This is a genomic window from Erwinia sp. AK-PDG3-5 (assembly GCF_056821705.1).
On sequence record NZ_CM165967.1, the window covers coordinates 2,928,357 to 2,984,673 of the forward strand.

General features: G+C 55.7%; 59 protein-coding genes and 1 pseudogene (2 of these 60 only partly in view). 20 read left to right on the plus strand and 40 right to left on the minus strand.

From position 1 onward, the window contains the following. The 7 genes from AC1UKS_RS13500 to flgB form a co-directional block, all read right to left on the minus strand. A protein-coding gene (locus AC1UKS_RS13500; RefSeq protein ID WP_013201666.1) for a flagellar basal body L-ring protein FlgH crosses the window boundary here: on the minus strand, positions 1-203 show its 5' end (the start). The gene continues 496 nt to the left of window position 1, outside the view; only the first 203 of its 699 coding nucleotides appear in the window; it begins with the start codon at positions 201-203; its stop codon lies off the left edge, out of view. Between the two features lie 66 nt (positions 204-269). Beyond that, complete coding sequence (gene flgG, locus AC1UKS_RS13505; protein ID WP_265910138.1) at positions 270-1,052, minus strand: flagellar basal-body rod protein FlgG; 783 nt, start codon at positions 1,050-1,052, stop codon at positions 270-272. A gap of 17 nt (positions 1,053-1,069) precedes the next feature. Then, a complete protein-coding gene (locus tag AC1UKS_RS13510) occupies positions 1,070-1,825 on the minus strand; it encodes a flagellar basal body rod protein FlgF (RefSeq protein ID WP_013201664.1) in 756 nt (251 codons plus the stop codon). Between the two features lie 21 nt (positions 1,826-1,846). Next, positions 1,847-3,091, minus strand: coding sequence for a flagellar hook protein FlgE (gene flgE / locus AC1UKS_RS13515; protein ID WP_482434021.1), 1,245 nt, complete (start codon positions 3,089-3,091; stop codon positions 1,847-1,849). Positions 3,092-3,120: 29 nt separating this feature from the next. Further along, positions 3,121-3,792, minus strand: a complete 672-nt coding sequence (gene flgD, locus AC1UKS_RS13520; RefSeq protein WP_013201662.1) for a flagellar hook assembly protein FlgD — start codon at positions 3,790-3,792, stop codon at positions 3,121-3,123. An 11-nt stretch (positions 3,793-3,803) separates the two neighbouring features. Continuing rightward, entirely contained in the window at positions 3,804-4,208 is a 405-nt protein-coding gene (gene flgC / locus AC1UKS_RS13525; protein WP_013201661.1) for a flagellar basal body rod protein FlgC, read from the minus strand. A 3-nt stretch (positions 4,209-4,211) separates the two neighbouring features. Continuing rightward, complete coding sequence (flgB, locus tag AC1UKS_RS13530) at positions 4,212-4,625, minus strand: flagellar basal body rod protein FlgB (protein ID WP_013201660.1); 414 nt, start codon at positions 4,623-4,625, stop codon at positions 4,212-4,214. Between the two features lie 157 nt (positions 4,626-4,782). Between flgB and flgA the strand changes: the two genes are divergently transcribed. The 5 genes and pseudogenes from flgA to AC1UKS_RS13555 all read left to right on the plus strand — a co-directional run bounded on the left by flgA (position 4,783) and on the right by AC1UKS_RS13555 (position 7,381). After that, positions 4,783-5,451 (plus strand): flagellar basal body P-ring formation chaperone FlgA, encoded by a 669-nt coding sequence (gene flgA, locus AC1UKS_RS13535; protein WP_053145616.1) that lies wholly within the window; start codon positions 4,783-4,785, stop codon positions 5,449-5,451. 101 nt (positions 5,452-5,552) lie between these two features. Then, positions 5,553-5,852, plus strand: coding sequence for a flagellar biosynthesis anti-sigma factor FlgM (flgM, locus tag AC1UKS_RS13540; RefSeq protein ID WP_013201658.1), 300 nt, complete (start codon positions 5,553-5,555; stop codon positions 5,850-5,852). Positions 5,853-5,856: 4 nt separating this feature from the next. Further along, positions 5,857-6,288 (plus strand): flagellar export chaperone FlgN, encoded by a 432-nt coding sequence (gene flgN, locus AC1UKS_RS13545; protein ID WP_482434023.1) that lies wholly within the window; start codon positions 5,857-5,859, stop codon positions 6,286-6,288. A 495-nt stretch (positions 6,289-6,783) separates the two neighbouring features. Continuing rightward, positions 6,784-7,046, plus strand: a pseudogene (locus AC1UKS_RS13550) (type II toxin-antitoxin system RelE/ParE family toxin). After that, a complete protein-coding gene (locus AC1UKS_RS13555; protein WP_482434024.1) occupies positions 7,043-7,381 on the plus strand; it encodes a helix-turn-helix domain-containing protein in 339 nt (112 codons plus the stop codon). The pseudogene AC1UKS_RS13550 and the gene AC1UKS_RS13555 overlap by 4 nt, the downstream one beginning before the upstream one ends. 36 nt (positions 7,382-7,417) lie before the next feature. Here AC1UKS_RS13555 and murJ read toward each other — a convergent pair whose 3' ends face one another. The 4 genes from murJ to rimJ form a co-directional block, all read right to left on the minus strand. Beyond that, positions 7,418-8,956 carry a murein biosynthesis integral membrane protein MurJ gene (gene murJ, locus AC1UKS_RS13560; RefSeq protein WP_482434026.1) on the minus strand — a complete coding sequence of 513 codons (1,539 nt, stop codon included), beginning with the start codon at positions 8,954-8,956 and terminating at the stop codon, positions 7,418-7,420. Between the two features lie 85 nt (positions 8,957-9,041). Then, a complete protein-coding gene (locus AC1UKS_RS13565; protein ID WP_482434027.1) occupies positions 9,042-9,965 on the minus strand; it encodes a Gfo/Idh/MocA family protein in 924 nt (307 codons plus the stop codon). 1 nt (position 9,966) lies between these two features. Beyond that, positions 9,967-10,608 (minus strand): DUF480 domain-containing protein, encoded by a 642-nt coding sequence (locus AC1UKS_RS13570; RefSeq protein WP_482434029.1) that lies wholly within the window; start codon positions 10,606-10,608, stop codon positions 9,967-9,969. A 4-nt stretch (positions 10,609-10,612) separates the two neighbouring features. Beyond that, complete coding sequence (rimJ, locus tag AC1UKS_RS13575) at positions 10,613-11,203, minus strand: ribosomal protein S5-alanine N-acetyltransferase (protein WP_013201652.1); 591 nt, start codon at positions 11,201-11,203, stop codon at positions 10,613-10,615. Between the two features lie 282 nt (positions 11,204-11,485). Here rimJ and grxB point away from each other — a divergent pair, with 282 nt between their 5' ends. The 6 genes from grxB (at position 11,486) to solA (ending at position 16,124) form a co-directional block, all read left to right on the plus strand. Further along, a complete protein-coding gene (gene grxB / locus AC1UKS_RS13580) occupies positions 11,486-12,133 on the plus strand; it encodes a glutaredoxin 2 (RefSeq protein ID WP_053145626.1) in 648 nt (215 codons plus the stop codon). Between the two features lie 154 nt (positions 12,134-12,287). Beyond that, positions 12,288-12,854, plus strand: a complete 567-nt coding sequence (locus AC1UKS_RS13585; RefSeq protein ID WP_482434031.1) for a lipoprotein — start codon at positions 12,288-12,290, stop codon at positions 12,852-12,854. Positions 12,855-13,018: 164 nt separating this feature from the next. Beyond that, positions 13,019-14,065 (plus strand): dihydroorotase, encoded by a 1,047-nt coding sequence (pyrC, locus tag AC1UKS_RS13590; RefSeq protein WP_482434032.1) that lies wholly within the window; start codon positions 13,019-13,021, stop codon positions 14,063-14,065. A gap of 81 nt (positions 14,066-14,146) precedes the next feature. After that, the gene (dinI, locus tag AC1UKS_RS13595) at positions 14,147-14,392 is read left to right on the plus strand and encodes a DNA damage-inducible protein I (protein ID WP_013201648.1); all 246 of its coding nucleotides are present in this window, start codon (positions 14,147-14,149) and stop codon (positions 14,390-14,392) included. A 256-nt stretch (positions 14,393-14,648) separates the two neighbouring features. Then, positions 14,649-14,903 carry a biofilm formation regulator BssS gene (bssS, locus tag AC1UKS_RS13600; RefSeq protein ID WP_053145632.1) on the plus strand — a complete coding sequence of 85 codons (255 nt, stop codon included), beginning with the start codon at positions 14,649-14,651 and terminating at the stop codon, positions 14,901-14,903. Between the two features lie 105 nt (positions 14,904-15,008). Continuing rightward, positions 15,009-16,124, plus strand: a complete 1,116-nt coding sequence (gene solA, locus AC1UKS_RS13605; RefSeq protein WP_482434034.1) for an N-methyl-L-tryptophan oxidase — start codon at positions 15,009-15,011, stop codon at positions 16,122-16,124. 58 nt (positions 16,125-16,182) lie between these two features. Here solA and proP read toward each other — a convergent pair whose 3' ends face one another. Further along, on the minus strand, positions 16,183-17,655 hold the full coding sequence (gene proP / locus AC1UKS_RS13610; RefSeq protein WP_265910128.1) for a glycine betaine/L-proline transporter ProP: 1,473 nt from the start codon (positions 17,653-17,655) through the stop codon (positions 16,183-16,185). Positions 17,656-18,272: 617 nt separating this feature from the next. Here proP and AC1UKS_RS13615 point away from each other — a divergent pair. After that, the gene (locus tag AC1UKS_RS13615) at positions 18,273-18,827 is read left to right on the plus strand and encodes a cytochrome b (RefSeq protein ID WP_265910126.1); all 555 of its coding nucleotides are present in this window, start codon (positions 18,273-18,275) and stop codon (positions 18,825-18,827) included. Positions 18,828-18,850: 23 nt separating this feature from the next. Continuing rightward, positions 18,851-19,423: a YceI family protein gene (locus AC1UKS_RS13620; RefSeq protein WP_482436987.1), complete on the plus strand. Its 573-nt coding sequence runs from the start codon at positions 18,851-18,853 to the stop codon at positions 19,421-19,423. Positions 19,424-19,471: 48 nt separating this feature from the next. Here AC1UKS_RS13620 and trhO read toward each other — a convergent pair whose 3' ends face one another. Then, positions 19,472-20,521 (minus strand): oxygen-dependent tRNA uridine(34) hydroxylase TrhO, encoded by a 1,050-nt coding sequence (gene trhO, locus AC1UKS_RS13625; RefSeq protein WP_013201642.1) that lies wholly within the window; start codon positions 20,519-20,521, stop codon positions 19,472-19,474. A 214-nt stretch (positions 20,522-20,735) separates the two neighbouring features. On the opposite strand from trhO, the gene AC1UKS_RS13630 reads away from it, so the two are divergent. From AC1UKS_RS13630 to AC1UKS_RS13645, 4 genes are all read left to right on the plus strand, one after another. Beyond that, a complete protein-coding gene (locus AC1UKS_RS13630; RefSeq protein WP_482434036.1) occupies positions 20,736-21,830 on the plus strand; it encodes an NADH:flavin oxidoreductase/NADH oxidase in 1,095 nt (364 codons plus the stop codon). 160 nt (positions 21,831-21,990) lie between these two features. Next, positions 21,991-22,911 (plus strand): Kdo(2)-lipid IV(A) acyltransferase, encoded by a 921-nt coding sequence (locus tag AC1UKS_RS13635; protein WP_482434038.1) that lies wholly within the window; start codon positions 21,991-21,993, stop codon positions 22,909-22,911. Between the two features lie 158 nt (positions 22,912-23,069). Further along, complete coding sequence (gene mdtG / locus AC1UKS_RS13640; protein WP_482434040.1) at positions 23,070-24,305, plus strand: multidrug efflux MFS transporter MdtG; 1,236 nt, start codon at positions 23,070-23,072, stop codon at positions 24,303-24,305. A gap of 176 nt (positions 24,306-24,481) precedes the next feature. Further along, on the plus strand, positions 24,482-24,880 hold the full coding sequence (locus AC1UKS_RS13645) for a MysB family protein (protein WP_151037796.1): 399 nt from the start codon (positions 24,482-24,484) through the stop codon (positions 24,878-24,880). 65 nt (positions 24,881-24,945) lie between these two features. Here AC1UKS_RS13645 and AC1UKS_RS13650 read toward each other — a convergent pair whose 3' ends face one another. From AC1UKS_RS13650 to mdoG, 3 genes are all read right to left on the minus strand, one after another. Continuing rightward, positions 24,946-25,188, minus strand: coding sequence for a YceK/YidQ family lipoprotein (locus AC1UKS_RS13650; RefSeq protein WP_013201634.1), 243 nt, complete (start codon positions 25,186-25,188; stop codon positions 24,946-24,948). Positions 25,189-25,348: 160 nt separating this feature from the next. Then, complete coding sequence (gene mdoH / locus AC1UKS_RS13655; RefSeq protein ID WP_105759273.1) at positions 25,349-27,919, minus strand: glucans biosynthesis glucosyltransferase MdoH; 2,571 nt, start codon at positions 27,917-27,919, stop codon at positions 25,349-25,351. Further along, a complete protein-coding gene (gene mdoG / locus AC1UKS_RS13660) occupies positions 27,912-29,450 on the minus strand; it encodes a glucans biosynthesis protein MdoG (protein ID WP_173585496.1) in 1,539 nt (512 codons plus the stop codon). Before mdoG ends, mdoH begins: the two co-directional genes overlap by 8 nt. A gap of 270 nt (positions 29,451-29,720) precedes the next feature. Here mdoG and mdoC point away from each other — a divergent pair, with 270 nt between their 5' ends. Next, positions 29,721-30,872 (plus strand): glucans biosynthesis protein MdoC, encoded by a 1,152-nt coding sequence (mdoC, locus tag AC1UKS_RS13665; protein ID WP_482434043.1) that lies wholly within the window; start codon positions 29,721-29,723, stop codon positions 30,870-30,872. Positions 30,873-30,913: 41 nt separating this feature from the next. Here the strand turns inward: mdoC and AC1UKS_RS13670 are convergent, their stop codons facing one another. Further along, positions 30,914-32,386 (minus strand): phospholipase D family protein, encoded by a 1,473-nt coding sequence (locus tag AC1UKS_RS13670; protein ID WP_482434044.1) that lies wholly within the window; start codon positions 32,384-32,386, stop codon positions 30,914-30,916. A 155-nt stretch (positions 32,387-32,541) separates the two neighbouring features. Here AC1UKS_RS13670 and AC1UKS_RS13675 point away from each other — a divergent pair, with 155 nt between their 5' ends. Then, a complete protein-coding gene (locus AC1UKS_RS13675) occupies positions 32,542-33,696 on the plus strand; it encodes a beta-glucosidase (protein ID WP_482434045.1) in 1,155 nt (384 codons plus the stop codon). Here the strand turns inward: AC1UKS_RS13675 and AC1UKS_RS13680 are convergent, their stop codons facing one another. From AC1UKS_RS13680 to AC1UKS_RS13790, 23 genes are all read right to left on the minus strand, one after another. Further along, a complete protein-coding gene (locus tag AC1UKS_RS13680; protein WP_167738402.1) occupies positions 33,697-33,837 on the minus strand; it encodes a hypothetical protein in 141 nt (46 codons plus the stop codon). It lies immediately after the preceding gene. Between the two features lie 166 nt (positions 33,838-34,003). Beyond that, positions 34,004-36,208 carry a TonB-dependent receptor gene (locus tag AC1UKS_RS13685; RefSeq protein WP_482434047.1) on the minus strand — a complete coding sequence of 735 codons (2,205 nt, stop codon included), beginning with the start codon at positions 36,206-36,208 and terminating at the stop codon, positions 34,004-34,006. Positions 36,209-36,505: 297 nt separating this feature from the next. Continuing rightward, positions 36,506-37,738: a beta-ketoacyl-ACP synthase gene (locus AC1UKS_RS13690; RefSeq protein WP_482434048.1), complete on the minus strand. Its 1,233-nt coding sequence runs from the start codon at positions 37,736-37,738 to the stop codon at positions 36,506-36,508. After that, entirely contained in the window at positions 37,735-38,466 is a 732-nt protein-coding gene (locus AC1UKS_RS13695) for a 3-ketoacyl-ACP reductase FabG2 (protein WP_482434050.1), read from the minus strand. The genes AC1UKS_RS13690 and AC1UKS_RS13695 overlap by 4 nt, the downstream gene beginning before the upstream one ends. Further along, positions 38,463-38,936 carry a hotdog family protein gene (locus tag AC1UKS_RS13700; RefSeq protein ID WP_482434052.1) on the minus strand — a complete coding sequence of 158 codons (474 nt, stop codon included), beginning with the start codon at positions 38,934-38,936 and terminating at the stop codon, positions 38,463-38,465. Before AC1UKS_RS13700 ends, AC1UKS_RS13695 begins: the two co-directional genes overlap by 4 nt. After that, complete coding sequence (locus AC1UKS_RS13705; RefSeq protein WP_482434054.1) at positions 38,929-40,086, minus strand: beta-ketoacyl-[acyl-carrier-protein] synthase family protein; 1,158 nt, start codon at positions 40,084-40,086, stop codon at positions 38,929-38,931. Before AC1UKS_RS13705 ends, AC1UKS_RS13700 begins: the two co-directional genes overlap by 8 nt. After that, positions 40,086-40,652 carry a DUF3261 domain-containing protein gene (locus tag AC1UKS_RS13710; RefSeq protein ID WP_482434056.1) on the minus strand — a complete coding sequence of 189 codons (567 nt, stop codon included), beginning with the start codon at positions 40,650-40,652 and terminating at the stop codon, positions 40,086-40,088. The genes AC1UKS_RS13705 and AC1UKS_RS13710 overlap by 1 nt, the downstream gene beginning before the upstream one ends. Continuing rightward, complete coding sequence (locus AC1UKS_RS13715; protein ID WP_482434058.1) at positions 40,649-42,967, minus strand: MMPL family transporter; 2,319 nt, start codon at positions 42,965-42,967, stop codon at positions 40,649-40,651. Before AC1UKS_RS13715 ends, AC1UKS_RS13710 begins: the two co-directional genes overlap by 4 nt. Further along, positions 42,939-43,544 (minus strand): outer membrane lipoprotein carrier protein LolA, encoded by a 606-nt coding sequence (locus AC1UKS_RS13720; RefSeq protein ID WP_265910108.1) that lies wholly within the window; start codon positions 43,542-43,544, stop codon positions 42,939-42,941. Before AC1UKS_RS13720 ends, AC1UKS_RS13715 begins: the two co-directional genes overlap by 29 nt. Beyond that, positions 43,541-43,963, minus strand: a complete 423-nt coding sequence (locus tag AC1UKS_RS13725; RefSeq protein WP_151037807.1) for an acyl-CoA thioesterase — start codon at positions 43,961-43,963, stop codon at positions 43,541-43,543. The genes AC1UKS_RS13720 and AC1UKS_RS13725 overlap by 4 nt, the downstream gene beginning before the upstream one ends. A gap of 2 nt (positions 43,964-43,965) precedes the next feature. Continuing rightward, on the minus strand, positions 43,966-45,660 hold the full coding sequence (locus AC1UKS_RS13730; protein ID WP_482434060.1) for a glycosyltransferase family 2 protein: 1,695 nt from the start codon (positions 45,658-45,660) through the stop codon (positions 43,966-43,968). After that, positions 45,654-46,001, minus strand: a complete 348-nt coding sequence (locus tag AC1UKS_RS13735; RefSeq protein WP_482434061.1) for a 3-hydroxyacyl-ACP dehydratase FabZ family protein — start codon at positions 45,999-46,001, stop codon at positions 45,654-45,656. The genes AC1UKS_RS13730 and AC1UKS_RS13735 overlap by 7 nt, the downstream gene beginning before the upstream one ends. Beyond that, a complete protein-coding gene (locus AC1UKS_RS13740) occupies positions 45,988-47,364 on the minus strand; it encodes an AMP-binding protein (protein WP_482434062.1) in 1,377 nt (458 codons plus the stop codon). Before AC1UKS_RS13740 ends, AC1UKS_RS13735 begins: the two co-directional genes overlap by 14 nt. Then, a complete protein-coding gene (locus AC1UKS_RS13745) occupies positions 47,328-47,888 on the minus strand; it encodes a COG4648 family protein (RefSeq protein WP_482434064.1) in 561 nt (186 codons plus the stop codon). Before AC1UKS_RS13745 ends, AC1UKS_RS13740 begins: the two co-directional genes overlap by 37 nt. Positions 47,889-47,898: 10 nt before the next feature. Next, on the minus strand, positions 47,899-48,147 hold the full coding sequence (locus AC1UKS_RS13750; RefSeq protein WP_013201615.1) for an acyl carrier protein: 249 nt from the start codon (positions 48,145-48,147) through the stop codon (positions 47,899-47,901). A gap of 22 nt (positions 48,148-48,169) precedes the next feature. Beyond that, positions 48,170-48,436, minus strand: a complete 267-nt coding sequence (locus tag AC1UKS_RS13755; RefSeq protein WP_013201614.1) for a phosphopantetheine-binding protein — start codon at positions 48,434-48,436, stop codon at positions 48,170-48,172. 16 nt (positions 48,437-48,452) lie between these two features. Continuing rightward, on the minus strand, positions 48,453-49,253 hold the full coding sequence (locus AC1UKS_RS13760; RefSeq protein ID WP_482434065.1) for a lysophospholipid acyltransferase family protein: 801 nt from the start codon (positions 49,251-49,253) through the stop codon (positions 48,453-48,455). After that, positions 49,246-49,974 (minus strand): beta-ketoacyl synthase chain length factor, encoded by a 729-nt coding sequence (locus AC1UKS_RS13765; protein ID WP_265910100.1) that lies wholly within the window; start codon positions 49,972-49,974, stop codon positions 49,246-49,248. The genes AC1UKS_RS13760 and AC1UKS_RS13765 overlap by 8 nt, the downstream gene beginning before the upstream one ends. Positions 49,975-50,184: 210 nt before the next feature. Next, positions 50,185-50,571: a hypothetical protein gene (locus AC1UKS_RS13770; RefSeq protein ID WP_482434067.1), complete on the minus strand. Its 387-nt coding sequence runs from the start codon at positions 50,569-50,571 to the stop codon at positions 50,185-50,187. Positions 50,572-50,866: 295 nt separating this feature from the next. Then, positions 50,867-52,237 carry an efflux transporter outer membrane subunit gene (locus tag AC1UKS_RS13775; RefSeq protein WP_482434069.1) on the minus strand — a complete coding sequence of 457 codons (1,371 nt, stop codon included), beginning with the start codon at positions 52,235-52,237 and terminating at the stop codon, positions 50,867-50,869. Beyond that, positions 52,237-53,331 carry an HlyD family secretion protein gene (locus AC1UKS_RS13780; RefSeq protein ID WP_482434071.1) on the minus strand — a complete coding sequence of 365 codons (1,095 nt, stop codon included), beginning with the start codon at positions 53,329-53,331 and terminating at the stop codon, positions 52,237-52,239. The genes AC1UKS_RS13775 and AC1UKS_RS13780 overlap by 1 nt, the downstream gene beginning before the upstream one ends. After that, on the minus strand, positions 53,331-55,028 hold the full coding sequence (locus AC1UKS_RS13785; protein ID WP_482434073.1) for an MFS transporter: 1,698 nt from the start codon (positions 55,026-55,028) through the stop codon (positions 53,331-53,333). Before AC1UKS_RS13785 ends, AC1UKS_RS13780 begins: the two co-directional genes overlap by 1 nt. 1 nt (position 55,029) lies before the next feature. Then, positions 55,030-55,461 carry a MarR family winged helix-turn-helix transcriptional regulator gene (locus tag AC1UKS_RS13790; protein ID WP_265910095.1) on the minus strand — a complete coding sequence of 144 codons (432 nt, stop codon included), beginning with the start codon at positions 55,459-55,461 and terminating at the stop codon, positions 55,030-55,032. 222 nt (positions 55,462-55,683) lie between these two features. Here AC1UKS_RS13790 and AC1UKS_RS13795 point away from each other — a divergent pair, with 222 nt between their 5' ends. Beyond that, positions 55,684-56,317: the 5' portion of an AraC family ligand binding domain-containing protein gene (locus AC1UKS_RS13795; RefSeq protein WP_482436990.1), read on the plus strand. Its footprint extends 197 nt past the window's final position; the window shows 634 of its 831 coding nt (coding positions 1-634); the start codon lies at positions 55,684-55,686; its stop codon lies beyond the right edge, outside the window.

The window sequence follows — 56,317 nt, forward strand, 5'->3', positions numbered from 1 at the left end:
TCAAACAGCGGTTGATAGCCGTAGTTCATCGGCATCAACCCCTGGAAAATAGAGCCGTTAACAACCGGCGGCGAAGCAGGCAGCGGCTGGGCCGTTGTCGAACCTTCGACCAGTGGCGTACGGGGTACTAGAGCACAACCGTTAAGTGTCAGCAGCAACGAGGCTACCAACAAACGTCCAGGCATTGGGATTTGCTTCGCCATGGAATCACTACCTTTAATAATGAGAGTTCTTTTATTCAGGGTCGGGCGAACCCGACCACATTGGCATTACAACTGCGTCAGTTTGGCCAGCATCTGATCGGACGTGCTGATTGCTTTACTGTTGATCTCGTAAGCGCGCTGAGTCTGGATCATGCTGACCAGCTCTTCGGCGACGTTAACGTTGGAGGTTTCCACATAGCCCTGATACAGCAGACCGGCGCCGTTGTTGCCTGGCGTACTGTCGGTGGGTGCACCGGAAGCCTGCGTTTCCTGATAAAGGTTCTCACCCTTACTTTCCAGGCCCGCATCGTTAATAAAGGTACTGAGGGTTAACTGCCCAACCTGCACCGGCTGCGTCTGGCCCTGCTGCGTTACGCTGACCACGCCGTCACGGCCGATAGTCATGCTTAAGGCATTCGCCGGAATGGTGATCGCCGGCTGAACCGGGAAGCCGCCGTTGGTCACCAGCTGGCCGTTCTGGTCAGTCTGGAAAGAGCCGTCACGGGTATAGGCCAGGGTGCCGTCTGGCATCTGCACCTGGAAATAACCCTGACCGCTGATCGCCACGTCTTTCGACGAGTCGGTTTTGTTCAGGTTACCCTGGGTGTGCAAACGCTCGGTGGCGACCGGACGAACACCGGTACCCAGCTGCATACCTGACGGTAAGGTGGTCTGCTCAGACGACTGGGCGCCTGGCTGACGAATGGTCTGGTACATCAGGTCTTCGAACACGGCGCGCTGGCGTTTAAAGCCGTTGGTGCTTACGTTTGCCAGGTTGTTCGAGATGACGTCCATATTGGTTTGCTGAGCGTCAAGACCGGTTTTGGCAATCCATAGGGAACGGATCATAGTGATTTCCTCTGCGCTTAGCTCATTGACAGCAGCTGGTTAGCGCGTTGTTCATTCTCATCGACGCTTGAGATCACTTTCATTTGCATCTCGAAGCGGCGTGCGTTGGCGATCATATCGACCATGGTTTCAACCGGTTTGACGTTGCTGCCTTCCAGCACACCGGGCATCACCTGAATGGTGGGATCGGTTTGCAGGACGGCACCACGTTGTGCCTGAGCGGTCGCGGTGAGACGGAATAAACCGTCATCGCCGCGCGTCACTTCTGAACCGACAGCCTTCACCAGTTTCAGACGGCCCAACTGGACGGTGGCATTCGGCGGATCGCCCGGGTTCAGCGCGGTAATAGAGCCGTCAGCAGCAATGGTCACTTCCGAACCCTGCGGCACGGCAATCGGTCCACCGTCGCCCATCACCAGGTTGCCCTGAATGGTCAGCTGACCGGCCGGGTTCAGTTCCATATTACCGTTGCGGGTATAGGCTTCCGTCCCATCCGGCGCGCGCACTGACAGCCAGCCGTCTTCACGGACAGCCACGTCCAGTGGGCGCTCGGTGTAGTCGAGAGATCCCTGGGAGGTGTCTGCCCCAGGGGTAGAAGCCGTCACCAGCGTACGGGTTGGCAGCGACAGACCTTCCACCGGCACGGCGCGCAGCGCGTTCAGCTGCGCACGAAAGCCCGGTGTGGAGGCGTTGGCGAGGTTGCTCGCCGTCACTGCCTGCTGCTCGAGGGTCTGACTGGCAGCCCCCATTGCGGTATATATCGCGTGATCCATAAGACGATCCTGTTAGCCGGATTAACGCAAGTTGACCAGGGTGTTGAGGATCTGGTCCTGAGTTTTGATGGTCTGGGCGTTAGACTGATAGTTACGCTGTGCCACGATCATGTTCACCAGCTCTTTACTCAGATCGACGTTGGAAGACTCCAGCGCGCCTGCGGTCAGGGTGCCGAGGTTACCGGTACCGGCAAGCCCCACCAGCGCCTGGCCAGAAGAGTTAGTGGCAGACCAGACGTTGTTACCTTCAGACTTCAGGCCTTCCGGGTTAGCGAAGTTAGCCAGAGCGATCTGACCCAGCGTCTGCGTCTGCTCATTCGAGTAGGTGCCGACGACGGTGCCGTCGTTGTTGATCTGGTAGCTGGTCAGGTCACCTGGCTTGTAGCCATCCTGCGTTGGGTTACCGAAGGTGCTGGTGCCGGTGTTCTGCTGCTGGCTGCCGGCCAGGTTCAGGTTGAAGGTGCCTGCTGCCGAGCCATTCAGCGTCGCGGTGGCGAGCTGTACGGTGGCGGTCGGGCTGGTCATCTGGCCGCTCGAGTTGAAGGTCACATTGTAGCTACCATCGGCGTTGGCACCGGTGCCTGCAGCGCTCTTGCCAGTGGTGCCATCAACCGGATACATTTTCCAGCTGTTATCACCGGTTTTAACGTAATACAGGTTGATGTTGTGTTCGTTACCCAGCGAGTCATAGGTGGTCATCGTCGCTTTGCTGTTGTAGGTATCAACGTCAATACTGGACAGGTCGGTATTGGTGGTTGCCCAGTCTTTGGTTGGTGTGCTGTCAGTGGAGTTCAGGTTGGCAACCAGCGCCGCAGCGGTAGTGGCTTTTGCTGACATCGCGGTGGTTGGCACGTTCAAGGCCACCGGGTTAGCACCGGTCTGCACGGTTGGCGGCGTACCGGTTGCCGGGTAGCCGGTCAACTGCAGGCCGTCGGCGTTAACGATATTGCGGTTAGCGTCCAGGGTGAACTGGCCGTTACGGCTGTAGTACACCGCGCCGCTGGTATCGGTCATACGGAAGAAGCCAGACTGGCTGATCGCCACGTCGAGGCCACGGCTGGTAGAGGTGGTGGTACCGTCGTTAAAGTCCTGAGTTACCGCAGCCACCTTAACGCCCAGGCCCACTTTAGAGTCAGCAAACATGTCGGCAAAAGAAACGGTGGCGGATTTAAAGCCGACCGTTGCGGAGTTGGCGATGTTGTTGCCGATTACATCAAGGTTACTGGACGCGGCGTTTAAGCCGCTGACTGCCTGTGAAAATGCCATGTATTCACTCCTGAGAGAGGGTTAAGTTGTTAAATAATCTGACGAACATTCGCGACGGTAGTGGTACCCATCGTGCCGAGGTCTAAAACGGCACCGCTCGTGTCGTTAGTCACCCCATTAACCAGCGCATAATTCAGCGGCTGCGTAACCAGTTGCCCGGATGCGTTGCTGGCGCTCAGTGAAACGCTGTATTTACCGTCTGCCGCGGTGGTGCCGTCGGCGGTGCTGCCATCCCATGAGAAGGTATGCACGCCGGCGCTCAGACCGCCCAGATTGATGGTTTGCACCACCTTGCCGGATGAATCAGTAATGGTTGCGGTGGTCGCAGTAGACGCCTGCTCCAGGCTCACGCCAAACGGCGTGGTCTGCCCGCTGCCGACCAGCACCTGGGTGCCATCGACCATCACACCGTGACCAATCAGCGTGGTCGCCTGCAAAGACTGTCCGCTGTTGATCTGGCCGGAAATCGATCCCAGCGTGGTGTTCAGTTTTTCAATGCCGCTCAGGGTATTGATTTGCGCCAGCTGGGTGGTCAGCTGACTGTTATCCATCGGATTGGTGGGATCCTGGTTCTGTAACTGGGTGACCAACAGCGTCAGGAAGTTACTTTGCAGGTCCGCTGCCGACGTGTCGGTAGTCGACGCGGCGGTAGTGATGGAGGAATTATCAAGTTTCTCATTGACGCCAACTGCAATGCCCATCAGCCTGCTCCTTATTGACCCATCGTCAGGGTTTTCATCATCATTTGTTTGACGGTATTCAACACTTCCACGTTGGCCTGATAGCTGCGTGACGCGGACATGGTGTTGACCGTTTCCCCGACTACATCGACGTTAGGCATTTTCACGTAGCCCTTGGCATCCGCCATTGGGTTGCCCGGTTCGTACACCAGCTTGGCTGGCGTCGGATCGTCAACAACCTGAGCAACGCGTACCCCCCCGGTCGGTGAACCTGGAACCGCATCCGTCTGGAAAACGACCTGCTTGGCGACATAAGGCTGACCATCCGGCCCGGTCACACTGTCGGCGTTGGCCAGGTTACTGGCGCTGACGTTCAGACGTTGTGACTGGGCGTTCATGGCGGACCCGGCGATATCAAAAATATTCAGTAAAGCCATAAATTATTGCCCCTGTAGCACGGCCATCATGCTTTTGATCTGACCGCTGATCACGGTCAGGTCGGTTTGGTATTTCAGGCTGTTGTCCGCGAACTGAGTACGTTCGCGATCCATATCAACCGTGTTGCCATCCATCGCAGGCTGGTCCGGAACCCGGTACATCAGATCGATAGAGGCGGGCTGCAGCGTTTCCGCGGGAATATGGCGTGCTGACGTCACCGCCAGCGACAGTCCCGATCCTTCCGCACGCCCCTGCTCCATCACCTTATTCATCTGACTGGCGAAATCGATATCGCGAGCCTGATAGCCTGGCGTATCAGCATTGGCGATGTTGGATGCCAGGATCTCCTGCCGCTGGGCACGCAGGTTTAAAGCTTCGGTGTTAAACCGTAGTGCCGCGTCCAGTTTGTCGAGCATGCTTCCTCCGCAAAATGAAAATTCAGAGCTGACAGAATAAACAAGGCACGCAATAGTCATCGTCTGAATAGCGCTAAATTATGTTGCTATTTTGCGCCTTGACCTGAACCGGCCTGCAGTAGAATCAGTGCCAGTTTGATTTATGGGAGAAGCGAGAATGCGGGGAATGACAGCCTTGTGGGTGAGTTTGCTGGGCCTGGTGACCCTGTCGGCCAGTGCGGGCGACTTAACGGCTCAACTCAATCAATTTTTTAAATCCCGCTATGGGGAAACCGGCCAGAATGCCGATACTCTCTCCGTGGTGGTCAAAACGCCGCAGTCGCAGTGGCCGGACTGTGCCGCGCCGCAATTCTCTCTACCGGGCAACAGCCGGATGTGGGGCAATATGAGCGTGGCCGCCAACTGCGATCAAAACCGGCGTTATATTCAGGTTCAGGTGCAGGTGACCGGCGACTATCTGGTCGCGGCCCGCCAGGTGATCCGTGGTGGCACCCTGACCGCCGACGATGTGAAAATTCAGCGCGGCAGATTAGATACCCTGCCCGCCAGAACGGTGATGTCGGCAGAGGAAGTGACCGATGCCGTGGCGCTGCGGGATATCATTCCTGGCCAGCCGCTGACGCTGATGATGGTCAGGCAGCCATGGCGGGTGAAAGCCGGTCAGAACGTGACGGTGACGGCCAACGGCGGCGGTTTTAGTATCAGCAGTGAGGGGCGCGCAATGAACAACGCCACCACCGCGCAGCTGGTTCGGGTGAGGATGAGTTCAGGTCAGATAGTCAGTGGAAAAGTCGGGGCGGATGGGATTATTCTTATAACGCTATAAAGCACTAAAGAAGGGTTCAGTTCTGCCGATAGTGTTAATAACAGACATAGTACACTTAGCTATCAGGTCGACATACCGCCTGAGCATACAGGAGTCAAATAATGAGCATTGACAGAACTCAACCTCTGAAACCGGCAGCAACCGTGCAACCTCGCGATACCAGCGAAACAGCGGCACCGAAAGCGCGTCCGGCAGAAAGCAGCAAAACCACTGAAGCCGGCACTCAGGTTGTTCTGAGCGGCGCACAGTCTCAGCTGACCAAGGCCAGTTCACAAGACATCAACACCGCCCGTGTTGAAGAGTTAAAAACAGCTATTCGCAATGGCGAATTGAAGATGGATACCGGCAAAATTGCCGATGCCCTGATTCAGCAGGCAAAAGATTCTTTAGAAGGTAACTAAGTAAATGCAGAAGCTGCTGACCGCGCTTGATAAAATGCTGGAAGTGTTGAAAAGTCTGGCCGACGTAATGACAGCCGAGCAACAACAGCTCTCGGGCGGTCAGATCAATAGCAGCTTATTGCAACGCATTACCGAAGATAAAAACTCTCTGTTGGCGACGCTCAATTTTATTGAGCAAATGCGCCGTGATGCGGAAAAAGAGGCCGGGCTGCATGCCCCTTACAGCCTCAATCCTGATATGGGCCGCCGTTGGGCAGATATTCAGGAGCAGACCGTGAAGCTGCGCGATACCAATCTGCATAATGGATTGCTGCTGAATCACCAGATTGTCTTTACCGAGCAGGCGCTGGACGTATTAAAGCCGCACCAGACTCAGAAGTTTTACGGCCCGGATGGCCAGGCGACCACCAGCAGTTTTATCAGCCGTAAAGTGTAGGCTGGGTTTCAAAAAATTAGCAACCCCAGCCAGGCAAGGCCTGCATCATCGATGCGACATTTGCACTATGAGGCGGTGTAATCCGGATATATTCAACTATATTGGGCGAAATGCGCATAGCCCTTAGTGAGAACCCTCTACGCGTGGCCGGGTATTTTTTAGAGCACTATTGCCAGGCCTTCCTTAAGGCCAGGAATACCCGGCTTGATTGCGTTTGACGAATGTTTATTCCTCGTACCCATGTAGCCGCCAGAAAGCAACCCCCTCCTCTCCGCACCTAAACGCCAGCCCGTAACACTTTCACCCCAATCCAATTAGTCAGGCCAGATGAAATGAACTGCGCCAGTAAAGGAACTTGCTCTTTGTAATGTGGGTGTATAAAATTTTATACATAAACACTGTGTAAAGGGACGCTCAAGGATGGGTGAAAAAGCAATTGACTGGCGAGGTTAATCGTACAACGACCTCTTAGCGTTTCCCGAGGATGCCAAAAGGATCGCCGGTTTTGAACTGGGAAGAGTGCGACATGATGAAGACCCTCGTGATTTTAAAAGAATAAACGACTGGGGTGCCGGTGTTATTGAAATTCGGCTTGAGGATAATGTAAATCATATCGCGTTGTTTATATTGCGAAATTTGCAGAGGCAGTCTATGTGCTACACAGTTTTTTAAAAAAAACGCAGAAGACGAGTCCATCTGACGTAGCAATAATTAAAGCACGCTATAGAGCCGTAGTTGCTGAGCGGAGAGAATTATGACTGATAAAATTGATACTACGTCACGCCACACTACTAAAGCGGGCGGTAATATTTTTGCCGAACTGGGTTTTGAACCTTCTGAAGCAGAAATGCTACTGGCCAAATCCAAAGACGATATTGCTCAAACCAAGGCCATGAAAAGGCAATTAATGAGCGTAATCTCAGATTGGATGGAAGACAAGGGGCATAAACAGAGTGAAGCAGCAAAATTGCTCCATATCTCACGGCCTCGTGTATCAGATGTTGTTAATCAGAAGACAGAAAAATTTACGTTGGACTCTTTAGTGACGATGGTTGCCAGTACAGGCAAACACGTCAAGATGACTATCGAGTAAAAAATAAACCCCGCATGAGCGGGGTTTATTTTTTTATCAGACCTGAGTTTGACGGGCAAAGTCCTTCACGCGGAAACCGAGCACTGCCAGCACCGCAAAGAACACCGCGCCGCCAACGGCACAGACGCCGGCCAGACGTAACAGCCGCGACAGCATATTACCGGTCGCCCAGTCTGGCATCACATGCAACATGCCCAACAGTGCCGCCGCCATGACCGCCACACCGATAAACAAACGCAGCAGGAAACCGCTCCAGCCTGGCTGAGGATGGAAGATCTTCTGCTTACGCAACTGCCAGTAAAGCAGCGCCGCATTCAGGCAGGCACCCAAACCAATCGACAGCGACAGACCGGCATGTTTCAGCGGGCCAATAAACGCCAGGTTCATCAGCTGCGTCATAATTAAGGTGGCGATGGCAATCCTGACCGGCGTTTTGATGTTCTGACGTGAATAGAAGCCCGGTGCCAGCACCTTCACCACTATAATGCCCATCAGACCGACCGAATACGCCACCAGCGCGCGCTGAGTCATGGAGGCATCGAACGCGCTGAATTTGCCGTACTGGAATAAGGCGACGGTTAACGGTTTTGCCAGGATGCCCAGCGCCACCGCACAGGGTAACGCCAGCACAAAACAGAGCCGTAATCCCCAGTCCATCAGGCGGGAATATTCATCGTGATTGCCGCTGGAGAAACTTTTTGCCAGCGAAGGCAGCAAAATGGTGCCCAGCGCCACGCCCAGCACGCCGGACGGGAACTCCATCAGACGGTCTGCGTAGTACATCCAGGAGACGGAACCGGACACCAGGAAAGAGGCAAAAATGGTGTTGATAATCAGCGAGATCTGGCTGACAGACACCCCGAGGATCGCCGGGCCCATCTGGCGCATCACTCGCCAGACGCCAGCATCTTTCAGGTTCAGACGCGGCAGCACCAGCATGCCAATCTTCCTCAGATGCGGCAGCTGATAGCCTAACTGCAGCACGCCGCCGGCAACGACCGCCCACGCCAGCGCCATCACCGGCGGATGGAAATGCGGTGCGGCAAACAGGGCAAAACCGATCATGCTGACGTTCAGCAAGGTAGGCGCAAAGGCCGGAACCGAGAAGCGGTTCCAGGTATTCAGGATCGCGCCGGCCAGCGAGGCGAGAGAAATCAGGAAGATATAGGGGAAGGTGACGCGCAGCAGCGCGGAGGTTAAGGCAAATTTATCCGCCGTATCGGCAAAGCCTGGCGCGGTCACCAGAATCACCCAGGGAGCGGCCAGCATCCCGGCGATGGTGATAATCGCCAGCGCCAGCGTCAGTAACCCGGAAACATAGGCCACGAAAACTTTGGTCGCTTCTTCGCCCTGCTTGCTTTTGTATTCGGCGAGGATCGGCACGAAGGCCTGGGAGAACGCGCCTTCGGCAAAAATACGCCGCAGCAGGTTAGGCAGTTTGAACGCCACAAAGAAGGCGTCCGTCGCCATTCCCGCCCCAAAAACTCTTGCCACAATGGCATCGCGGGCAAATCCCAGCACGCGCGAAAACAGGGTCATGGAGCTGACCGCTGCCAACGATTTCAACAGGTTCATGTTCTTCCGGTTTTTTGGCTTGAAATATCTCGGGCACAGTTTACTGATGTTGCGGCAAATCACCACACTGCTTTGTTACAGCGGATTATTCCCGGTCAATCTCTCGCCAGAGCTTTTCCACCACCCGCTGCGCCATCAGCGCCTGCTCTCCGGAGGTTTGCGGCATTGTCTGATTTTGTGCGCAGGCGATAAAGTGCTGCGCCGCGCCGGCAAAGCCTCGCTGCTCAAGGGTGGTTTGCCAGCCGGGGATCGGATCGACCACCAGCTTACCGGCCGTTTCCAGATGGAAATCGCGCATCTCATCGACCAGCAACAGGCTGCCATCGGTCACGGCACGCACCGATTCCCGCTGGCTGCCGGCACGGCGATGCATGCTGGTGGTGATATGAATGTCATCCTGAGAAAAATGGTGTTCGGCATAGAGCATTTCGCCGGCATCGGTGGTCTGCAGGCTGCCGCTCTGCAGCTTCCCTTTGCCGCCGCTCAGCCACAACGCGGTGTCGACCACATGCAGATAGTCGTCCAGCAGCGTGAAAAACAGATCGTGCGGCCCCACGCTGTCACTGCGGTGCTTATCCATGCGCAGCGACGCCAGGCTGCCAAGATGATCCTTCAGCTGCAGATAACGCGGCGCAAAGCGACGGTTAAAGGCCACCATCAGCTTGCGTCCCCGCCGGTGAGCCAGTTCGACCAACTGTTCTGCCTCGCTGAGTTTCGCTGCCAGCGGTTTATCGACGCAGACATCCACATCCGCCATCAGCAGTTCTTTAACAATGCTGAAGTGGCTGGCGGTTGAGGTATGCACAAAGACCGCATCGCTGGCCGCCGCCACCTCAGCCACGCTGCTCAATAGAGGAATGCGATAGCTGTCGCAAATCACCCGTGCTTTTTGCTGATTGGGTGAGAACGCGCCGGCAATCTCCCAGCCGGCGGTTTGCGTGATCACCGGCAACCACGCCTTCTGCGCGATGCCACCGAGACCAATAATGCCCACTTTCAATGCCGTCATCTCAGACTTCCCCGGTTAGTCGTGCCAGAATCTGCATAATCTCAGCCATTTGTCTTTCCAGCTCTGCGACACGTTCACGCAGGTCGTCATTTTCCTGTGGGACGTCGTTTGACGCCAAAGCGGCCTCATCGACTTCACCACTGAACAGATGCATATAGCGGCTTTCACGCTTGCCGGGCTCACGCGTTAATCGGACCACGAATGGGCCGTCTTCACGCGAAGACAGCGCCTGCAGCGCCTGTTCCACTTCGGCCATATCGGCAAACTCATGCAGACGCGTGCTGCGGGTGCGCAACTCGCCAGGGGTTTGCGCGCCGCGCAGCAACAAAGTGGCGATCAGAGCCAGTTCACCCGCCGTAAACTTCAGCTGACCAAACTCGGAATTACAAAAACGGTGTTCGTACTTCACTACCCGCTGACCAGAACCGCTTTGCGGGGTGGCCAGATGCTTTTTCACCAGCATATCCAGCGTGTCCTGCACGCTGACTTCAGACAGCGACAGCACCGGCTCACGGTTAGATTTTTGATTACAGGCCGTCACTACGCCATTCAGTGACATCGGATATTGATCGGGCGTGGTGACCTGCTTTTCCAGCAGGCAGCCAATAATGCGGGCCTCTACGGCCGAAAGGTGAATTTTCATTAAGTTATCCGCGACGTTCAGGTGTCCATTCTTTGGCGGTCAGCGCAGTCAGCACGTGATCCTGCCAGCGTCCATCAATCAGTAAATACGCTTTGGCATAGCCTTCTTTTTCAAAACCTAATCGGGCGAGCAGATCGCCGCTGCGTTGGTTATGCGGCATATAGTTGGCCATAATGCGGTGCATACGCTGCTGGCGCTGCATATAGCGGATTGCAGACTGCAGGGCTTCAAACATCATCCCCTGCCCTTGCCATTTCTCGCCCAGCGAATAGCCCAGATAACAGGCATGGAATGAGCCACGCACCACGTTGCTGAAATTCGCCACGCCACGCACTTCATTCTCTTCAGGATCCATCACCACAAAATAGAACGCATTGCCCTGTTTATGCATTTCGGCAATCAGGCCCAGACGCGCCTGCCAGCCAGACGGATAACAGTGGCTTTCATCGCGGATCGGTTCCCAGGGTTTCAGAAAAGCCCGGTTTTCAGCATAGTAATCCGCCAGACGCCAGGCATCGCGTTCATGAACAAGACGAACCACCAGCCTGTCAGTAGTCAGGCGGACTTTCGGGGCAGCGGAACGATAGCCAAACATCTTCTCTCCTGATCCGGCCGATAAAGGATTTAAGCGGGGCAACCCGCACAGCAGAACTGCTTAGCCTGGGCCACATGGCCGACATTTTCTGCGCTTACAAACCACTATAACCGCCAGGGCAGTGACCGGTAAAATAATGCGCATAAAATTTCCGAAAATCTCTTTTGCACAAGTAATGTCCGGTCGCAGTTTGCCCTGTGCTGGGATCTCTTCCATACTTCCCTAATGCATTCAAATGATTGATGGCGGCCCGCCCGCCGTCACCGCTGTAAGGAGGCGTTCTTGAAACTTTATATCTACGATCACTGCCCATTCTGTGTAAAAGCCCGCATGATTTTCGGCCTGAAAAATCTGCCAGTCGAACTGGTGGTGATGCTGAGCGACGATGAAGCCTTGCCGAAGAAGCTGATTGGGCAAAAGATGGCGCCTATCCTGATGAAAGAAGACGGCAGCTGCATGCCTGAGAGCCTGGATATCGTGCATTACATTGATAATAAGGATCGCGAGCCGCTGCTGACCGGTAAAACCAATCCGGCGATTTCTGACTGGCTGCGCCACATCAACAGCTATCTGAATAAGCTGTTGCTGCCACGCATTGCTGAGGCACCGTTTGCTGAATTCGCTACGCCGGAAGCCCGCCGTTATTTCAAAGAGAAGAAAGAAGCGAATCTGGGCAGTTTTGCCGAGCTGAAACTGCATGCTGAAGGCTACATCAAGAACGTGAACGATGACTTGCGTAAGCTGGATAAGCTGATTGTCAAAGCCAATGCGGTCAACGGTGAGCTGTCGATGGATGATATTCATCTGTTCCCGGTGCTGCGTTCGCTGTCGCTGATCGCAGGCGTGGAGTACCCAAGCCGCGTGGCGGACTACCGTGACAATATGGCCAAACAGACGCAGGTCACGCTGTTGTCCTCGATCGCGTCCTGATTATCCGGGGGCCACATTCGTGGCCCTGCTGCATTTCCTCACACTTTTTTTCCCTGCCGTTTACCCTTTGTCCTGGTGACTCCGTTGCCATTGTCGGGCACTCTATTACCTCACGTCAGAAGGGTTGCTGACGATTAGTAGACAGAGGATAACCATGAACAAAGCATTTTTCGGGCTGTGCGCCCTGCTGCTGGTCGGTTTGCTGACCGGCTGTAATCAATTGACGCAGTACAGCATCAGCGAACAGGAAGTGAACCAGGCGCTGGCAAAACACAATAACTACGAGAAGCAGATTGGCGTGGCCGGTCTGGTCGATGCCCACATTGTGCTGACCGATCTCAGCAGCCAGATTGGCCGCGCAGAGCCGAATAAGGTTACTCTTTCAGGCAACGCGAAGGTCAACATCAGTTCACTTTTCGGCCCACAGCAGGCGAACATGACCTTGACGATGAAAGCGCAGCCGTTCTTTGATAAAGAACAAGGCGCCATCTTCCTGAAGGATATGGAACTGGTCGACGTTCAGGTCCAGCCTGAAAAGATGCAGGGCATTCTGAAAACCCTGACGCCTTACCTGAACCAGTCGCTGAAGGATTACTTTAATCAGAAACCGGCTTATGTGCTGAGCACCGATCGCAGCAAGGCCGAGTCGCTGGCCAAACGCTTCGCCAAAGGGCTGGAAGTGAAGCCGGGCAAGCTAATTATCCCCTTCGTTAGCCAGTAATCCTGCCGTTTCAGCCCGCGCTGTGCCCTTTGTCGGCTCAGCGCGGGCTGAAACGCTAATTTCCCCCTGCCGCACACAAAGCAGGTGCATTCGCCTGCCTTTATCCCTATGCTTAGTACCCGGCTAAATCGCCAACCCGATTTCACTTCTGCCGGAGCAGCAAAATGACCGCACAACCTCAGCAACTTATCATTCGCCGTCCTGACGACTGGCATATTCATCTGCGTGACGATGAGATGCTGAAAACCGTGCTGCCCTTTACCAGCGAGGTCAATGGCCGGGCGATTGTGATGCCAAACCTGGTGCCACCGGTCACCAGCGTTGCTGCCGCCATTGCTTATCGCAATCGTATTCTGGATGCACTCCCTGACGGGCATCACTTCACCCCACTGATGACCTGCTATCTGACCGATTCACTGGATGCGGATGAAGTGGAAAAAGGCTTCAGCGAAGGCGTGTTTACCGCCGCCAAGCTGTATCCGGCACATGCGACCACGAACTCCAGCCACGGCGTGACCAATATCGCCAGCATCGCCACCGTGCTGGAGCGTATGCAGAAGATCGGTATGCCATTGTTGATCCACGGTGAAGTCACTGCCGCCACGATCGATATCTTCGATCGCGAAGCGCGCTTTATTGAAACGGTGATGGAGCCGCTGCGTAAGCAGTACCCGGAGTTGAAAGTGGTGTTTGAGCATATCACCACCAAAGAAGCGGCTGCCTATGTTGAAGAAGGCAATCGTTTCCTCGCCGCGACCATTACCCCTCAGCATCTGATGTTTAACCGTAACCATATGCTGGTTGGCGGCGTTCGCCCGCATCTGTACTGCCTGCCGATCCTTAAAAGGAATGTGCATCAGGAAGCGTTGCGTAAAGTCGTGGCAACCGGAAACGATCGCTTCTTCCTCGGAACCGACACCGCGCCGCACCTGCGGCATCTGAAAGAAGCCAGCTGTGGCTGTGCCGGTGTGTTCAACGCCCCGTCTTCTCTGCCGGCGTATGCCACGGTGTTTGAAGAGATGGATGCGCTGCAGCATTTCGAAGCCTTCTGCTCCGAAAACGGCCCACGTTTCTACGGTCTGCCGCTGAACGAAGGCACCATTACGCTGGTTCGCAAACCGTGGAAAGTCGCTGACAGTATCGCCCTTGGCGAGCACACGCTGGTGCCTTTCCTTGCCGGTGAAACCCTGAACTGGACCGTCGAGCTGTAATCCAATCGAACAACCTGCATTAAATGATTGCCTCCCATGAGATTACTGTATATATTTACAGTATCTTATTCGGAGGCTTTTATGCGTATTGAAGTCACTGTAGCAAAAACCACTTCTCTTCCTGCTGGCGCAATTGATGCGCTCTCTTCTGAGCTGGTTAAACGTATCGACAAACAGTTCCCTGAATCCAGCAACAGCGTTTCGGTTCGCTATGCCGGAGGAAATAATCTGACGGTGATGGGCGGTGGCAAAGAGGCCAAAGATCGCATCACTGAAATTCTGCAGGAAACCTGGGAAAGTGCCGACGACTGGTTTATTACCGACTAGCGCTTTTCTCTCCTTTTTTGCCGTTGTTTGCCGGGTTTCGCCATCCGGCTTTTTTATCTTTTTTGCGCATTATTTGTTCATCGTTACCGCTTATTTAAAATCTTTAATCAAACTCTCTTCTCCTTTCGCCATAAATTTTCCGCCTGCGAGAATTAAAATCCCTGTTATAATTACTTTGCTCTATGAAAAAAAGCCGCATTGAACCTCGATAAATCACTTCGTTGTCATCATTAACACGAGTAATAAGGGGGTTATAATGGACAGAAACAAAGACGTAATCCAGACACATCCCCTCATTGGGTGGGATATCAGTACTGTAGATTCTTACGATGCCATGATGATCCGTCTTCATTCATTAACGTCGAACGAGCAGCAAAGTGAAGACGCAGAAGTCGGTCAGACTTACTGGTTAACCACCGATGTTGCCAGACAATTTATCTCCATTCTCGAAGCTGGCATAGCAAAGATTGAAGCAACAGACTACGTAGATCGCGATTATAAAAAGCATTAAATCCTGTTGGTTTACTCTCTAAGGCACCCTAAGGGTGCCTTTTTCATTCCTGCTACATTTTGCTATCCTGCACGGATTGCCTGATCAACAAAGGAACCGGTGCAGATGGTTTACGATTTAATTGTGGTGGGAAGTGGGTCGGTAGGTGCCGCCGCCGGCTGGTACGCAACGCAGGCCGGCCTGAAAGTGCTGATGATTGACCGTGCGCATCCGCCGCACAGCGAGGGTAGCCACCACGGTGAGTCACGCCTGATCCGCCATGCTTATGGTGAGGGTGCCCGCTACGTCCCAATGGTTTTACGCGCGCAACAGCTGTGGGATGAGCTGGAAACCGCCTGTGGTGAACGCATTATGCACCGCAGCGGTATCATCAATCTGGCCCCGGAAACCTCTGAATTTATTCGTAACGTCAGCCAGAGCGCGCAAGCCTTCTCCCTGAACGTTGAGACCCTTAGCGGTGAGCAGGTGATGACTCGCTGGCCGCAGATCACGGTCCCCGATGGCTATACCGGCATTTTTGAGCCGCAGTCCGGTTACCTGAAATCTGAAGTGGCGGTTCGCCAGCTGATCCGCCTGGCGCGCGAAGCCGGTTGTGCCCAGCTGTTCAACTGCGGCGTCGACGCGCTGGAAGAGCGTGATGGATTGCAGCATGTGCATACGGCAGATGGCACTTACAGTGGCCGTAAGCTGCTGCTGAGCGCCGGCACCTGGGTAAAAACCTTGCTACCCGAGTTGCCCATCACGCCAGTAAGAAAGGTGTTCGCCTGGCATCAGGCCGATGGCCGCTACAGTGAAAATAATAAATTCCCGGCATTTACCTGCGAAATGCCGGACGGCAGCCATTTTTACGGTTTCCCGGCGGATAATAACGCACTTAAAATTGGCCGTCATGACGGCGGTCAGCTGATTAGCGCACCTGAACAACGTAAACCGTTTGGTTCGGTAAAAGAAGATGGCAGCGAACTGTTTTCTTTCATTCGCCATTTCCTCCCGGGTGTTGGCGTTTGTCTGCGCGGCGAAGCCTGTACCTATGATAATACGGTGGACGAAGACTTTATTATCGACACACTTCCCGGCTCGCCCGATCGGCTTATTATTAGCGGGTTAAGCGGCCACGGATTTAAATTTGCCAGCGTATTAGGTGAGATTGCCGCTGGGTTTGCGCAAGAGAAAAATACCGAATTTGATTTATCGCCCTTCTCGCTTTCGCGCTTTAAATAATGTTTTCAGGCAATAAAAAACCGGGCCAGGCACGGTTTTTTATTGTCTGGCTTATCGGTTAACGCGACGCGTCAGCCTCTTTCTTCTGCTGACGAAGACGGAGCTTCTTCACCAGCGAGTGCGCCTCGGCTTCGGTGGCCACCGCAGGCGCCGATCCTGACAGCGGTTTACGGGCGGTTTCACGCAGCGTAAACACCGTCAGCACCCCAATCACACCAGCACCCATCAGATAGTAAGCCGGCATCATCAGATTGTGCGTTTTCTCCACCAGCCAGGTGGTGATCAGCGGTGTGGTGCCGCCAAACAGTGAAACGGAGAGGTTGAAGCCGATGGCCAGCGCGCTGTAGCGGATATCGGTAGCAAACAGCGCCGGTAAGGTGGCCGGCATCGAGCCGCTGAAGCAGGTATGGATCACCCCAAGGATAATCAGACCGAGGAACACCAGGTACAGATTGCCGGTGCCAATCATCATCATGCAGGGAATCGCCATCACAATCAGCCCGATTGCACCGGCCCAGATCACCGGACGACGGCCCAGACGGTCATTCCAGTGTCCCCAGAACAGCGTCAGCGGCATCATCACAAACATCACCACCAGGATCAGCAACAGGCTGCTGATTTCGCTCAGGCCGAGGATACCGGTCAGGTAGCTTGGCATATAGGAGGTCAACATGTAGTTCGACACGTTGAACAGCAGCACCAGGCCGATACATTTCAGCATCTGCTTACGATACTTGCTCAGCATCTGCCACAGGGTCAGACGGGGTTTGCTCTGCTCAAGGGCTTCCTGCTTCTCCATATGCTTCTGGAACGCCGGTGTTTCTTCCAGCTTCAGGCGGATATACAGACCAAACAGGCCCAACGGCGCGGCGATAAAGAACGGGATACGCCAGCCCCAGTCCAGCAAGGTCTGTTGCGGCATAGCGACGGTCAGGATGGTGACCAGTCCGGCGCCCAGCAGATAGCCGCCCAGGGTACCAAATTCGAGGAAACTGCCCATAAATCCGCGACGGTTATCGGTGGAGTATTCAGCAATAAAGGTCGCCGCACCGCCGTATTCGCCACCGGTTGAGAAGCCCTGCAGCAGACGGGCGGCCAGCAGCAGGATGGGCGCGAGAATACCTATTGAGGCATAGGACGGAATGATGCCGATACAAAAAGTACCGATAGACATCATGATCATGGTAATCGCCAGCACTTTCTGACGGCCGATTTTGTCACCCAGCGGGCCAAACACCAGTCCACCAATCGGACGAACCAGGAAGGCTGCCGCAAAGGCACCAAAAGTTGCCAGCAGCTGCGCCGAAGCATCCCCGCCCGGGAAGAAGACTTTCCCCAGGGTGACCGCCAGGTAGCTGTAGACACCGAAATCGAACCACTCCATGGCATTACCCAAGGCTGCGGCGCCCACCGCGCGTTTAAGCATGTCGCCATCAACAATGGTGATGTCGTCTACGGTCAGCTCTTTCGGCTTCTTGTGCCGTGAGAAAAGCTTCTTAAGCTTGTTATTTGAATCTGATGCAGTGCTCATACGGTCTCCGGAGTGACTGAATGTAGAGAGCAGCGTCATAGCTTTCGTTGCCGGGATGGAAGTAATGAAGGGAAAGAAAGCTATAAAGCAGCAGGATAAGACGATGATTTACACATAAGCAACATCTCTTTACGGTAACTGACTCTATACGACAGACCGGATTTTTTCAAGTTTGTGACCGTTATCGCTGAATTTATCCTCAAAAACCATACAGACCTCCAGAGAAATGCCGATTCTCAGACATCTGCGCCAGAGTCCGCAGACAAACTGCTGGTATCAGCTACTCATTTTCATTACGCCTTAAGCAGACACATCAAAAAATATTACTTATTTTAGCGGGTAACATTGACGAAAAGTGACAAATCACTGACGAATACTTAATTTAACATCAAATAAATAGACATTAATTCCCTCACTACGCCCCACCACCAACCCTTTACAAGCAAGCCACACAACATCACCCCAAGCCCGCAAAAACCAAATTTAGTGACAATAACCAGATATAAAATTCAATATTTCTGAATGACATTCACTATTTGTTTACTACGGGTAATTAGTTGTTGATTTTATGTTTTGAATTATCCAGTCTTGGCAAAAATTGATTGCAGGATGTAAACATGCGCTGGAAAAATACCCCCACCCGTTTTGGCACCGTCAGCGTCATGCTGCACTGGCTGGTGGCGATTGCCCTTTACGGCATGTTTGCGCTCGGCCTGTGGATGGTCACCCTCGGCTATTACGACAGCTGGTATCACCCTGCCCCGGAATTGCACAAAAGCATCGGCATCACCCTGTTTGCCGTCATGGTGTTGCGGGTGATCTGGCGATTTATCTCCCCGCCGCCAAAGCCGTTAAGCAGTTACTCCACACTGACTCGTGTGAGCGCCGTTGCGGTTCATCTGCTGCTGTACGGCATTCTGTTCGCCATATTCATTAGCGGTTATTTGATTTCAACCGCCGATGGCAAACCGATTGAGGTCTTTGGCGTGCTTTCCGTGCCGGCCACGCTGGAAGGCTTTGGCGAGCAGGCCGACCTGGCCGGCGATATTCACCTGTGGCTGGCCTGGAGCGTGGTGATCCTCTCCGCTCTGCATGGCCTGGCCGCCCTGAAGCACCATTTTGTCGATCGAGACAGTACATTGAAGCGGATGCTGGGTAGCCGCGTTGATTAACCTCTGAAAGGAACAGAACTATGTTGAATAAAAGCCTGTTAGCACTGACCACTGCCGCACTGCTGGCGAGTGCGGCAACCGCCTCAGCCGCTGACTATAAAATTGATAAACAGGGGCAACATGCCTTTGTCCAGTTCCGTATTCAGCACCTTGGCTATAGCTGGCTGTACGGCACGTTCAGAGACTTTGACGGCAGCTTCACCTTTGATGAAGCCGATCCGTCGAAAGATAAGGTCAATGTGACCATCAATACCAACAGTGTCGACACTAACCATGCGGAACGCGATAAGCATCTGCGCAGCGCGGAATTCCTTAACGTGGCCAAATTCGCTCAGGCAACCTTTGTCTCAACTGCGGTGAAAAAGGATGGCGACGAACTGGATATTACCGGCAACCTGACGCTGAACGGGGTCACTAAACCGGTGACGCTGGAAGCGAAAAAGCTAGGTGAAGGCAAGGATCCGTGGGGAGGTTATCGTGCGGGCTTTGAAGCCGAAACCAAAGTTGCGTTAAAAGATTTCAACATTAAAACCGATCTGGGGCCAGCCTCACAAGATGTGCAGCTGATGATCTCGGTAGAAGGGATTCGTCAGTAACTGACGGATAACCACCCGGCCGGATGTCTGACACCCGGCCGGATTGTATTACTCTGCTGAAGGGATTTTCAGCGTCATCGTGAGCTTGCCACGTGACTTATTAAACACCTTATTGCCATTTTCCCGGCCAGCACGGCGGGCGCGCTGTTCTTCAGGCGTTAATGCCAACTCTTCCATGCAGATTGGGCTACAGCATTCTTTATACTGCTCGGCACAGCTGGCGCACTGAATAAACAGCAAATGGCAGCCATCGTTTTTGCAATTGACGTGAGTGTCACAGGCGGCACCGCACTGGTGACAGTTAGCAATCACATCGTCAGAAATGCGTTCACCCATCCGCTCATCAAAGACAAAGTTCTTGCCCTTAAAGCGTACCGGCAAGCCCTGCTCACGCGCACGGCGGGCATATTCGATAATGCCGCCTTCAACGTGATAAACGTTTTCAAAGCCGTTATGACGCATCCACGCACTGGCTTTCTCACAACGGATCCCGCCGGTGCAATACATGACGATTTTTTTCTCTTTATCGTCTTTCAGCATCTCAACCGCCATTGGCAGCTGATCGCGGAAGGTATCGGCCGGGATTTCCATCGCATTATCAAAATGCCCCACTTCGTATTCGTAGTGGTTACGCATATCGACAAACACCGCATCCGGATCGTCTAGCATCGCGTTGACTTCGTTCGCCTTCAGATAGCCGCCAATATCGCTGGCATCGAAGGTGTCATCGGTAATACCGTCGGCGACAATGCGCTCACGTACCTTCAGGCGTAATACCCAAAACGATTTTCCGTCGTCATCCAGCGCGATATTCATGCGCAGATTATCCAGCGCCGGATGGAAAGCATACAGCATCGCTTTCATCGTTTCATACTGGCTGGCTGGCACGCTGATCTGGGCATTAATCCCTTCACTGGCAACGTAAACGCGCCCAAAGACTTTCAGCTTAGTCAGCGCAACATACAGCGCATCGCGGAAGGCTTTAGCATCGTCGAGGGTAAAATATTTATAAAAAGAGACTGTGGTACGCGGTTCGCTTTCGGCCAACATCCGCGCGCGCAGCTCTTCATTGGAAACAAGGTTATGTAACACTGGCATGGTGTACGTTCCTGCGTTCAATAGAGAAATTTTGCGGGCGCTATCATACCTGAATAGCAGAAAAATCAAACCGGAATCCGGTAAAACCGACGAAAAGGTCCGATGCGGCTGTGTTGACGGCTTCAGGTAAAAGCATGACCTGCTCAACGCGGTAAAAATATTTGCCTATAGTTAGCCTTTGTCCCTGACATTGTTAACCCACCGGAGAACCTGCATGAGCCAGCTTTTCAGTCCGATATCCCTCGGTAAGCTCACCCTTGAGAATCGTATCGCCATCGCACCGATGTGCCAGTATTCCGCCGACCACGGTAACGCCACCGCCTGGCATCGCATCCATCTTGGCCATCTGGCGCTTTCTGGTGCAGGCCTGTTGATCATTGAAGCCGCCGCGATTGAAGCCGCGGGTCGCATCACGCCGCAGGACCTGGGGTTGTGGAATGATGAAACTGAACAGGCGTTGGGTTCGGTGTTAAAAGACGTGCGTCAGCACTCCTCGATGCCGATTGGTATCCAGCTTGCCCACGCCGGACGTAAAGCTTCTACCGATGTGCCATGGCGCGGCGGCGGTTTCCTGCAGCCCGAAGCAGGCGGCTGGCAAACCTCTGCGCCTTCTGGCGTTCCGTTTAATCAGACCGACGGCACGCCAGTGGCGTTGACCAAAGCGCGCATTGATGAGATCAAACAGTCCTTTATCGACAGTGCTATTCGCGCCGATCGGCTTGGCCTGGATTTGATTGAAGTGCACGCAGCCCATGGCTATCTGTTGCATCAGTTCTTATCCCCACTGTCGAACCAGCGTGATGATATCTACGGTGGCTCGCTGGAAAACAGAATGCGTCTGACGCTGGAAATTTTCCGCGACGTCCGCCGCGTCTTCCCGGCAAACAAACCGGTTGGCGTACGCATTTCCGCTACCGACTGGGTGGAAGGCGGTTGGGATGTGGAACAATCCATTGCGTTAAGTCAGGCGCTGGAGGCTGAAGGCTGCGCGTACATCCACGTGTCGAGCGGCGGCCTGTCCCCTGCGCAGCAAATTAAGGTCGGGCCGAATTATCAGGTGCCCTTTGCCGCAGCGATTAAAAAAGCCGTCACGATCCCGGTTATCGCAGTGGGTATGATCACCGAGCCGGAACAGGCCGAAGCGGTGCTGGTTGAACAACAGGCCGATATGGTCGCGCTGGCGCGCGGTATGCTCTACAATCCTCGTTGGCCTTGGCACGCGGCGGCGAAACTCGGTGCGAAAGTGCAGGCACCAGAGCAATACTGGCGCTGCGAGCCTCATGAGGTCAAAGGGCTGTTTAAGCAGTAAGCCTTATAGGGGCCGCCATAGCCTGTTTATGCTGTTGGCGACCCAAATCAACTTACGACAGCGGGTTATTTCAATCTGTCCTTAATAAATGGCACAATAGGCCATAATTAAAAGTTCTTGGGCAGCATAATACTGCCCTTTTTATGCGATCTGGACACTCATGACTCAGCTGCCTCAATTTACGCGCGCGTTGTTGCATCCTCGTTATTGGCATACCTGGTTGGGTATTGGCTTCCTGTACCTGCTGGTCCTGCTGCCTTACCCGATCCTCTATTATATTGGCTGCGGCCTGGGACGCCTTTCAATGCGTTTCCTGCGTAAGCGCGTGAATATTGCTCACCGTAATCTGGAGCTGTGCTTTCCAACCATGCCGGAAGCAGAACGTGAAGCGATGGTAGTACGTAATTTTGAATCCGTTGGTATGGGACTGATCGAAACTGGCATGGCCTGGTTCTGGCCAAACTGGCGCATTAATAAGTGGTTCCACGTCAGCGGACTCGAGCACATCGATAAGGCACACGAAGACGGCAAAGGTATTTTACTGATTGGCATGCACTTCTTAACGCTGGAGCTGGGCGCCCGTATTTTCGGCATCCACAATCCCGGCATCGGCGTGTACCGTCCCAATGACAATGCGCTGCTGGACTGGTTACAGACCTGGGGCCGGATGCGTTCCAATAAAAGTATGCTGGATCGTAAAGATCTGAAAGGCATGATCCGCGCGTTAAAAAGCGGCGACATTATCTGGTACGCACCGGATCACGATTATGGTCCAAAGAGCAGCGTGTTTGTGCCGTTCTTTGGCGTCGATAAGGCCGCTTCGACCAAAGGTAGCTATCTGCTTATTCGCAGCGGTCATCCTGCGGTGATCCCGTTTGTGCCGCGCCGTCTGCCGCACGGCAAAGGCTATGAAATGGTGATCCTGCCCGAAGAGAAAGACATGCCGCTGGATGATGAAGCCGCCACGGCAGCCAGGATGAATCAGGTGATCGAACGCGGCGTGTTGATGGCGCCCGAGCAATATATGTGGCTGCATCGCCGCTTTAAAACCCGCCCCGCCGGTGAGTCTTCCCTTTATTAAATCTGATTGGTAGCAGGGTTTTCCTCGCCTGCTACCAAACTGAAACCCTTTTTCAACGCTGTTTCTTTTCCTTATCTCCCCCCTGTTAATGCAGATTTTTTGCGCGCATAATTAGCCTGCTAATAATAAAATCCACCCTACAGGTCCTACACTGAACTATGGCTACTGCTGACGTTCCGCTCTCCTCGATCAACTGGCAAAAAAATCTGTTTGTCGCCTGGTGCGGCTGCTTTCTGACCGGCATCGCCTTCAGCCTGGTGATGCCGTTCCTTCCGCTGTATGTCGAATTGCTGGGCGTTACCGACCCTCAGTCACTGAATATGTGGTCGGGACTGGTGTTCAGCATTACCTTCCTGTTTTCTGCCATTGCCTCCCCTTTCTGGGGTGGCCTTGCTGACCGTAAAGGCCGTAAGATCATGCTGTTGCGCTCTGCGTTAGGCATGTCTGTCGTGATGGTGTTGATGGGCCTGGCGACGTCAATCTGGCAGTTTCTGGCGCTGCGCGCGGTGCTGGGATTGTTGGGCGGGTTTGTGCCCAATGCCAATGCGCTGATAGCCACGCAGGTGCCCCGTAACAAAAGCGGCTGGGCGCTCGGCTGGCTCTCTACCGGTGCCGTCAGCGGCGCGTTGATTGGCCCGCTAATCGGCGGATTACTGGCGGACAGTTTCGGTTTGCGTCCGGTGTTCTTTATTACCGCTTCGGTTCTCTTCGTCTGCTTTATCATGACGCTGTTTGCCGTGCGCGAAGAGTTTGTGCCGGTGCAAAAAAAGGACATGCTGCACGCTCATCAGGTGTTTACCACCCTGAAAAACCCCAGACTGGTGCTGACGCTGTTTGTTACCACGATGATTATTCAGGTGGCCACCGGCTCAATAGCGCCGATTCTGACCCTGTACGTGCGGGATCTGGCCGGAGATATTCAGAACCTGGCTTTTGTCAGCGGGCTGATCGCCTCAGTGCCCGGCGTGGCGGCGCTAATCAGTGCACCACGGCTGGGGAAATTGGGCGACCGGATTGGCCCGGAACGGATCCTGGTGGCGATGCTGCTGGTGTCGGTGCTATTGCTGATCCCGATGTCGATGGTACAGAATCCGCTGCAGTTGGGTATTTTGCGGTTCCTGCTCGGTGCCGCAGATGGTGCGCTCCTTCCTGCGGTGCAGACGCTGCTGATTTATAACGCCAGCAATCAGGTGGCGGGACGAATATTCAGTTATAACCAGTCTTTCAGAGACATTGGCAACGTCACCGGCCCGCTAATGGGCGCTGCCGTGTCGGCTCACTGGGGATTCCGCGCCGTTTTCGTGGTGACCGGCTGCGTGGTGTTGTTTAACGCTATCTACTCGTGGATCACCCTGCGCCGTCGCGTCGATCGCAGTTCGATGCTGGATGAGTGAATCAGCTGGCAGGATCGCGCCGAGTTTGTACTCAATCCTGCCCAGCCCTTTTATTAACCTGCTGAAACGCCTGAACAAAATTCCTTTCATCTTTTTTTATCCTCAGATGTTTCCCCTCAGCAATCTTCGACTATCCTTTTTAAAACCTGAATCAGTTGTTATGGAGAAAAACCCACATGAGCATGTTCGCAACGCTTGAAGAAGCCATTGATGCCGCACGTGAAGAGTTTCTGGCTGCAAACCCGGAAATGGAAGAAGAGGACGCCTCAGTGGGCCAGTTCAACCTGCAGAAATATGTGATGCAGGATGGCGATATCATGTGGCAGGCCGAGTTCTTCGCTAACGAAGGCGATGAAGGGGAATGTTTATCGCTGCGTGGCGGCGAGGCTGCCCAGGCGATTTTTGATGACGATTTCGATGAGATTGAAATCCGTCAGGAATGGCTGCCTGAAAATACGCTGCACGAGTGGGATGAAGGTGAGTTCCAGCTTGAGCCGCCTACGGACACCGAAGAGGGCAAAGCGGCAGCGGATGAGTGGGAAGATGACAACAGCGAGTCAGAACGCTACCAATAGCCCCTGCTCCGGCCCTGTGTGCCGATCTAAGCGCAGAAGTAAGCCCGGCTGAGCTGCCGGGCTTTTTATTCGTAAGGACCGTGGTGCGCGTCGACAGGCAGCAACAGCGTATCCACCACCAGTGACAGCGGCAGATCGATAATGGTCAGAAAGCGCCATGGCGTGTCTCGCACATCCCACTGCACGCCAGGATAATACTGGTTGCCGTGTCCCTGCCCCGGAAACGTCCGGCTGATAATACTGCCGCAGCCCGTCAACAGCACCACGATCGCTCCCGTCAGAATGCCGCGGTAAATAAGCTTAATCATAACCACCTTTAACTGAAGAAAAACGCGCCATTGTAGAGTAACTGCGCAAACGCTATCTGGCAAAAAACGCAAAATTTCCGTAAGCGTAGCGTAAAGCGCCACCGACGTTGGGCATAAAAAAGGCCGGGAAACAATTCCCGGCCTTTTTACTTTTCAGCGTTTACACCGTTTCAGGCTTGGTGTTCTGCAGCGCCTGCGGATTCATTTTCAACGACTTGTAGTAATCGAACCAGTCGTGATACTTGTCAGCATGCGCCCACAAGCGGTAATGCATCCTCGACAGCGTCACCGGGTCGCTGATTAACGCCAGACGGCGATCGCGATCCAGCTTGGCCGGCGATTCACTGAGTGCCTGATCAACCTGGCGGTCACGGGCGAATTCCAGCACATCACTTTTCAGGTGGCGGGAGGTCGCTAACGCACTGGCCAGGGCGTTGAACGATGGGTCAAACACGGCGTGCATAAAGCCATCTTTCAGCGCGCGCTCACGGTTCACTTCCACGTAACGGTCGGTATCCACCAGCTCTTTCGGCGGATCGTACTCTTCCGGTATAAGGAACAGTTTGGCGCGTTTTGACGCAGCACCGGTCGTTGAACGGCTGGAGAACACCGACACGAATGGCGACAGGATCAGCGAGAAGACGATTGGCGCCAGCCACCACAGGAAGTTCAGGTCAAGCCAGCCCATTCCTGCAGCCCAGACAATACCCAGTGCCATCTGCGAACCGTGACGCTTGAAGGCTTCGCTCCATGGCGTTGCATCATCATCACGCTGCGGAGAGTTCCACACCACTTCCCAACCGAGGAATGCGCTTACCACGAACACCGTATGGAACAGCATACGTACCGGTGCCAGCAGCACCGAGAACAGCATTTCCAGGAACAGAGATACCGTTACGCGAACCACGCCACCGTAAGGCTTCGCCCCTTTAAACCAGACCAGCATGATGCTGAGCAGCTTCGGCAGGAACAGCAATACCATGGTGGTGGAGAACAGCGCGATCGCCAGCTCCGGACGCCACTGCGGCCAGACAGGGAACAGCTGCCGGGGCTGCAGGAAGTACTGCGGCTCCATCAGCGTGTGCACCACCTGCAACGCAGTTGACAGTGCCAGGAACATAAACCACAGCGGGGCCGACAGATAGGACATCACGCCCGTCAGGAACACCGCACGGTGAACCGGGTGCATCCCTTTCACCAGGAACAGACGGAAGTTCATCAGGTTACCGTGACACCAGCGACGGTCGCGCTTCAGCTCATCCAGCAGGTTAGGCGGCAGCTCTTCATAAGAACCCGGCAGATCGTAAGCAATCCACACGCCCCAACCGGCACGACGCATCAGCGCGGCTTCCACGAAGTCATGGGACATGATCGAGCCGGCGAATGACCCTTCACCTGGCAACGGTGCCAGCGCACAGTGCTCGATAAACGGCGCAATACGGATGATGGCGTTGTGCCCCCAGTAGTGGGACTCACCCAACTGCCAGAAGTGCAGGCCAGCGGTAAACAGCGGACCGTAGACACGGGTCGCAAACTGCTGACAGCGGGCATACAGCGTATCCATGCCTGACGCTTTTGGCGACGACTGGATAATACCAGCGTTCGGGTTGGCTTCCATCATGCGCACCAGACCGGTAAGACACTCACCGCTCATCACGCTGTCCGCATCCAGTACCACCATGTAGCTGTACTGGCTGCCCCAACGACGACAGAAGTCATCGATGTTGCCGCTTTTACGCTTCACACGGCGACGGCGACGGCGATAGAAAATGCGCCCTTCCCCGCCAACATCACGCACCAGGTCCATCCAGGCTTTCTGTTCCGCAATGGCGATATCCGGGTTGTAACTGTCGCTCAGAATATAGACGTCAAAATTCTTCTCTTCGCCGGTTCTGGCCACCGATTCCCAGGTAGCACGCACACCGGCGAAAACACGTCCAACATCTTCGTTACAGATCGGCACGATCAGCGCAGTACGGTGCTCCGGGTTGATAGGCTCATCGCCATTCAGCCCGTAGGAAATACTGTACTTATCCTTGCCGATCATCAGCTGCAGGAAGCCCATCAGCGCGGTCCAGAAGCCAGCGGAGACCCAACAGAACAGCACCGCGAACAGGAACAGGATCCCCGTTTGCAGCACGTAAGGCAGGATCTGCAGCACCGACTGCTGCCAGTTCTGGTTGATCATCTCCAGCGGATCGATCATCGCCCAGCCCTGGTAAGGCAGAATGGTTTTCATGTACCAGGTCGCGACAACGGTCTGTGCGATGGTCAACAACAGCAATATGTAGCGACGGATCGAGCCAACATGACGCCACTTATCTTCCTGTCGCTGTTCTTCAGGATCGGCATAACGATGAGTGGTTTTGCGGCCACGAACGGAATCCCAGGCGCGCGCAACCGGGTTGGTGCGCCAGGCTTCCGGGTACATGGAAGAGCGAGTATGGCGAGGCATGGCTTTCAGCGTGGTGCGGTCAAGTTCATCAGTATCGAACTGTTTCCCTTCCCCGACGGACTCCGGCCAGCTCATTTCGATACGCGACTTAACCGACTCCAGTGGCGCATCGTCAGGACGACACTCTACCGGGCCGCCATCTGCAAGCGACTGGTGCAGCTGGCTGAACGCCTCTTCAGGTTGTTCAGGCAGCGATTCACGCAGCGCCCCCTTCCGCTCGGCGGAAAGGGGCAGCGCATCGATATAGTCAGTGGGTAAAACTGTAGGCTTATTCATTGGCAGGCAACTGATAGCTCCAGGTTTCTGTCAGCGTCTTATCACCGCTCATCAGCGCAGCACGCATTTCGGTCGCTTGCTTGTTGTCTTTGACGCGTAAACGCATCATCAGACGCCAGCCTTTCGTTACCGGATTATAGCGTACGCTGTTTTCCACCAGCTCACCGTTGTTACCGATGCTGACCTGAGGCGTTACCTGGGTATTCTCCGGCAACTTGCTCATGTCCTGACCGGTGAAGTCCACCACGAAGGCGACCGTGCCATCCGGCTGGCGAACCAGGTTAGACTGCTTCACATCGCCCGTTGAGCGCAGCGTACTTTTCACAAACGCCACATCTGGCGAATGCAGCTGGCTCTCGTCGCGCGTGAAGTGCAGACGGTATTTAAAGTTCATCTCTTTGCCCGGATCCGGCAGGTTTTCCGGCGTCCAGAAAGCAACGATGTTGTCGTTGGTTTCATCCGCCGTTGGGATCTCGACCAGCTCTACGCGGCCTTTACCCCAGTCACCCTGTGGTTCGATCCAGCCACTTGGACGCAGATCGTAACGATCGTCCAGGTCCTGATACTGATCGAAATCACGTCCGCGCTGCAACAGTCCGAAGCCTTTCGGGTTCTCAACGGTAAAGGTGCTCACCGCCAGATGTTTCGGGTTGTTCAGCGGACGCCAGATCCACTCGCCGTTACCGGCATGGATAGAGAGACCGTTGGAATCATGTAACTGCGGACGGTAGTTGGTGTTTGGCGAAGGTTGGTTCGGCCCAAACAAGAACATACTGGTCAGCGGAGCCACGCCCAGCTTGCCCACTTTGTCGCGCAGATAGACTTTAGACTGCACGTCAACCGTGCTTTCTTTGCCTGGGGTGATCAGGAAGCGATAGGCTCCCGTCGCCCGCGGCGAATCCAGCAGCGCATAGATCACCAGGTGCTTATCAGACGGTTTTGGACGTTCAATCCAGAACTCTTTAAAGCGTGGGAACTCTTCGCCAGACGGCAATGCAGTATCAATAGCCAGACCACGAGAAGAGAGACCATAAACCTGGCCGGCACCAATCACGCGGAAGTAGCTCGCGCCCAGGAAGCTGGTGATCTCGTCATCTTTCTTGTTTTTACTGTTTAGCGGGTACAGCACTTTAAACCCGGCAAAACCGAGGTTTTTAACCGTTTCCGGATCGTGCTTTACGTTGCCAAAGTTAAAGTAATCAGGTGAATATTTAATCTGTCGAACCGTCGAAGCGGTGACTTCATTAATCTGCACCGGTGTGTCGAAGTACATTCCTTGATGATAGAACTCAAGCTTGAATGGGGTCTTCAGCTTACTCCAATAGGCTTTATCGCGATTGAACTGAATCTGCTGATAATCCGCATATTTCATGTCCCGCAACTGGGAAGGCAAATTGCTTTTCGGCGCTTCGTACCCTTTCCCTGCCAAATCTTTAGCCTGCTTTGCTACGTCATCAATGTTGAAAGCCCAGCTGGAGCTGGCATACATCGACAGCAAAACTGTTACGCCTAACCAGCGCAATCTCATCAGTTTTGGCTTATTTTTCATTTTAATCAGCACATCCCCCCCTTTCGTGTGCTTAAATCAATCCTATCCATCTTAATGGATTATTCAGCATTCCGACAGCTCGGCAATCATTTAGTTCCTCGTGTTACCTGCGCTAATCGCCTTATTCTCAAGAGTTTAATGGATCCAGATTAGCCTGATAGTATACCCGCGATTTCTACCTTAGAGTGAGCGTAAGGCTTTAGCGTGGCTCAGGGTGAGCCAACGCGTTAACGTGTTGAATACTGGATATATATGACTAAAAACACACAGGAAAGAGAATACTTTTTTGACTCGATCAGGGCCTATTTGATGCTGTTGGGCGTGCCATTTCACGTCTCCCTGATTTATTCCACCCAGATTTGGACGGTGAACAGCCCGGCCCCATCTGAGTGGCTGACCCTGTTAAATGACTTTATTCATGCTTTTCGTATGCAGGTATTTTTTGTCATTTCCGGGTATTTTTCCTACATGCTTTATCTACGATACAGTTCGAAGCACTGGCTGAAAGTCCGGCTTGAACGTGTCGGCATCCCAATGCTGGCGGCGGTTCCGCTGCTTACGCTGCCGCAGTTTTACCTGATAAAAGACTGGACCAGCAAGATTGGCGACTGGCATGACTTCAGTTTTTACCAACGGTTTAATGCGCTGGCGTGGAATTTAATTTCCCATCTTTGGTTCCTGTTGGTGCTGGTGGTATTGACCGTTGTCGGAATTTGGGCCTTTAAATGGCTGCGCGATGGCAAAGGCTCAAAAACAGACTATTCCGACATAAGCTGGAGCAAATTGTCCCTCGCCATCCTGCTTTGCAGCCTGGCCTGGGGAGCCATTCGTCGTCTGCTGTTTATTTTTGCCCCCGATTTGCTGGGCGATGGCCTGTTTAATTATGCGGTGATGCAGTCGCTGTTCTTCCTGCCTTTCTTTATGTTGGGCGCCATGTCGTGGAAGTATCCGGCGATTAAAGCCCTGTTCGTCAAACCGGTGCCCTGGACTTTTGTCGGTTCAACGCTGGCGTTTGTGGCTTACGTGGCTAACCAGACCTACAACAAAGGCGAAGGCTGGCTGTACGAGATTGATGCGGTGGTGTCGATGATGATGGGCCTGTGGATGGTGAACGTGGTGTTCTCGCTGGGACATCGCTTCCTGAACTCGCATTCCCCGCGTGTGACCTATCTGGTCAATGCCTCACTGTTTATCTACCTGGTGCACCATCCGTTGACCATTGTCTACGGCATCCTGTTCGTACCCGAGATCGGCAGCAACACCCTTGGCTTCTTTGCCGGATTGATCTTTGTGTTTGGTATCGCGTTTATGCTGTACGAAATCCATCTGCGCGTGCCGTTACTGCGTTTCCTGTTCTCAGGAAAACCCCTGCGCAAAAAGACTGCCGCTGAAAAAGTCAGTTAAAAAAAACGCCCGTTCATCTGCTGAACGGGCGTGTTATCACCTTAAAGTAGCCACTCAATCGGCAGCCGCCACACAAGACGAACCAGCAACCGCTGCATAAATCGCGTTCGGGGTTCATGCTTATGCACAATCTCTTTCTCCCCTTCTCCCGGATACTCCACCCAGTTTACCCGCCCCCACTTGTCCAGACGTAAGGTCCAGGCCCGGTCGCGCATCCGGGTGATAAACCGCTGGTGAATACTGGAGGCGAGGTATTCACTCTCAATTACGAAGCCCATTTCGGTGTTGAGCATGGCGGAACGCGGGTCAAAGTTGAACGAGCCGATAAACACCTTTTCGTTGTCGACGCTGAAGGTTTTCGCATGCAGGCTGGAACCTGAATTACCGGTTAATCCCCGGTCATGCGGCTTATCGCGATTATCGGTATGCGGTTTCAGCTCATATAAGGTGATGCCGTGGCGCAGCAACTTCTTGCGCCATTTGGCGTAACCGGCATGCACTACCGAGACGTCATTGGCCGCGAGAGAGTTAGTGAGAATGGCTATCTTAACCCCCTTGCGCACCAGCGACAGCAGCTGTGCCACGCCGGCTCGCGTTGGGACAAAGTAGGCCGAGATAATATCGAATTGCGTTTGGGGCTTGCCAATCACCTCCAGCATGCGTTGAGGCAACAGGCTCCCGGCTTTCGCCCGGCCTAATCCTTTACGCGGATCGTCACTCAGCAAGCGGGTGTTCGCCCAGATTAGCCGCAGATCGCCACTTTCCAGCTGCGCGACGAATGGCGAAGCGTGAATCCGTTCCAGATAGCGCTCAACCTGCGGGTCGCTGTGCCAGGCTTCTGGTAATGACACCGCACTGTTGGCCGCCGCGTCATCCAGCTCAACCACTTTGCTGAAGGGTTCAACCGCCCGGCTTTTCCAGTAACGTTCAAAGTCCTTCGTCACCTCGGCCACCACCGGGCCAATCGCCAGCACGTCGAGATCGGAAAACAGCGGCTCTTCTCCCGCACCAAAGTACTCATCACCCACATTTCGTCCGCCAACAATGGTGGCTTCGCCGTCTACGGTGAAACTTTTGTTGTGCATACGGCGATTGAGCCGGGCAAAGTCGGTGAGATAGCCCAGCGCTCTAAGCGTGCGGAACGAAAAGGGATTGAACAGCCGGATCGCGATATTCGGGTGCTTGCTGAGCTGGCTGAGGGTTTCATCCAGCCCCATGGTGTTGTTGTCATCCAGCAGCAGCCGGACCTTAACGCCACGTTCCGCGGCGTCCAGTACCGCGCTAAACAACAGTCGCCCGGACATGTCGTTCTGCCAGATGTAGTACTGAATATCCAGCGTGTGCTCGGCCATGGTCATCAGCAGATAGCGGGCCGCAAACGCGTCCAGGCCATCTTCAAGCGGGTGAATGCCGCTGTGGTCGGGATGATTGTCCACCAGCGGAGAGACGGCACGGGTCAGACGCGTCTGCGCAAAATCAGGCTCGTCAGGTTCGGGGGTATAGGCTTCGGCCATCAATGGTCCTTAGTTCGAAGGAAAGGTCCTGCTGGTTCTATTATCAATGCTGTTTGCCCGTATTGTCATGCGACTGTTCTGATTGCGGCCTGCAATGGCATTTAGTCTAGACTTAGCCCAGTGCGTTGCGATAGCCCTTGTGATGAGGAAATGCCATGAATAGCGAAACGCGTCAAGACTCTCCCCTGCGCCACAGGCCACAGCTGTTTAAAAGTTTCTTTCAGGGCAGCTTCGCCTGCTCAACCGCCTGCCGCAGCGAAGGAAAACGCCTCGACCTGGTGATCAACAGCGGCCATGACACCCTGTTAGAGAAGGATTACGCCCATCTGGCGGCTGAACATCTTTATACCGCGCGCGATGGCGCACGCTGGTATTTGATCGAGAAAGCCGCCGGAGAATATGACTGGTCAACATTTTTACCGATGTTACAGGCCGCCAAACAGCATGATATTGAGATGATTTGGGAGCTGGCCCATTTTGGCTGGCCCGACGGACTGGATATCTGGCAACCGCAGTTTATCGATCGTTTTGCGGCGTTCTCACGCGCTGCCGCCCGTCTGATGCGCGATGAAGGGTTTATTGCCCCTTTCTTTACGCCTATGAATCAAATCTCTTTCTGGTCATGGGCCGGTGCCGATGTCGCCTGGTTTAACCCCAATGTGACCGGTCGCGGCCGCGAGTTAAAACAGCAGCTGGTACGGGCGTCTGTCGCCGCCATGCACGCCATCAAAGAAGAGCTTCCGGCGGCGCGATTTGTGCTGACCGATCCGCTGGTGAACGTCGCCGCGCTGGAGAGCAGCGAGGCCAGTCGTCAGGATGCCAGCCGCCAGCACGAAGCGCAGTATGAGGCCTGGGATATGCTCAGCGGCCGACTAAATCCAGAACTGGGAGGCGATCCGGCGCTGATGGATATTATCGGCCTGACCTGGTATCCCGATAATCAGTGGTTTGTTAATGGCGATCCGCTTGAGGCCCACCATCCCGATTACCGCCCGCTTTCATCGCTGTTAAGCGAGGTATGGCAACGTTATCAACGCCCGCTGCTGATTGCGGAAACCGGTGCGGAAGGCGACGCCAGGGTGCCGTGGCTAAAAGGGGTGATTGAGCAGGTCGGTATGGCGATGGATCGGGGATGCGAAATCGAAGGGATCTCGCTGTTTCCGGCGGTGGACTACCCTTCCTGGGCTGACGACCGGCGTTCGCCTGGCGGCCTGTTCGGCCTGCCAGATGCCAACGGCAACCGAACCATTTATGAGCCGTATGCGTTGGAGATCCGCAGCCAGCAGATTAAATTTAAGCAGAGGGAGTAATCAGGTCATGCACAGGGTAATCACCAGCACAAACATGATCAGCGTGAAAGAGGTCAGTGCCAGAACCACAATGGCAAACTGCGCATCATCAAGCGGAAAGCGGGGCTCTTTAGGGTAATCGTTTTCAGGACGTTCGCTCATTTTTCTTCATCATTTGCTGGCCAAACGTCCTGTGTTTAACGCCAGTATTTTCTTATGGACTGTACTATAGCACAGTCCCCCGCTGATAAAATGAATTGAGCCAATGGTTTGAGTAATTCCTGTAAGAATTCTGTAAAGAAAAAAGGCCACTTTCGCGGCCTGTGAGTTAAAAATCGTAAGAGAAGGAGAGTTTCAGCTCTCGCGGGTCGCCCTGATAAATATAGGTCCCGTAGCTTTCCACCCCGGACCAGTATTTCTCGTTAGTGACGTTTTCCACGCCCAGCCGCCAGGTCAGGTCGTTCTGCTGCACCTTCATCCGGTAGCGCATACCCAAATCCAGCGTGGTATAGCTGTCCAGTTTCTTGGTGTTGGCTTCGTTAGCATACTGGGAACCAGAATGCGTGACGCGGGCCAGAGCGGTCAGGCCTTCGATCGGCTTGATGTCGTATTCCGCACTCAGCACGGTGTAGAAATTGGCTACCCCGATGGCATCTTTGCCGTCGTAAGTGCCATCTTCCGTCTTACTCATCTTCGGATCCAGCCAGGTGGCGCTGCCGTTCAGACGTACGCCGTAAAGGGGCTCACCAAAGACGTTCAGCTCCACGCCACGGTTACGCTGTTCGCCGTACAGGCCAAACACATTGGTTTGCGGGTTGATGATGCCGGTTGGCTTTTTGATTTCGAACAGCGCCAGCGTGCCGCCAATGTTGCCGTAATCTACCTTCATTCCCACTTCATTCTGTTTTGACAGGGAAATACCGGTCACCTGGCCAACGTTGACCGCCCCGCTGCTGGCGGTGTCACCCGGCTGCAGCGCTTCAATGTGGTTGGCATAGAAGGAGACGGTCTCCCATGGCTTAACCACCAGACCGTAGCCCGGCGTCCAGCGGGATTTGGTGAAGCGCGCATCGGTATCTTCCTCTGCGGTGCCGTAGGCGTAGTTACGCACCACCACTTTCTGATGACGGGCACCGACGGTCAGCAGGATTTTGTCATCAACAAAGCCCAGCGTATCCGACAGCAGCAGGCCTTCCGTACGCACGCGGCTGGTTGGACGCGGGTCATCAAGATCACCACCAAAGTAGGTGTTAGTTGGCGCGGCCACCGGCGAGGTGTCATAAATATTGGTGGCTTGCGGGGTGAGCGCCATACCGTAAGAGGTTTTTTCACGCTTGGTCAGCGCGGAGTAGCCAATGTTGACGCTGTGGCTGACAAAGCCGGTATCGAATTTACCGCGAACGCCGGCCATACCGCTGAAGGCATCAACGATTTTGTTGGTGTCCATGCGGCCGATAGTGGCCGTGCCGTCTTCATCCTTCAGGGATGGTGAAGCGTATGCGCCGGTTTCGTGCGAGTGCTGGCCGCCCATCGCGCCGTAAAGCGTCCAGTCTGGCGCAATATCATATTCCGCACGCGCCATACCAAATTCGCTTTCCAGGTTGCTGTAAACCCAGTCCTGGCTGTAGTTGCTGGTCGCTCGCGGGACTTCAGGGATGAAATCCACGCCGCTGACATTCACGCCAAGGCGGCCACCGTGGTATTCCTGCTTCTGATAACCCATGTCCAGCGAGGTGCGCAGCTTATCACCACGATAGTCCAGCCCAACTGACGCCAGGGTGGCGCGGCGTTTCTCATTGTCGATCGCCGTTTCGCCTTCACGGTGCAGGACGTTTACCCGCACGCCCCACTGGTTATCGTCACCAAAACGACGGCCCGCATCCAGCGTGGTACCAATCTGAGAAGAGGAGGTGTAGTCAACGCCAATACGGGTCAGCGGCGTGTCTTCCGCATGCTTCGGCTCAAGGTTGATCATCCCACCCACGCCAGACGAGGCAGAGCCGTTGATCAGCGCGTTGGATCCTTTAAACACTTCAACGCGTTCGATCATCTGCGTTGAGACAACCTGACGCGGCATCACGCCCGCCAGACCGCCGAAAGTCATGTCGTCGCCGTCCAGATCAAAACCACGGATACGGTAGGTTTCGGCAAAGTTGCCGTAGCCCTGCACGTTCTGCACCGAGGCGTCGTTGGCGACCACGTCTTTCAGCGTGGTCGCCTGCTGATCCTGGATCATTTTGTTGGTATAGCCGATAACGTTAAACGGCACGTTTTTGGCGTCCTGCTCGCCCAACATGCCCACGCGGCCGCCGTTGGCGATCTGGCCATCAAGATAGGCAGGAACTAATTGATCGCCGCCCGCTTTGAAGTTGTCATCGGGTTTCGCCACCACCGTCATCGTTTCTTCGGAGGTTGCCGATTTTTTGCCAGAAGTACTGTCGGTGGTTGCTGCCAGAGCCGGCGCAGTCGCTGCGCTAATCACCGCTGCCAGCAGCGATAACCGGAAGCGATTCGGAGTGGAAGAAGAGGCCATTACATTTCCCTGATAATTAATACAAGTGATAATCATTATTATTCGGATTGCGATTATCCTCAGAGGAGTCCGAATTGCAAGCTGAAAATGTCAGCAGGACACGCATCACGGCAATTCGTTCAACTGATTTATTTTCAGCCAGTTAGCGTTTAGAAGATGAACTATTAAGGCGTGATAAAGTGTTGAGCGGTTGGTGCGGAGGGGGTGAAAGCGCGAGTCTGACTGGGCTTAATGAGGTAAGGCCACCCCGCTCCGCCGGGAAGCTGGCGGATATGAGGTGGCCGTATTACCGCGATGCTATTCGGTCCAGCGACGGAAAATCAGCGAGGTGTTAATGCCACCGAAGGCGAAATTGTTCGACTGAACGTAATCGGTTTGGATTTCGCGCGGCTGGTGCATGATGTAGTCCAGCTTACCGCAATCCTCTGAGGGCTCGGTCAGGTTCAGCGTCTGAGCAAACCACCCTGCCCGCATCATTTCAATGCTCAGCCACGCTTCCAGCGCACCGCAGGCACCCAGCGTGTGGCCGAAATAGCTTTTAAACGAGGAAATCGGTGTCCGGTCGCCAAATATCGCGGCGGTTGCCTGACTTTCGGCGATATCGCCGCGCTCGGTGGCGGTGCCATGGGCATTGATATAGCCGATGTCTTCCGCTTTCAGTCCGGCCAACCGCAGCGCCCCTTCGATGCAAATTTGCATCGTTTCGCGCTGTGGCTGGGTGATATGTGCCGCATCGCAATTGGTATAGAAACCCACGATCTCAGCAAAGATGGTTGCGCCACGCGCCCGGGCATGTTCCAGCTCTTCCAGCACCAGCGTTCCGGCACCCTCGCCGATCACTAAGCCATCGCGCTGCTTATCAAACGGCGACGGCGTGGTCTCTGGCGCATCATTACGCTGGCTGGTGGCGAACAGGGTATCAAACACCGCCGCTTCTGACGGACAGAGCTCTTCGGCTCCACCAGCGACCATCACCGTCTGATAACCGTGACGGATCGCTTCCCACGCATAACCGATCGCCTGGCTGCCCGAGGTACAGGCGCTGGAAGTGGGGATCACCCGGCCGCGCAGTCCAAAGAACAATCCGGCATTGACCGCTGCGGTGTGCGGCATCATTTGCACATAGGTGGTGCCGGTAATGTTATTGGTGTGCTTCTCGGTCAGCATGGTGGCGAATTCACTGACTGGCCCGGTGCTGCCGGTTGACGAACCGTAGGCAATGCCGGTTTCGCCATTGGTCAGCACGGCATTGCCCAACAAACCGGCCTGCTCCAGCGCCAGCTCACTGGCCCGGGTCGCCATTAACGATACCCGGCCCATTGAGCGAATGCGCTTGCGCGTATAGTGTTCCGGCAGGGTGAAATCATCCACCGGCGCGGCCAACAGCGTATTCAGACCGTCGTAAACCTGCCACTCGGGCATTTTACGCACCGCATTGCGGCCAGCCCGCATCCTGTCGGCAATCTCAGGCCAGCTGTTACCAAAGGCGGTGACGCCGCCCATCCCTGTAATCACCACCCTGCGATTCACAGCATACCTCCATTGATTGAAATCACCTGACGCGTGACGTATGCGGCGATATCGGACATCAGATAGCTTGCCAGCCCGGCCACTTCATCAGCCTGACCCATGCGCTTCATCGGGATCATCTTCATTGCTTCTTCAAACGCCACCGGCTCCATCTGGATCATCCCGGTATCGATCAGGCCGGGTGCGATGCAGTTAACGGTGATTTTGCGCTTCGCCAACTCAATCGCCAGCGCTTTCGTGGCGCCAATAATGCCCGCTTTGGCCGCGCTATAGTTCACCTGGCCACGGTTGCCCATCAGGCCCGAAACCGACGACAGCGTGATGATTCGGCCACCTTTGCGCAGGCCAATCATCGGCATAATGCACGGATGGATCACGTTATAAAAACTGTCCAGATTGGTATGGATCACGCTGTCCCAGTCATCTTCGCTCAGCGCGGGGAATGCGCCATCGCGGGTGATCCCGGCATTGCTGACCACACCATAAAAGGCACCGTGTTGTTCAATATCCTCTTCAATCAGGGTGCGGCACTGTTCGCGGTTGGCGATATCAAATCCGATACAGCGCCCCTGACCGCCAGCCTGCTGTATCAGGCGCAGCGTCTCTTCCGCGCCCGCGCGATCGCTGTGGTAGTGAACCACCACCGTGAAACCGTCGGCAGCCAGGCGGCAGGCAATCGCCCGTCCAATCCCCTTGCTGCCACCCGTGACCAATACTGAACGCGTCATCCATTATTACCCTGTTGCAAAAGTTGGTGGAGTTCTTCCCGGTCAGGTTGATAGGTGTTCAACCTGCCGCTGGCGTAACGTTCGCCATCAATCGTAATCACGCCGTCGAAACTGCCGATTTTCTCGTCGCGCATCAGTAGCGTGACGGTGATTTCCAGCGTGGCGCCGGCCGGAAATACCGCAGCCTGACAGCGATAACCGCGCCCGCCTAATAACATGCCCGGCGACGGCTTGCTGTCGTGGCGCTGGCGGCCATGCCAGCCGGACCAGACGCCGATGGTTTGCGCGATAATTTCGATGCCAAACCAGCCGGGCAGATCGCCATCCGGCGTCAGAAACGGTGCCAGCACGCCGTCGCCGACCGTCACCTGACAGCTGGCCTGTTCTTCACCGACGGAGAGCACCTTTTCAATCAGCACCATCGGCGCATCGTGGGGCAAATACTCTGCCGCGCGTTTATATTCAACCATCACTCATTCCTAAAATCAGGCAGGTATTATTGCCACCAAAGGCAAAAGAATTACTCATCACCGCCGTTCCCTGTAACGACCGCGCCTGCAGTAACACACCACAGGCAGGCAGCGTATCATCCTGCTTGTTGTCGGTGAAATCCTGCGCCGGCAGCGGAACGGATTGCGTCAGGATCAGCCAGCTTATCGCCGCTTCACAGATCCCGGCCGCGCCCAGCGTGTGGCCGGTCAGATGCTTGGTAGAGCTGCAGGGAATGGCTGCACCAAACAGTTTGCTGACCACCCCGGCTTCAATCTGATCGTTAAGCCGCGTCGCGGTGCCGTGCAGGTTGATGTAACCCAACGCCCCCGGCGCCAGCTGCGCCTGCTTAAGCGCCATCTCAATGGCGCGGATCGCGCCTTCGCCTTCGGGATGGGGAGCCGACATATGATAAGCATCTGACGACTCGCCTGTGCCTAATACGGCAACTTTCTGCGGAACGTTAGTCAGCAACATTAGCGCAGCACCTTCGCCGATAGTGATGCCGTTACGCTGCTTGCTGAACGGCGCACACCGATCCGCCGACAGGGACTCGAGACTGTCAAAACCGTTCATCGGCATGCGGCTTAAGGTATCCGCGCCACCCACGATTGCCACATCCGCCATCCCTGACGCAATCAGCCGCTGACCGCTGATGATCGCCCGGGCGCTGGAAGAACAGGCGGTCGAGAGCGTATAAGCCGGGCCGGATAACTGCAGATGCTGGGCCAGAAACCGCGACGGATCGCCCAGCTCCTGCTGATAGTAGTGGTAGCCCTCGGCGTTTTCGGCAACCTGAAGGTCGGCCTCATGCAATCCTGAGGTGCTGGTGCCGAGCACCACCGCCACCCGGTCGGCACCAAAGGTGCTGATGGCGTCATCAACCTGCGGTTGAATTTGTCGTAACGCGGCAAGCAACAGCTGATTATTGCGGCTGCGGTGCGCAGCAAGCGCCTCCGGGATCGGCGGCAAGACCGCGTCAATCCGTCCGCTCCAGCAGGGTTTGCCCTGCAGCAGCCAGCCGCTGTCGGGGCGCATGCCTGGCGCATGATTCTTCGCCAGATTTTCCGCCGTGGCGGTCATGTCGTTCCCCAGCGCGCTAAGCATGCCGACTGCCGAAATGTAGATCATCAGGCGTCCAGATGTTGAATAAGAATGTGATAGCCAAACGCAAACTGCTGAATGCCGATCGGCTCACGTTGCGTCCCGCGTTGCAGGTAGCGGATCTCAGTTATCAGCTTGCCGTGATTGTCACGCAGCTGGCGGCGATCGCCGCTGTCTTTAAGGGTCCAGCCCTCAGGCAAGTGCGGCTGCCAGGCAGCAATCGGCCAGTGGCTCAACATAATATCGGCCAGCACCTGGCCGGCTGGCGGCATCTCAGGCAGCACCATGGATTGCTCGGTGTGGATGCCGGTGCCATCGTAAGTGACCCTGAACAAGCGGATCCCCAGCGAGGAGAGCCCGGCCAGCGTCAACTGCTGTCGATCGGCGCTCAGTAACACCAACAGCGACTGCTGTTTGCCTTTAAAGGTGCCGGTCAGCAGCTGCTGCTGATTGAATGCCTGATCGATCCCCGGTGCCGGCAGCGTCACTTTTACCCCTGGCTTGAGCCAGGCTTCGGGTTGACTGCTATCGGGTTTACCGGCACATCCGGCCAGTAACATCACGGCCAGCGCGGCCGCCGCGATTACTTTCATCTTTTTTTCCTTTTTGGCGGCATCGCCAGCGGAGCCAGCAGGAAGGCGCTAAATATGCCGCTGCACAGCACAATGCCAAAACTGGCAATCGCCTGGGTGCTGCTGAAGACCAGCATGCCCAGCGTCAGTAAGGTGGTCGCCATCGCCAGCGTGACGGCCAGTAACGAGGTTATCGGCGTGCCGCGCGGATTACTGAAGAACAGGGTGTAATTAATGCCGATACCCAGTACCAGCACCAGCGCCAGCAGCGAAAACAGATTCAGTGAATGGCCGGACAAGGCTAAGGCAGCCAGGCCACCGCCCAGTGAGAGGACCGACGGCAGTACGCTGATTGCGCCCTGACGCAGGCCGAGGCGCAGCATATAGCTTAGCGCGATCGCCACCAGCGCCGCGACCAGCAGCCAGCCCAGCAGCGTGCGATAGAAGGCGAACAGCCGATCGAAGCTGGCCTTGCGATCGATCCAGCTCACCCCAGGCAAGCTTTTTGCCAGTCCGGCCAGCGCGGCGCTATTTTTCACGCCTTCGATCGGCACCAGCACCCCGCTACGTCCGGCAGGAACGGTCAGCCACAACAGACGCCAGCCTTCGCTGTTCGGGCTGGAAAGCCATTGCTGCGGCGTCAGATGGGTTGCCGACAGATCCGGGTTGGCAACTTCTACCCCAGCCTGACGCAGTTGCGCCATCACGCCCGGTGCCGCACGTTGCAGCAGCTGATGATCTTTCTGCTGCATCGCCAGTGACGACAGCGGCAACAGGCGATAATTGCCCAGCCACTGCTGACTTTTGGCCTTTGCCAGTTGTGGCGCCAGCGCTTCCAGACGTTGCAGGGTCTGTTCCGCGTTATCGCCGTAGACCACCATCCAGGTTTGGTCGGCACTCTGACCGGTTAACTGGGTGATCTGCTTTTCCTGTGCCATCAATGCCGGCGGCAGCGTCTGCAGTTGGGAAATATCATCATCGACATGCAGTCTGGACAGCCCTGCCAGCGAGATCGCGACGACCAGCAGCGGCAGTCCGATGCGAACGGTGCGATTGCGCCGCCAGCTGCCCAGCCAGCGTCCCATCAGGGCGATGGCAGGCACCGGACGCACCGGCAGCCCTTTCACCAACAGCGGATACCAGCAGATCACCGTCAGGCACGACGCGGTCAGCCCGACCGCAGCAAAGACGGCCAGCTGTTGGATGCCCGGGAACGGCGCAAATACCATGATCAGCCAGGCAATGGCGGTGGTGCCCAGCGCCAGCAACAAGGCGCGGATCACCTTATTCAGGCTTTCGGCTGGCGTGGCGTCTGCGCCATGCACCATCCGTTCGGTCAGATAGTAAAGCGTGTAGTCGGCCGAGATGCCTACGATGCTCAGGCTCATCACCAGCGTCATCAGATGCAGCTCACCAAACACCAGCAGCGTCACGGTAATGCCTGCCAGCGCACCGAGGCCCACCGAGAGAGCACACAAAATCAATGGCCGCGAAGAACGGAACACCGCGAACACGAGCAGCAGCACGCCAATAATCGTCGCTACGCCGAGGGTAGAAACATCATGCTTCGCCTGCTGGCTGGCAAAATCACTGAAATACACCGTGCCACGTGATAGCAGCTGCGCATCAGGATATTTCGCCTGCAGACGGGCTTTGAACGCCGTAAGCTGCGCCACCAGCGCATGGCTTTGCTGCATATCAAAGGAGTTACCTTTCAGTTCCGCGTGCAGGAAATACCAGACCCTCCCCTGCTTATCGGTAGTGGTCAGCCAGCCCTGGCTCAGCCCAAGCTGACCGCTGTTTTGCTGCATCGCCAGTTGCGCGCCGCGCACCAGCAGCAGCGGATCGTGAGTCAACTCCTTGCCGCTGACGCCGGCAAAGGCCGAATAGAGCTGGCCGAGCACCCAGTCGCCTTGCGCGGCACCCGCCTGTTGCAGCCTGGCGCGGGTGGCCGGATCGATCAGCGCGTTGCGGTTCTCCCAGGCAAATTTGCCCCAGGCTTGCTGTCGTTCATCGGTCATTGGCCCCTGAACGTTCTCCAGCACCCGCAGACTCTGCAACTGCTGAAGCATCCAGTTAGCGACCTGAGGATCGCTTTTATCACCTGCACTCACCAGCCACACCAGCTGACGATCCAGGCGCTGCATAAAACCCTGTTGCAGATCGCTGGGAATGTCGCCCATGGTTTGCTCGGGCAGCAAAGCCAGCACGCTGCTGTTAATGGTCGCTCTGGGCAATAGCATCACCAGCACCGCCGCAAGCAGCAGGCAAATCGCCAGCCAGGCGAGAGCCAGTACGCGCGGTGACTTAGAAATCAAAACGCTTCTGCTCTTCATCGGTCAGGCTGGCAGGGGTCAGGCGCTGATTACTCAGCGTGATGTCGGTGTTGTCACCCTGTCGATCGTTCAGCTTAATGGCATCCAGATACTCCGCGCCCTGCAGGGTGATGGTGTTGAACAGTTTATCCAGCGGCGAGGTTTTCGGCGTCAGCACCAGCTGCCATTTCTGCTGGCCGAGATCGCTGAAGTCCAGCGAAAAGTTCTGCTCCAGTACCTGGCGATCGGCCTGGAATAGCGCCCGCATCAGATGGTTAAACTGGAACATCTGCGGATTGCTGTCGGCGGTGATAATCTGAGGCGCCTGGCCGTTCATCACCTGCACCATGCGCTTATCATCCAGCACCAGCGTCAGCGGGAACGGTTTGGCCTGATGCCACCACAGCCCTTTGTCCTGCGCGATCAGCAGTTCACCGCTGGATTTCAGCGGCTGCGCCATACCTTTGATTTCACGCAGCTGGCTGAAGTCCGCCCGCACCACCGGCTGGCTGGCGAAACGCTGCTGTAAATCGTCAAGCGTGACGGCCTGAGCGGCGGCGCTGAGTAACAGCAGGCCCGCGAGCAGAGACTTGATCATGGCTGCACTCCCAGGCGCTCAAACAAAATCGGCGGCGAGACAAAGCTCAGCGCCTGGCTGCCCTCTTCCACCGCCACCTGAATGGTGTAGCCGGTGGTTGTCCGCTGGCCGCTGTGAGCATCGAAAATCTGGTAGTTAATCCGCAGGCGGTTTTCAATCTCGTCCAGCGTGGCGCGCACGCGGATGGTCTGCTCAAAGGTCAGCGCCGCGCGGTATTTCACCCGGGTATCCACCACCGGCCACAGATAGCCGGAGGCTTTCATTTCGCGGTAGCCGTAGTTGAACGTGCCGAGCAGTTTTTCGCGGGCAATCTCAAAATAACGGAAATAGTTGCCGTGCCAGACCACGCCCATCGCATCGACATCATGGAAAGGAATGGTCAGCTCAACATCAACAGTAAAACGCGGGTCGTTTAACACTGTTACTCCTCTTTCTCTTGCGGTTGATCCGGCAGTTGCCAGAAATCAAAAAAATTAAACCAGTCCAGCGGCGCGATCAGCGCATGATGCTCCAGCCTGGCGGCATAACGATCGACCGCGTCCTGCAATGCCTGTTGCCGGGTAGCCCGGGGCAACAGCAGCGGATCGGCAAAGGGTTCGCAATGCAGCTTCAGCTGCCCCTGCTCGCGCAGGGCAAACATCAGCAGCACCGGACAACGCAGTGCGGCGGCCAGCACAAAGGGCCCCTGCGGAAACGGGGCCGGCTTGCCAAAGAAGTGACTCCAGACCACCCGTCTTACGCCGCCGCGCTGACGGTTAACCGCCGTGCGGTCGCCAACGATAGCCACCCATTCGCCCGCGTCCAGCTTCTGCTGCAGCAGGATGGCGGTCTCCGGGCCAATGTTGCTGACCGGAATCACATTCTTACTGGCTTCTGGGGCAATCTCATCCATTACCTGACGGAAACGCTCGGCGTTATCGGTAAACACCAGCGCATTAATCACCAGCCCGCTGACCTGCTGTGCCAGCGCGCGGCAGGCTTCGATATCACCGAGATGCGACGCGAGGATCAGTCTGCCGCCAGGCTGGCCCACAGCCAGCGCCTGCTCTGCACCCGCAGCAAAATCGATCTCTTTGCCCCAGCGCAGATCGCCGCGCCAGCTGGCGATCTTCTGCAGCATCGCCTCGCCGAAGCGCAGGAAGTGGTGAAAGCTGGTCATGCGCGCGGGCAATGGCTGGTTTTTTTGCGCCGCAACCGCTTTCACCGTCTGCAACCACTGGCGTGAAGCCTCGCGCTGCGGGCCGCCGCTTAACCAGTAGAAGCCAATCACCGGCCAGAGAAACAGCGTAAAGATGCCGCGACCAAAAATGCGGTAGATCCACAGCATAAGCTTGAGGCCCGCCAGCCCTTTTCGCTCCTTCGTCTGCGCCCAATGCTCGCCACGCGGGCGCCTGAGCAGCGACGGGATGCGCGGCAACATGCCGAAGAACAGCCGGGTATGCATCCACGAGATGCGCAAATTATCGTGCAGGGCATCAAAATGTGACACCCCGTCCTGCGGATAGGTCACGCGGGTGGCGATAAAGCGGCTTGGGGTTCCGGCCCAGTACAGGCGCACCATGATTTCGGTATCGAAATCCATCCGCTGACCGAGGGGATGACGGGTGGCCAGTGCCAGCGTGGGGGCCAGCGGATACACGCGGAATCCGCACATGCTGTCCCTGATTGAGAACGACAGCGTTTCAACCCAGACCCAGAAATGGGTGATATAGCGGCCGTACAGGCGGGATGTCGGAATGGAGTCGTCATACACCGGCTGACCCGAAATCAGGCACTGAGGATGCTGCCGGGCTTCAGCCAGCATCTGCGGGCAGTCTTCAATCTGGTGCTGACCATCGGCATCCACCTGCAGCGCATGGCTGAATCCCGCCTCCGCAGCCACCTGCAGCCCACGCATCACCGCCGCGCCCTTGCCCTGGTTTTCAGCCAGACGGATCAACGTCACCTGCGCGTTGAGTAATGGCTCAAGCTGGAGGCGTGTCGCTTCATCACTGCCGTCATCAACGATAAATACCGCAAGATTAAACGGCGCCAGCCTGGCCAGCACCGAGGCCATCATCGCACCGTGGTTGTAGCAAGGGATCACCACGCAGGGCGAGAAGTTTGCCCTTAGCACAGCGCGATTTTCCCGCTACTGGCACGCAAAGGCTGTTCGCCGTCGAGGATGTGGAAGTCGAACAGCAGCCAGTTTTTCGCTTCCTGCCAGCTGAGCGTCAGCCTGAGGGTTTTCCCCGGCAGGATCGGCTGCTGAAATTTGATATTTTCGATGGCGGAGAATCGTTTGCCCGGCGCCAGCAAAGCGCTGCCGTAATGCATCACCCAATCCAGCTGGGCAACGCCGGGCAGGATCGGTTGCGCGGGAAAATGTCCCTGAAACCAGAACAGATCGGCATCAACGAGCAACACCAGTTCAGCCCGATCGGCCTGTTGCTGGCAGGAGAGTTCAACGGGCAACATAAAATAACTCCTGTATTTGCGGCCAGGCACGCTTGCTCTGACTGTTATGCGGGATCGTCTCTACGATCCGCCAGTAACGCGGCATGGCCACGGGCTCCAGCCAGCGATGCAGCTCATGACGCCAGTCGCGTTTGAGCTGCATCAGCTGCTGCTCACTGTAGGCGGCATTCAGCACCACTACCACGCCAATGCCACTGCGCTCAGGGCGGCTGACCGAAAGTGCCACGGCATCAACCACCTGCGGCAGTGCCAGTAATCGGCGTTCAATCTCACTGAGCGAGACGCGCTTGTCTTCAATTTTCACAATACGGTCGTAGCGGCCACACAGCTGAAAGCCCGCGGCGGCAAACTGCAGTTTATCGTCCAGCTGCAGCCCTTCTGGCTCCGATATCAGCGGAGACGTGGCCCACCAGCGCTGCTGATGATCCTGCCTGAACTGCACGCCGCTGAACGGCTGCCAGAGTTCGTCTTCTGCTGCGCGGCTGCGGATCGCCAGCACGCCGGTTTCGGTACTGCCATAAATCTCATCCACCGGCAGCTTAAGCCAGCTGTTTACCTCCTGCGCGCTGGCCCACGGCAGTACGCCGCCCGCCGAAACGATCAGTCGGCAATCCGGTGCGGCAAGGGTGCGATCCAGACGGCGCAAAAAGGCCGGACTGCTGATTAATGCGAATTTCAGGCGCGGATCCTGCGCGGACAGTTGCTCACTGTAAAATACCTGGCGGCAGTCAAATACCAGACCGAGCGCTAACGGCAGAAACAGTCTGAACGTCAGACCATAAAGATGTTGATGGCTGACCGTGGCGATCACGGTGCATCCCTCAAGACGCTCGCCCCAACGATCCGCCAGCCAGCGGGCTTCTTCATCCAGGCAGCTCACGGGTTTGACGATTTGTCGCGGCGTTCCGGTCGAACCGGAGGTGAATAAGACGATACAGGCCTGCGGATCAATCGGCGGCAACGTGGGCAGAGGCTCATTACCGGCCGCAGATTCATTCAGGTTAACCACCGGGCAGCTGAGCGCCAGCGGCAAGTCGGTTAACACCGCGTCAAACCCGTTGCTCTGTTCCTGCAACAGAGATTCGCGGCAATGCCCGGGGATCACCGGGACTTTGCCGGCATGCAGCGTGGCCAGCAGCGCGATGCTGAACAGGTAGCTGTCCTCAAAGCACAGCGCCCACTTCTGTTGCGGCCGGGCCAGCAACGCGTGGCCCAGGATTAGCACCTCACGCTGCCATTGCTGGCGCGTGAACAGTTGAGACCCCCGGCGGGCGATCGGCCCTTCAGCGGAGTACGTCAGCCATTCAGCTACAGGCAGCGCCTGGCTCACGCCTGCTTTCTCATTCGCTGACGCAGCAGCCATTCGCTCGCCATCAACAGCCCCATCAACAGATAACTGACCAGCCCGTTCCACCACGTCCACCAGAGAAGATTGTTAATCAGGCAGGTCACCAGCGCGACGCTGCCATTAAAAATGAAGAACAGACACCAGATTTGCGTCACGCGCCGGGTCCAGCGGATCGCGCGCGGCGGCAGATCGGGTTCACGCAGCCGCGCCAGCCGTTCAACCAGCGGCATCCGGCTGAAAAAAGAACTGCCAAACAGCAGTAGCATCAGCCCGTTGACCATCACCGGATACCACAGCAACAGATGATGATCGCGCAGGAACAGGCTGCTGAGGCTCAACCCTGCCCCGGCCAGCGCCAACCATTTCCCCACCAGCGAAAGCGCGCCATGTTGCCCGCGTAATGCCAGCCAGCGCAGTAAAAACAGGACCGCGGCCAAAGGCAACAGCCAGCGCCAGGCAGGATGCGTCAGAGAGAGCCAGACCATAAACGGCCAGGCAATCATCATCACCGCGCTAACCGCCTGCAACAGCCGCTGCATGTATGCCGGATTACCCTTCGCGGATCAGTTGGTCAACCGCGTCGACCACATCCTGCACCGTGCGGACGGCTTTAAACATCTCAGGCTTAATTTTGCGCCCGATGCGTTTCTGCAAATGCACGACCATATCCACCGCATCAATGCTGTCCAGTTCCAGGTCTTCATACAGCCGCGACTCAGGCTTAATGTCATCCGCATCTAATTCAAAAAGTTTTACCAGCAGCCCGGTAACTTCCTGATAAATTTCATTCTTATCCATAAATAACTCGCGATGTTAAGGATCAGGCACCCAGCTTGCGCTGGCTGAGGATAAAGGCCGCCAGCGTGAAGACGGAATAAAAATGCTGACGCATCTCCTCGCTCTCGGCGGAGAGCACCACGCCGTAGCGATTTTTCACCGCCAGGCCAAGTTCCAGCGCATCGATTGAGTCCAGCCCCAGTCCGTCGCCGAATAACGGGGCTTCGCTGTCGATCTCTTCCGCGGCAATCTCTTCCAGATTGAGGGTGTCGATGATCATCTGTTTTATTTCAAGCGCTAGCTCTTCCATACCTGTTTCCGAATAATTATTGATGTTCTGGGGTTAATGCCTGTTGCAAATAGTGGGTCAGATGGCGGGCGGCCAGCGCCTGTGCATCTTCATCCCCTGCCATAAATTGCTGACTGTCGATGCGCTGCCCCACCGTGACGGTAAACAGCGGCTTTTCCGGCGGGACCTCGTACCAGCGGCTCTGTTTTTCCAGCATTCGCTGGCTGCATCGGATGTGCACAATACGCAAATCGCACTGGCAGCGCACGGCAATATTTGCCGCACCGCGCTGGAGTTTCAGCGGCTCACCATAACGTGTGCGGGTTCCCTCCGGGAAGATCATGATCGCGTCGCCCTTCGCCAGACGCTGCTGACAATCAGGCAGCAGGGTTTCGGCCTGGCTGTTAACCAGATAGTTAGCTGAGCGCACCACGCCGCGCAGAAAAACGTTGCGCTGTAGATCGGCCTTCACCAGGCAATCCACGTCCGGCATCACCGATGCCAGCATCACGTAGTCGATTAACGAGGGATGGTTAGCCACCACCAGGCAGCGGCGATCGCTGCGCAGGATCTCAGCCCCTTCAATGCGGTAATCCAGCACGCCCAGAAAGGTCATAGTGCGCATAAAGAAGCGAAAGCTGCAGGAAATACTGCGGCGGGCCCACTGACGTCGGCGTTCAGGGTTACGCTGCACCAGCAGCAGCAAATTGAACCACACCAGCGACAGCATCAGACCACCGAGCCCAAACAGGGTGAAACAGATCCCCGTCATCGCAATGCGCCAGGCGCGGTTAAAGGTCGACGTACCTGACCGGCGGCTAAAGGTTGAGTCAGTCATAGCGACACTCCCAAGCCCAGTTAAGCCGATCGCCCTTCAGGGTAAAAGCACAGGTTCGTGCCAGCCAGGCATGGATAAACAGCAGGCTTTGCGGCAAACCGCCCGCTTCCTGATTGTCGGCCGGGCTGGACTGGCAGCAACAGGCGTCACCCGCCGCCAGTAACAAGGCGACGGCGTAAGGACTGTGCATCGCGCCCTCAGCGACATGAGGGTGATAAAATTCGGGGATCGCGCCGTCAAAATCCACCAGCAATACCTGCTGGTATCCGGCGGAATGCAGCGCGCTGACTTCAACCAGCCCCTGCTGAAAAGAGTCCACGCCCGCGGCCAGTGAGGTACTGACCAGCGGCGCGGCGGCGGCAATCGTCAGGCTGCCGACGGCGGCATTGTGTACCGACATAGCGAAATCAGTGGGTGAAAGGCTTTCTTCCTTCGCCAGAGAGGTAAGGATCCGCAGATTTCGCTCCAGTTCGCCGTGGCGGCTGGTAAATACAATGGCATCGACCCGCTGGCGCCCAATCAGGGCCAGACCACTTTCTACGGCTGCACGGCTTCCGCCCATCAGTCGTCGGGCCGTCATCATCGGCAGAAAGCGTGTTTTGGCCATCGGCCGGGAGGCATCAATGTCGGGAGTCTGGCTGGCCCACTGTTGCCAGTCGGCTTGCTCGTTCAGTCCCGGTGCGCTGGCCTGCCAGTCGAGGAGTGTAAAAGCTAATTTCATAGGTCCAATCTTCTCAAGGCGTTCCGCTCACTGCAGGGCAGAACATTCCGCTAAGCATAGCGCCAGCCTGGTCCGAAAAGCACTCGGATTTACCCGCAATTGCGGGGAGTCTCTGGTTTATCCCAACGGCTGTCTGAAAGGATTGTCGGCAGACAATCCTTATTCTTTAACACGGCTGATGCATTTTTTGCGGATAAACAGATCGTTTGCTTATTTAGCCGCCTGAGACGCGAGGCGCAGCTTAATATCCTGGTCGAGGTTGCTGACCCAGTGATTATAATTCTTGTGGATTTGACCGTGTCCCGCTTTCAAATTACTGCTGCTGACATAATTGATGCTGTAGCTGCCGGAAGAATAGGTCACCCGAATATCCGCCGTGTGTCCACGCTGTGACAGATGGCCGTTGATAACCCCCGGGGCGGCGGGCGTCATCACCCATTGACGGGACAGGCCGGCCTGGATGATGGCGTCTTTCAGCTGTGCATTGCTGTACTGTAAGGAAACAGTTTCATTGATGTTATGAACAGGTTCGGTGCGGGCACAACCCGCCAGCGCAAATACGATAGCCAGCACAGGAATAACACGATTCTTATACATAGATAACCCTAAAATTTGTTTAAAAATACGCAGTGTGTTGTTAAAAACGTCGCAACACCAAAATCAATTAACGGCCATTAGTGGCGTTTATTTAATATAATGGCGCGCATAATAGCACCCGTTGCTAAAGAATGCGAAGCGCAAAAGTCCACAAATAGTGCAGGCCTACTCTCATCAGCATGAATAAATGTTACGCAGGATTCTGGGTGGGTTTTTCGCCACCGCAGCTCGGGAAGGCAGTATTTAAGAAGGGAAAATCAGCGGACGGTGTCCCTGTCCGCCTGCGAAATCGTTATTACGGGTTCCAGCCACCGCCCAGCGCGCGATAGAGATCAATCTGTGCCAGCAGTAAATTGTTTTTTACCTGCACCACGTTCAGCTGGGTGGTGAACAGGGTGCGCTGCGCATCCAGCTCGTCAAGATACGACGCATAACCATTCTGATAGCGATTACGGGAAATACGCAGTGCTTCGCTGACGACCTGCTCCTGCTGTTGCAGCTCTGCCAGCTGCTGCTTATAGCGATCTATCGCATCCAAATCGTTATTCACTTCACTGAAGGCATTGCGGACCACTTTTTCATAGCTGTACAGCGCCTGATTCCGTGAGGCCATCGATACATCCACCTGAGCGGTTAACGCTTCCCGGTTCAGCAACGGCGCAAGCACGCTGCCACCAATGCTCCACAGGCGGAAAGGATCGTCGATTAGCTGATGCAGCACGGAACTTTGCATCGTGCCGGTGGCGGTCAGATTCAGCGACGGCAATAATTTGGCCCGGGAGGATCCCAGCGAGCTGTCGGCCGCCAGCAGCAGACGTTCAGCCTGAACAATGTCCGGCCGGCGCTGCAGCAGTTCGGAAGGCAACACAGATGGCAGCGTTTGCGGCGCAACGTGATGACTTTGCCGCGCAATCGCTCTTGGGTTCATCCCCACCAGAATGCTTAACGCGTTTTCTTGCTGTGCGATCTGATGCTGCAACACAGGGATCTGGGCTTTCGCCGTTTGCAGTTCGGATTCTGCCTGCACCCACTCGAGTTTCGAGGTATAGCCGGTTTCATACTGGCGCTGGGCCAGTTTGGAGGAATCTTCCCGCGAGGCAAGCGTCGCCTGCGTCACCTGCAGCTGTTCATCCAGCGAGACCAGCGTCATATAACCGGAAGCCACCGAACTGGCGACGGTTAACTCAGCGGCAGAGGCGGCAGCCTGTTGGGCGGCCAGCGTCGCTTTTGCGGCATCAATACTGCTGCTGCGCGCGCCCCACAAATCCACCTCGTAATTCGCCTGCAGCAGTCCCTGGAATACCGCGTATTCGTAAGGTTGACCGGTTACCGATGAGAGCGCCCGCGCATGGGAGGCCGCAACGCCGGCATCTAAAGTGGGAAAGTTGTCCCCCTGCGCCCCACGCAATTCCGCGCGATACTGATCGACCCGCGAACGGGCAGTAAGAATATCGAGGTTATTGCGCAACGCCTGCTCAACCAGACGGTTCAGATCCGCATCGCCAAAGGCGCGCCACCAGTTGGCCTCCACTGCAGAGGATGGCCCAACCTGATTTCGCCATTGCTGAGGGATGGGCAGCGCCCCCGGCGCTTTGTCGACTTCCGTGGCACAGCCTGCCAACAGCGCGGTCAACAATGCCGCCAGCAGTGAGGTTGACCTGCGCATTACTTCGCCTCCTGCGCGTCATGCTCGTTTGATGTATCAATATTCACTTCAACGGACATGCCCGGACGCAGATGCGCGGCATTATCGCTGGTGATTTTGATGCGCACCGGAATACGCTGAGCAATCTTCACAAAGTTCCCGGTGGCGTTATCCGGCGAGATGGCGCTGAATTCAGACCCGGCGGCAGGCGAGATATATTCAACCTCACCCTCAAAGCGCTCTTCGTTCAGCGCATCGACCGTAAAGTTCACCGGCAGGCCTGGCCTGATGCGCGCCATCTGGGTTTCTTTCATATTGGCGACCACCCACAGCTGTTTTGGCACCACCGAGGTCAGCCGTGTGCCGGCCGTGACATAGGCGCCCTGGCGCACAGAAATCTGTCCCAGCTGGCCGTCGCGTGGGGCGATGATTTTGGTGTTAGCCAGATCAATCTGCGCCAGCTCCAGCGCCGCCTCCGCACTGGCGACATCGGCTTCCAGCGAAGCACGATTGACGATCACCGTTTGCAGATCCTGACGCGAAACGTCCAGCGTCGCTTTCGCCTGCTGCACATCGGCCATGGTCTGGCTGTTGCTGGCACGGGAGGCATCGCCCTCACGAATCGATAACGAGCCGTCAGAAACCAGATTTTCGACGCGCTTCAAATCCAGTCCGCTTTTGACCGCCTGCGCTTTGGCATTTTGCAGCGCGGCCTGATTGCGTTCGATCACCGCCTGGGCGCTGCGGCGTTGCTGAATGTTGTTGGCCAGCGCCGCTTTTTTCATCGCCACCTGCGCTTCCGCCTGGTGCACCTTCTGGTTATAGATGCGGTCATCAATGGTCATCAGCAGATCGCCCTGGCGGACGGGCTGATAATCCAGCACGTCAACCGACGTCAGATAACCGTTCACCTGCGGGCTGATAAAGGTGACCTGACCCCGGACATAGGCGTTTTCGGTCGACTGGATCTGGCTGGTAAACGGGGGGAGTTGCCAGGCATAAAGGATCACCAGTACGCCGACTAAGGCAATGCCTGCGCCAAAGGCAATCGAGATAATACGAAGTCTGTTGGTTCTTTCACGCTCAGAGATTTGGCTCTGTTCCTGCTGACTCATTATTGCCCCGTGCTAATCGAAGATGTGGATTGTTGCATTGCGCGCAATTCAGCTGCTGCTTCACGTTTTGCCTGCTGCCAGTTGAGATAGCGCAGCCGTGACAAACGCCACAGCACCCAGATCAGGGTGATAAACGCCATGCCCGCCGTCAGCAGATAGGTATCGTTATAGGCCAGCACATTGGCCTGCAGCGTGGCGACGGTTTGCAGCTGCGCCGCGCCCTCCGCACTGCGCAACACGTTGTCGCCAATAAAGCTGTTAAACAGATTGGTGTACTGGGTCAGCCTGTCGGTAACGTTGGGATTGAGATACGACAGCTGATCGGCCAGCAGGCTGGAGTGATATTTTTCCCGCCAGGTCTGGAACGTTCCTAGCAGGGCCGAGCCCATCAGGCCGCCAATGTTCTGGCTCATGCCAAACAGCACCACCAGACTGACCAGGTTTTTAGGTTGCGTCACCACGCTGCCGATATTCAGCAACAGCGCGGGGGCAATAAAGAAGGTGCTGCTAAAGCCCAGCAGGAACTGGCTGAAATACATATTGTTTGCACGCGTCAGCGGGCTGGACTGTGAATCCATCAATGAGGCCACGATGATCAACAGCAGCGACATGACAATCGGCCAGCTCAGGTGCTTAACGTTGATGGTCAACGCGCTGACCACAATCCCCGTCACCACGCCTGCCAGGATCGCCATCGCAAGGTGCTGCATCTGATCGTTCAGCAGGCCGACCTGCTGCAGATAGCCAATTGCGCCGGTATTCTGCTCCGCCAACGTGACGCGCAGCATGATCATCACGATGCCCAGCCGGAAAATCGCCCCGGTTCGCAGCCAACGGGAATTGATCAGCGGGTTACTGCGGTTATGTTCCAGCACCACGGCGGCAATCACCAGCACCAGCCCCAATGCCAGGCAGATGCCCAGCCACGGCGTGCTGGTCCACCATTCAATGCGGCCCAGCGACAGCACGCCGCAGAACAGCGCCATGCCGGGCGCCATCAGCATGAAGGTCAGAAAGTCTTTTTTCTCAAAGACCTTGATGCGATCGCCGGGTGGCAGTTTTAAGATCAGCACGGCGCCCAGGCAAATCATCGCCAGGCCCAGCTCAAACAGATAGAGACCGCGCCACTCATCCAGTTGCAAAAGCTCTGTCGAGAACAGACGCGCCAGCGGGATCGCCAGTTGCGATGCGCCTAAGCCGATAGTCAGGGCTTTCAGGCGGTGTTTCGCCGGCCAGGCCTGCACCTGGTAATAAATGCCCAGCGAGCTGAGCGCCGCGCCGACCATGCCGTGGGCGGTGCGCACAATAATTGCCGAACTGAGATCATTGACCAGCAGATGGAAAAACGACACCAGCACATACAGCACCAGAAAGGCTTCGGTGAAGGCGCGGAGACCAAATTGCTGGCGGAATTTGACCAACAGCAGGTTGATGGAGATATTCCCCATCACATACACCGCGGGCAGCCAGGCAATTTCGTTGCTGTAGGCGCCGAACACGCCCTGCAGATTAGTGAGATTCGCCGTCACCAGCGCATTACTTAGCGCGCCGGTAATAGAAATCAACAGGCCGATGATGCCAAAGGCGATGCGCTTATGGGTGGGATGCAGCGGCGTGGAAGGCGATCCCGGCAGCATCGGTTTTTCGCCTGGTGCCCACTCGCGCGGCGCGAAAGGATCGGGTCGGCTACCGCGCATGTTATTTCGCCTCGGTGGCTTTCAGCAGACGCTGCAGCACGCGTTGGGTAATGGCCAGTTCATCGCTGTTGATGTCGGCCAGCAGTTCATTGCGCAGGCTATCCGCTTCGACCTTCAGCTTTTGATACAGCGCGTTACCTTGCGGCGTGACGTGCAGCAGACGCTTGCGGCGATCTTCTTCCGGCTGAAAGCGTTCGACCAGCTGTTGCTTGACCAGGCGATCGATCAGGGGGACCACGCTGGCATCTTCCAGCCCCAGCGCCTGAGCCAGCTCTTTCTGGGTGATTGGCGTTTCCTGAATGGCAATGGTGGCCACCGCCATCCAGCTGCTCATGCTCAGTCCGTTGTCTTTCATTCGGCGATCGATCGCCTGACGCCAGCCATGGGCCGTCAAATGGAGTAAGCGGGAAAAGTTGACTTCCTGAGCGTTCAAAATATAGAGGCCTGATAATTAGAGGTCTAACTAAATAATGGCGGTAATTATATGCAAGGATCATAGTCGTTAGAAAGCGAAAGGTGTGACAAAAACGTAAATAAATGGAGAAATAGTTACGTTTTAAGCGCCGCGTTTTTGCGGCGAGGGCATCAACAAACTGTTGCCAGGGTTTGCTGCAGAATTTACCCTGATCAGGACAACGCCACGGGAGCCAGAGTGATGAATACGCCAGGTTGGGTGCAGCTTTCCAGAGATGATGAGATGCCGGTGGAAGCGATCCGTGCCCATTTCACTTGCCATGCCTACGATCCACACTGGCACGATACCTATCTGGTTGGCGTTACTGAACAGGGAGTGCAACAGTTTCACTCTCGCCGAAAGAAACATCAGAGTCGCCCCGGTACGGTTTTTCTGCTTGAGCCGGGTGAGCTGCACGATGGCGATGCCATTGATGACATCGGATTTACCTACCGGATGCTGTATATCGATGCCGACTTTATGCGGCAGCAGTTGGCAGCCGTGTTTGGCAAAGTACCGGACAGCTTTGAACTGAATTTTGCCCGCACGCTTTCCGGCGATCGCCGGCTGGCGCACGCCACGTTCCATGCCTTCCAGTGCCTGTATGACCGCGAGTTAAAGATTGTGAAGGAGGCGGCAATGCAGCAGCTGTTTGCCGCACTGACCCAGCATCAGCACTGGCGACAGTCGATTGTTACCCCGAAGGTTGAAACGTCGCTGGCGCTGAAGGCCAGAGACTGGCTGAGCGATCGTCTGCACGACAATATTGGTCTGAGTGATATGGCGCAGGCGTTAGAGGTCGATCGCTTCCGTCTGTCTCGTGAGTTTCAGGCCC

Coding starts and splice junctions, on each gene's coding strand:
- AC1UKS_RS13615 (WP_265910126.1), top strand. CDS start 18,273: ATGCGCTGGAAAAATACCCCCACCCGTTTTGGCACCGTCAGCGTCATG.
- AC1UKS_RS13570 (WP_482434029.1), bottom strand. CDS start 10,608: ATGAAAATTCACCTTTCGGCCGTAGAGGCCCGCATTATTGGCTGCCTG.
- AC1UKS_RS13760 (WP_482434065.1), bottom strand. CDS start 49,253: ATGACTGACTCAACCTTTAGCCGCCGGTCAGGTACGTCGACCTTTAAC.
- AC1UKS_RS13675 (WP_482434045.1), top strand. CDS start 32,542: ATGAATAGCGAAACGCGTCAAGACTCTCCCCTGCGCCACAGGCCACAG.
- AC1UKS_RS13705 (WP_482434054.1), bottom strand. CDS start 40,086: ATGATCTACATTTCGGCAGTCGGCATGCTTAGCGCGCTGGGGAACGAC.
- AC1UKS_RS13630 (WP_482434036.1), top strand. CDS start 20,736: ATGAGCCAGCTTTTCAGTCCGATATCCCTCGGTAAGCTCACCCTTGAG.
- AC1UKS_RS13750 (WP_013201615.1), bottom strand. CDS start 48,147: ATGGATAAGAATGAAATTTATCAGGAAGTTACCGGGCTGCTGGTAAAA.
- AC1UKS_RS13635 (WP_482434038.1), top strand. CDS start 21,991: ATGACTCAGCTGCCTCAATTTACGCGCGCGTTGTTGCATCCTCGTTAT.
- mdoH (WP_105759273.1), bottom strand. CDS start 27,919: ATGAATAAGCCTACAGTTTTACCCACTGACTATATCGATGCGCTGCCC.
- proP (WP_265910128.1), bottom strand. CDS start 17,655: ATGAGCACTGCATCAGATTCAAATAACAAGCTTAAGAAGCTTTTCTCA.
- AC1UKS_RS13650 (WP_013201634.1), bottom strand. CDS start 25,188: ATGATTAAGCTTATTTACCGCGGCATTCTGACGGGAGCGATCGTGGTG.
- AC1UKS_RS13670 (WP_482434044.1), bottom strand. CDS start 32,386: ATGGCCGAAGCCTATACCCCCGAACCTGACGAGCCTGATTTTGCGCAG.
- bssS (WP_053145632.1), top strand. CDS start 14,649: ATGGACAGAAACAAAGACGTAATCCAGACACATCCCCTCATTGGGTGG.
- AC1UKS_RS13745 (WP_482434064.1), bottom strand. CDS start 47,888: ATGCAGCGGCTGTTGCAGGCGGTTAGCGCGGTGATGATGATTGCCTGG.
- flgG (WP_265910138.1), bottom strand. CDS start 1,052: ATGATCCGTTCCCTATGGATTGCCAAAACCGGTCTTGACGCTCAGCAA.
- flgN (WP_482434023.1), top strand. CDS start 5,857: ATGCAGAAGCTGCTGACCGCGCTTGATAAAATGCTGGAAGTGTTGAAA.
- trhO (WP_013201642.1), bottom strand. CDS start 20,521: ATGCCAGTGTTACATAACCTTGTTTCCAATGAAGAGCTGCGCGCGCGG.
- AC1UKS_RS13645 (WP_151037796.1), top strand. CDS start 24,482: ATGAGCATGTTCGCAACGCTTGAAGAAGCCATTGATGCCGCACGTGAA.
- mdtG (WP_482434040.1), top strand. CDS start 23,070: ATGGCTACTGCTGACGTTCCGCTCTCCTCGATCAACTGGCAAAAAAAT.
- AC1UKS_RS13785 (WP_482434073.1), bottom strand. CDS start 55,028: ATGCGCGGTAGCCGACCCGATCCTTTCGCGCCGCGCGAGTGGGCACCA.
- AC1UKS_RS13695 (WP_482434050.1), bottom strand. CDS start 38,466: ATGACGCGTTCAGTATTGGTCACGGGTGGCAGCAAGGGGATTGGACGG.
- rimJ (WP_013201652.1), bottom strand. CDS start 11,203: ATGTTTGGCTATCGTTCCGCTGCCCCGAAAGTCCGCCTGACTACTGAC.
- AC1UKS_RS13755 (WP_013201614.1), bottom strand. CDS start 48,436: ATGGAAGAGCTAGCGCTTGAAATAAAACAGATGATCATCGACACCCTC.
- AC1UKS_RS13680 (WP_167738402.1), bottom strand. CDS start 33,837: ATGAGCGAACGTCCTGAAAACGATTACCCTAAAGAGCCCCGCTTTCCG.
- solA (WP_482434034.1), top strand. CDS start 15,009: ATGGTTTACGATTTAATTGTGGTGGGAAGTGGGTCGGTAGGTGCCGCC.
- mdoC (WP_482434043.1), top strand. CDS start 29,721: ATGACTAAAAACACACAGGAAAGAGAATACTTTTTTGACTCGATCAGG.
- AC1UKS_RS13710 (WP_482434056.1), bottom strand. CDS start 40,652: ATGAAAGTAATCGCGGCGGCCGCGCTGGCCGTGATGTTACTGGCCGGA.
- AC1UKS_RS13740 (WP_482434062.1), bottom strand. CDS start 47,364: ATGGCTGCTGCGTCAGCGAATGAGAAAGCAGGCGTGAGCCAGGCGCTG.
- AC1UKS_RS13770 (WP_482434067.1), bottom strand. CDS start 50,571: ATGTATAAGAATCGTGTTATTCCTGTGCTGGCTATCGTATTTGCGCTG.
- flgM (WP_013201658.1), top strand. CDS start 5,553: ATGAGCATTGACAGAACTCAACCTCTGAAACCGGCAGCAACCGTGCAA.
- dinI (WP_013201648.1), top strand. CDS start 14,147: ATGCGTATTGAAGTCACTGTAGCAAAAACCACTTCTCTTCCTGCTGGC.
- pyrC (WP_482434032.1), top strand. CDS start 13,019: ATGACCGCACAACCTCAGCAACTTATCATTCGCCGTCCTGACGACTGG.
- flgB (WP_013201660.1), bottom strand. CDS start 4,625: ATGCTCGACAAACTGGACGCGGCACTACGGTTTAACACCGAAGCTTTA.
- AC1UKS_RS13585 (WP_482434031.1), top strand. CDS start 12,288: ATGAACAAAGCATTTTTCGGGCTGTGCGCCCTGCTGCTGGTCGGTTTG.
- AC1UKS_RS13565 (WP_482434027.1), bottom strand. CDS start 9,965: ATGACGGCATTGAAAGTGGGCATTATTGGTCTCGGTGGCATCGCGCAG.
- AC1UKS_RS13775 (WP_482434069.1), bottom strand. CDS start 52,237: ATGCGCAGGTCAACCTCACTGCTGGCGGCATTGTTGACCGCGCTGTTG.
- AC1UKS_RS13765 (WP_265910100.1), bottom strand. CDS start 49,974: ATGAAATTAGCTTTTACACTCCTCGACTGGCAGGCCAGCGCACCGGGA.
- AC1UKS_RS13780 (WP_482434071.1), bottom strand. CDS start 53,331: ATGAGTCAGCAGGAACAGAGCCAAATCTCTGAGCGTGAAAGAACCAAC.
- AC1UKS_RS13720 (WP_265910108.1), bottom strand. CDS start 43,544: ATGATCAAGTCTCTGCTCGCGGGCCTGCTGTTACTCAGCGCCGCCGCT.
- flgE (WP_482434021.1), bottom strand. CDS start 3,091: ATGGCATTTTCACAGGCAGTCAGCGGCTTAAACGCCGCGTCCAGTAAC.
- AC1UKS_RS13510 (WP_013201664.1), bottom strand. CDS start 1,825: ATGGATCACGCGATATATACCGCAATGGGGGCTGCCAGTCAGACCCTC.
- AC1UKS_RS13555 (WP_482434024.1), top strand. CDS start 7,043: ATGACTGATAAAATTGATACTACGTCACGCCACACTACTAAAGCGGGC.
- AC1UKS_RS13700 (WP_482434052.1), bottom strand. CDS start 38,936: ATGGTTGAATATAAACGCGCGGCAGAGTATTTGCCCCACGATGCGCCG.
- AC1UKS_RS13735 (WP_482434061.1), bottom strand. CDS start 46,001: ATGTTGCCCGTTGAACTCTCCTGCCAGCAACAGGCCGATCGGGCTGAA.
- murJ (WP_482434026.1), bottom strand. CDS start 8,956: ATGAACCTGTTGAAATCGTTGGCAGCGGTCAGCTCCATGACCCTGTTT.
- flgA (WP_053145616.1), top strand. CDS start 4,783: ATGCGGGGAATGACAGCCTTGTGGGTGAGTTTGCTGGGCCTGGTGACC.
- AC1UKS_RS13715 (WP_482434058.1), bottom strand. CDS start 42,967: ATGAAGAGCAGAAGCGTTTTGATTTCTAAGTCACCGCGCGTACTGGCT.
- flgC (WP_013201661.1), bottom strand. CDS start 4,208: ATGGCTTTACTGAATATTTTTGATATCGCCGGGTCCGCCATGAACGCC.
- AC1UKS_RS13685 (WP_482434047.1), bottom strand. CDS start 36,208: ATGGCCTCTTCTTCCACTCCGAATCGCTTCCGGTTATCGCTGCTGGCA.
- flgD (WP_013201662.1), bottom strand. CDS start 3,792: ATGGGCATTGCAGTTGGCGTCAATGAGAAACTTGATAATTCCTCCATC.